Below are 56,875 nucleotides of genomic sequence, written 5' to 3'. Positions count from 1 at the left end.
TTCGGCCTCGGTTACAGGCAAGGCGGCACACCTATGATCGGCAGCCCCGCAAACGCCACCCCAAAGGCCGAGAACAGGTAGAGCCAACCGGATACCACCGCGTGGAAGCGCTGTCGCCCCTGGTGCTGTTTGGCCGTGCGACAGCTCCCCCAGCCCAAGAGCACAAGCCCGGCGGCACAGATTAGGGTAAAACCGCCCAAACCTACGTTGAGGAGCGTTAGCGCTCCCGCCTCGGGCGGAGGGGGGGTGACCGCGCACGCCACGGAAAGGCCGCTATACACGGCCACGAACCAAACGCTCCAAAGCGTTAGCCCCACCGCCAAATGGATAGGATGAGTAAAGTTGAGTCGTTCCATCGCCCTACCCTCCTAACACGCGGGGCAGCACCGCTAGCGCCGCTATTAATAGACCAAAGGTGACCACGTTATAGCGCCACAACAGTGTTACGACGCCAGGCTCAAAAGGCGCATGAGCGCCTACATAGCCATAGCCCACTCGCAGCCCTTGTAGCACGGTCAAGATGACGGCTAAACCGCCGTGGAACAGCGCATAGACAAGGCCGACCAGCATCACTGCGTCATGGGAGGTTTGCGTAGGAGCAAGCTCGGCTTGCCAAAGCGCCCAGCCCGTTAGTCCCACCTGAAGTCCGCCTAACGCAGCGGCTAGATAGAAGCCTGCGCCTAGACCAGCATCACGCTGCTGGCGCAGCCCACGCACGAGTTTTTCCATCACTGCGCTGCCGACTAAAACCGCCACGCCAGCCACCCCCATCAATAGAAGTGAGAGCGGCGGCGTCTCAGGCATGCGCCACTCGGGCGAAACGGTCCAGAGATAAAACCAACCAAACAGATAAGAGAGAAAGAACGAGCCATTGGCAATCAGGAAAATCCCCATCGCCCAGAGGCCGGGGCCATCCATGGTGCGCGAGTGAAGCGGTGGGTCGCCGGGTTTGACGCCTGCATCCGGTGCCGCCTTGGGGTGGGCACCATTCTCCCAAGACCAGCGCAGCAAAAAGATACCGGCAATGATCACGAATACACCTGCCAGTAGGTACACACGGGTGAGAAGACTAAGGCATACCACCGCCAGGGCCGACGCGGCAAACAGCGGCCACCAGGAGTTGCCAGGCAGATGAATGATTTCCCGCACGCTGCCGGAAATCGGATCGGTGCCCCACATCTCCCGCCTGCCGTGTGAAGCAACCGCCAGCGAGTGCTTACCTTCGGCCATGGTATGCGGTAGGTTGGGGTCCTCCCACAGCGGGTGTCGGGTTTCCACGCGGGGTAGACTGACGAAATTATAAGCGCTGGGCGGCATGGTATTCGCCCACTCCAGCGTGTCGGCATTCCAGGGATTATGCTGAGCGGGCTTACCAAACCGGAAGTGTAGCGCGATATCCAGAAGCACCATGGCAATCCCCGCTGAAAGCACGAAACTACTAACCGACGAGAGCAAATTGAAAATTTCCCACCCAGTCCCCGCTTCATAGGTGTAAATCCGTCGGGGCATACCGAGCAGCCCGGTCCAGTGCATGATCAAAAACGTGCCATTAAAGCCTAGGAAGGTCAGCCAGAAGCCCCAACGCCCCAGGTTCTCGGAAGGCATTCGCCCGGAGAAGAGCGGCAACCAGTAGTACAGCCCAGCAATCAGCGGGAAGAACATGCCGCCTACCAGCACGTAGTGCATATGGGCCACCACGAAGTGAGTGTCGTGCACCTGCCAATTGAACGGCACCAGCGCCAGCATGACACCGGTAAGCCCACCACACACGAAGATGACCAAAAAGCCCATCACCCATAGCATGGGCAGCTTCATTTTGGGTTTGCCGAGCCAGAGCGTAGCCAACCAGACAAAGACTTGAATCGCCGTGGGCACGGCCACTAGCATGCTGGCCGCCGAGAAAAACGCCTGGGCCAGTTGAGGTATGCCGATGGTGAACATGTGGTGAACCCACAGCCCAAAACTGATAAAGCCCATGATGGTAATTGCCGCCACTACCCAGCCGTACCCCACGATGGGCCGCCCGGCAAACACGGGAATCAGCGTCGAAATGATCCCGGCAGCAGGCAGAAAGATGATGTACACCTCTGGGTGGCCAAACAGCCAGAAAAGATGCTGCCATAACACTGGATCGCCGCCGCCCGCAATTTGGAAGAACGGCATGCCGACCGCGCGCTCGAGTTCTAACAACACGCTGCCCAAGATCAGCGGTGGGAAGCCCACCACGATCATTAGCGCCATGGCGAGGATGTACCACGCAAACAGCGGCATCTTATGCAGTGCCATGCCCTGGGTGCGGGTGCGTAAGATAGAGACGACCAGTTCCACCCCCGCCGAGAGCGCCGAGATCTCCACGAAGGTAATGCCTAGCAGCCAGAAGTCAGACCCAAGATCCGGTGCAAACTCCTTACTGCTCAGCGGCGTGTACATGAACCAGCCGCTGGACGGTGCCATCTCGATGATCAAACTCGACGTCAGAATGATCCCGCCAAACAGATAGCAGAAGTAACCCAGCGAAGTAAGGCGTGGGCATACGAGATCCCGGGCACCGATCATTTTCGGAATCAGATAAATCGCCAGCCCCTCCAGCATGGGGATCGCAAACAGGAACATCATCACCGTGCCATGCATGGTGGTCACCTGGTTGTAGATCTCCGGTGACATGAAGTTTTGGTCAGGCATCGCCAGCTGGGTGCGCACTAGCATGGCGAGAATGCCGCCAATCAGGAAAAATACCATTCCTGTGATCATAAAACGCAGGCCAAGCGTCGTATGGTTCACGATGGTGAGCGACTTCAAACCCTTTGGGTTGCCCCAAATATCGTGCAGGTCTTCGTGTAACTGCTGCGGGTCCTGCTCTATTGCTTCTTGATTCACGCTTTTCATGGGGTCAAGGTCTCCAGCCAAGCACCCAGGGCATCCAAGGTGTCCGTGTCGATGTCGTTATGGGTAGGCATTTTGTTACCTGGCTTCAACGCTTGGTGGCGTTGCAGCCACTGGCTCACCGCGCCCTCTTCCATAGCCATTGCGCCCGCGCCGAGCGTTGTTCGGCTTCCCACATCCGAGAGGTTTGGCCCGACACCGCCTTCACTAACGCCCGCCACGCGATGGCAACTCGCGCAGTGGGTCATAAAGGCGTCTCTAGCATCGTCATGAGTTGAATCTCGCGTTGCCAATTCACTTAGCGTGGCTTCCTGCCGAGCCGCCAGCCAGGCCTCGAAGTCGTCACGGGGTACGGCTTCGACGTATAAATGCATATGCGCATGGCCTACTCCACAGAGCTCGGCACACTGGGCACCAAACACGGCGGGCTCATCGGCTTCCAGGCGAATTTTATTCACTCTTCCCGGCAGCATGTCGATTTTGCCGCCCAGGCGCGGCACCCAAAATGCATGTATCACATCCGCGCCGCTTACATGAAAATCCACAGGCTCTCCGGCGGGCATGACGAGCTGGTTAGCAGTGACTACCTCGCCCCCTTCGGCACCGGGATAGCGCACCTCCCACCACCACTGATGGCCAATGACTTCGATCACTTCAGGCGGTTCATCGAGCGGCAGCGGCAGCATGCGCTGCCCAGCGGGCACGCCAAACGTCAGCAGCGCCGTAATGCTGGCAATGGGCAAGACGAGGCCACCCCCAATGATCCAACGCCGCGCGATACGGCGCTCTTGGGCGGGTGTGCGCTCGACGTTATGCGGTTTGAAAGCATATAGCCAAACCACGGTGACCCCGACCAATACAACGGTGGCAAACACCAGCATCACCCACCAAATTAACCGAACGTCTCTTGCGGCAGGCCCTGCAGGGTCTAAGATAGAGCTGTCGCCGCTGCAACCCGCAACGCCGAACAGCAAGCCAAGCCCGAGCCAACAGGCCGCTTGACGGGTTCGCGGCGCGGCGCGATACGACATGCTGGTGGACGTGGCGCTATTGCGTTCCCTCATGAGCGTTTTCCCTGACATGCAGTTGATCTATCAAACTGTTTTGATTTGTCTAACCACAGGAAGTGATCATGACACAGACGCCCCAACGCTCGATCAAAAGCCGCGCATCGCTGGCGGGCCATCCGCTTCATCCAGTGATGATTCACTTCCCAGTGGCGGCGCTGATGGCGTTGGTTGCCTGCGACTTGGCCTACTGGTACACCCAGGATACGTTCTGGCTGCGCGGCGGGCTTTGGCTGGCGGGCGTTGGCGCGTTTGGCGGCTGGGTTGCCTCGGTCGCGGGCATCATCGACTTGGTCACCGTCGCTCGCATCCGCCGACTGATTACCGGTTGGAGTCATGCCATCGTGGCCGTGGTGATGCTCTCTTTGGCATCCCTGAACTGGCTGCTGCGCTTCAACGAACCCAGCGCGGTGCTGCCCTGGGGCTTGGCGATATCGCTGGTCACGGCAAGCCTGATTGCACTGGCCGGATGGCTGGGCGGCCAACTGGTGTATGAACACGCGGTAGGCGTGGAAGTAGAATCGTAGCCGCTCGAAGCCAGCTATCATCTCTGGGGTTGCCATTGAGTTAGCTCCATTCCAGCGGTTTTGAGAGCACAAACCCAAGGACGCCAAAGATGCCCAACACCGCCAGCAACAGCGCGCAAAGACTGGCCATCTTGACGCCCTTGAAAATGCCCATTTCCAAACGCAAGATGAGCCAGCCAAAGCAACCATGGGCGACCACCATCACCACCACGGCGCCCAGCTTGAGAATCAACCAGCCGCCCAGCAAGCCGTGTAAAAGAAACAACAGCGTGCCAGAGGCGATGGCAGCGAGCGCAGCAGGCGTGGCAATGGAATTATAAAAAAACCGCGGCATAGGCGGCGTGCCTTGGGCAAACCCAGCATCTTTACGCAGCTGAAGCGCTTGTAATAACAGCGCTGGCAGATAGAGAAGTGAGCCGCACCAAATAACCAGCGCGGCAATGTGCAGCAGTTTTAGCCATGGCATCGGGGCTTCCTTGCGTGACGAGGGCAGTGTCTGTAGTGACTTACTAACCCTAGTCAACCGATGCCACTCTGGCTAGGCAAAATGCCTAATTTTCAGCCGACCGAAATTTCGTAACCCGTGAATTTACGTAGATTAATCACTCCCGTATCAAGCATGAGGTACTGCCCTTTGATGCCCTGGAGTATGCCTTCGACCAGGGGCCGTTTATCAAAGTTATGCGATACGACTTTGCGCGGAAACGTCGCAACGGGATACTCAAACTGCAAAGGCGCTTCATCTAAGGTACGGATGGCGTCCTCGCCGTGTACACGGCGTAGCTGGTCCAACCCATCACCCAGGGTGCCCAGCAAGCGGTCGCGTTCGGCGCGGAGATCGAGTGGTTCGACCTCACCTTTGAGCATCGCACGCCAGTTGGTGCGGTCGGCCACCTCCTCTTTGAATAGCATTTCGACAAACCCGGACTGCTGACGGGTATTCACTTCGAGAATCGGCAGCGCCTGAATAGCGCCTTGATCCAACCAGCGGGTGGGCATTTGGGTTTTGCGGGTAATTCCCACCTTCAGTCCGGACGAGTTGGCAAGATAGACGATATGAGGCTGAAAACAGTGCGCCTCGCCCCACTCCGGCTCACGGCAGGTGCCTTGGTAATAGTGGCAGGTCTCTGGCTTCATGATGCAGGTATCGCACTGCGCCAGTCGCTTGAAACAAGGGTAGCAGAAACCTTGGGCAAAACTTTTCTTGGTTGCTCGCCCACAGTGAGTGCAGGCAATGGCACCACTCCAAGAGAGGCGCAGCGGCGTACCAATACGCTCGTTCAACGCCACCCGATGCTCACCTGCGCGCAGGTGGTAAACCACCGGTTCGTCTTGGCGGCTAGGCAGCGCCGCCGCCATTTTCTGCAGACATCCTTTAACCGGAGAAATATCTGGAATCAACAGATCAGTCACGCGTGGCATCCCGGCCCAGGCCCGCCATTTCGGGACTCACACCGGCACCCGTCGCACCTGCACCGCAGGTGCGCCGTTCCAAGTACCCTACGCGGCTCTCTTCCGGGACGTTGTTTTCGACTTCGTAACGCATGACGGCTTCCAGACACAGCTCGGTTTGCTCGGCCGTCAGGCGGCGCCCATCGGGCCATTTACGTAGCGAGACTGCCTGTTTCAGACTTTCATAAATCGCTGGCGTCATTTGGTTGATCATTTTATCGAAGGTCATATCGCTCACGGTCAGCACCTCACGTCTTGGCTGCGTTCAAATTGGTGGCATCAAGCTTTGCGTCGTTGAGAAGAATAATACCAGCCTGAGGCGAGCCCCACGAGCAGACCACCCAGGTGAGCTTCGTTGGCCACGTTGCCAAAGCCGACGGTACTGGCGATATCGGTCATGGTGAACACCATCCAACCCAGCATGAAGACCACCAGCATTTGCGGCACGAAAAAGCCACTGTTTGGGACACGGCGGGACATGAGCCACACATGGCCCAATAGCGCATAGACCACGCCGGACATACCGCCAAACAGCACCGTTCCGGTGACGTATTGCGCCAAGTTGGCACCGATACCGGCGACGAGAAGCAGGAGCAGCATCGTTTTACTGCCTTGCAGCAGCTCGATTTGCCGTCCGAAGTACCACACCCACATCAGATTGAATATCAGGTGCATCCAACCAAAATGCAGGAATGCGGGGGAGAGCAGACGCCATACCTGCCCTCCCAGCACGGTGTCCGCTAACGAACCGTACACCAACTGGCCTCCGGAAATACCCACTGGCACGATGGTCAGGGCCACCACCAGTAGATCGCCCAGCACGCCACTCAAGGCGAATATCAGAAGGCTAACGCCGATCATGAGTGCCGTAATGGGTACTTGGCGCAGAACAACCGCCCAATGTTGGGTATTGCGGGGTCGACGGAGACGCTCCTGCTCCCGAATGAGCGGTTCGCCGCGCTCCCATCGCTCGACCACGGCCCGCAGCTCGTCATGCTGGCGAGGGTCGGCGACCCACAATAGCTGGCCCTCCGCTTCGTCGGTGATGCGATGACCAATGCGGTAGTGCCACAACGCTTTGCGCAGTGCTTGTGTATCTGCGCCCGAGGGTAAGAGCATGACGGGATGCATGGCATCTCCCTAGTATCCAAGTGGTCTTGCAGCTTGCGGCCCGTTGCCAACGGAGAAGCAAAAAAATCCGGCGGAGGGGGCCGCCGGATAAAAGCAAGGGATCATTCAAGGGAACACTTACTCTGATATCCGGCAAGAGGGTTAGTTCAGCCGTTTTGCAAAAATTATGTAACCTTATGTAACCATTCTGCTTGATACTCAATCAAAATCGATTTCCCAAGGCTTGGGAAGCGCTCGCTCCTCTCTAGGCACTTGAATCCAAACGAAATGGTCAGCATTCAACTGTGTTTCACCGCTCCAACGATACGCCACTAACCGGCCAAACTTGACGGCGCTATAATCCAAACAAGCGATATTGGAAGCAGGCAGTGCAGGAATACCCTCACACCAGTAATGACCGATGAAGAGCGGCGGCTGATCGGGGCCGTAATAACTAAGCCGCTGCCGTTCGCTTTCGCTGAGTGGCTGCGTCTCTAAATCACCGGGAAGGTTATCAGGCTGAAACACCACATCGCCCCACTGCTGTGGATTGGCTGACCAAAAATGCGCTCGAAAAGTTTGCCGGGTAAAGCCATCGCCTGAATGGATCGCCACCCCTTTCGGTAACCGTATATGGGGACCGCGGGTGAGTCGATCAAGGATGCGATATGCCTGAGAGGACGGGTCAGTGGACTCCACCAAAAACTGGCTATCCATACGCGCTGTAGGCGCGCGCTGCTTGAGCTCATGGATCAGCGCGTCGTCCCAGCAGGCGTGCACGACACGGATTCCATCCAATTCTAAAAAGAGCGGAATGGTTTTGAACCACGCCAGCGTATCCTCCCACTCGTTGGTGTGATCACGGTACTGATTCAGCGTATCTTGAATGATGCGGTTGTGGCGTGGCGTATGCTCGCGAAGCCAACGCTTGCCGCTCCCGGCAGGCGCTGGGTGGGTATAGGCCAACGCGTTGTACTCGTGATTGCCCATCACGATGTGCGCCTCGCCCGCCTCTACCATACGTCGTGCAATCGTGACGGCGAGCCGGATGCGCGGTCCGCGATCGATGAGATCGCCTAAAAAGATCACTTTGCGCCGAGGATGGCGGTAGACACCGCTACGCTGGTGATACCCCAACCTCTCGAGCAGCGTTGCTAGCGTTGCGCCGCAGCCATGGACATCGCCGATTAAATCATAGCCCTCCATATCAATCCCCTAGCCGATGGCTCCAGCCGAGTTTACTGCGCAGCACATCGTAAAAATTGTGCCCAATAGGGTGCACTAACTGAACGCGCTCTGGCTTACGGGTAATGACCAGCACATCGTCAGGTTTGGCCACCGCACGTGTTTGGCCATCGCAGCTAATATGCGGGTAGGTCTGGTTGGTTTCGCCGATGTGAATACGTATTTCGCTGGCCGCATCGATCACGATGGGACGACTGGAGAGGGTATGTGGAAACATGGGCACCAGCGTCACCACATCCAATTTTGGGTGCATGATAGGCCCGCCGCCTGACAGTGCATAAGCAGTTGAGCCGGTCGGCGTGGCGACAATTAGCCCATCGCTACGCTGGCTATAAACGAACTGTCCATCGATGAACAGCTCGAACTCGATCATGCGCACCGCTTTGCCAGGGTGTACGACGACCTCGTTCAAGGCGTCACCGTTGCCTACCGCTACTCCGTTGCGGTAGAGCACTGCATCCAGCAAAAAACGCTCTTCGACTTCGAATGCGCCTGCCAATACCTCGCCGACCCGGTTTTCGAGCTCATCCGGTGAGATGTCGGTGAGAAAACCCAACCGCCCACGATTGACCCCCAGGATCAGCGTCCCGCTGCGGCATAGGGTTCGTGCGGCACCGAGAAGGCTACCATCCCCACCCACGACGATCACTAGGTCACATAATTCCCCCAGCATTCGACGGCTCGCTTCAGGTACGCCGTGATGGGACAGCGCCGTAGCGGTACGGTCTTCGATGAGTACTTTATAGTCATGCTCGGTTAAGTAGCGGACCAAGCGTTGAAGGGAGTCAACGACTTTGTCGCTGCCCAGACGGCCAATCAATCCAATCGTCTTGAACGGCGTCGCTGGATGACGAGGGCTACCAGAGGGGGAGCCTTGCGATGGGGTGGTGGACATGGGCAACTCTCGCTAGCATCAGCCCACATTATGGAGAGGAAGACAGTCACGAGCAAATTACCCGGCGCGATGGCGGCTTGCACGGCGCCGGGAAAAATCAGCGATTTAGCTTAGCTCGCCGCCCACTGGCGGCGCTGCAGCCACCAGTGGTTCAACCATAGCGAAGCGCCCATGATGGCAGCCCCCAGCAGTAACTTGCCAAGATCGGCATCGCGGTTCCAGATGACGAGATTGACGACCAGACCTGCAGGCACAAGCGCGTTGTTCATGATGGCCAGCGTACCCGCATCCACCTTAGTGGCACCCTGGTTCCAAGCGAAATATCCCACCCCCGACGCGACGAGGCCCAGCCACGCCAGAACGCCCCACTGAAGTGACGTCGAGGGTAGCGCCGCACCGTTGCCGAACAGCAAAAACGCAGGCAACGCCACCAGCATGGCGCCAATGAAGAACCAGCCAAACACGTTGTGCCACGCCAATGTCGGCGGAAGATCGGCTGCAAGACGACGGTAGCCGACTTGGCCAATGGCAAAACATAGGTTCGCGCCCTGCACGACCAAAAAACCTAACCAGAAACCGCTATCAACGCCATCGTAGCGAATGACCCCAGCCCCGATCACCGCGAGCACGGCGGTGACGAGATAGATGGGTGTAAAGCGCTTGAACATCAAATCGTCCAGCAGCGCGATGTAAACCGGCGTAAAAATAGTGAACAAGAGCACTTCTGGCACGGAGAGCAGTAAAAACGAGTGATAAAAGAAGGCATACATCACACCGAGCTGAATCGCGCCCAGTGCCATCAACGCCAGCCGCTGCTTACCGCGCAGCAGGCTTGGTCGTAAAAAAGGCAGAAATACCAGCATGGCCAACGTCACGCGCACCAGCACGGCAAAGTAGCTATCTACCTGCCCAGCGAGGTAGACCCCAATCAACGAGAACGAAAACGCCCACAACGCCGTAACGCCTACTAGGTAGCCCATCAGTAAACCCCAAAGAAGAAGATAGTTGACGATAATTATACGTCATTCACCTCTCCTGCCAATGCGCCAAGAGCGCAAAGCGGATTTATCGTTTACTCAACCAGACCAACGCGTAGATGATGCCTGGTATCCAACCCGCCAACGTCAGTAGCACACTAATGATCACACGCCGCGCACCTCCGTCGGTCAGCCCGAGGGCCAAGGGTGGTAGCAGTACGGCCAGTGCTCTATAGGCCCACTCGAGCGCTGCCGGCTCGTCAGGCGTTGCTCGGCTATGGACAGCAGGCGCTGGCTGCGCGCTGGCGGTGGCCTTTTCGCCCATTGGCGGAGGCGTAAAGTGCTCGACGGCAGCATTGGCCTGCTCAGAGGCCGCTTTCTCACGAGCGAGCGCCTTACGATGCGCTTCTTTGTCTATCTTTTGCTCTAGGGTGTCGGCACCTTCGGCAAGATCGTCATGGAAACGCTCCCAATCCTCCCAATCATGCGGAGTGCCTGATTTGGGGCGCTGCTGACCCGAACCTCGGGCACGCTCCCAGGCTTTCTCTTCCAGCGTATTGGGCTTGTCAGGATCTCGGTCCAAGCCCACGCCTTTGCGATTCAGGTATTCACGAGCGTCCATCACGACTCCTCACAGCATTCGAGGCTGATTTGAAAAAGCAAAGCGTTGAATAGAGACAGTATGGGGGCAGCGCAGAGTGAGTTAAATCACCTACAGTAAGAGAATCGGCCGCGGCCTGTCGATCACGATGAGGAGTGCTCTCATGAACAAAAAAATTCCGGATACCGTTAGAGACATCATGTCTCGTGACTGCTACCGCGTCTCAGGAGAGACATCCATCACGACGCTTGCCCAAGGGCTTGCGTTACATCGCCTGCCGGGGGCACCGGTCGTCGATATGTCGGACCGTTTGATCGGCTTCATCTCCGAACAAGATGTCTTGGGCCGCGTACTCGACAGCATTTACCATGACCACGAAGCCCCTCTGGTGAGAGAGCTGATGCGTCAAGACGTGCTGACCACCACCCCCAACAAAAGCGTGACCGACCTCGCGCAAGAGATGCTCGGCGCCAAACCGAAGATCTACCCCGTCGTCGAGCAGCATCGCTTGGTAGGGATCGTCACACGTCGCGACATTCTCATGGCCTTACTCACGATTCGTCGTCATTGAGTGCGACAACACCAAAGCGTTAGAGTCAGCCCAACGTACCTACAAAAAAAACCGCTGCTTGGGATAAGCAGCGGAAGCAAGGGATCGAAAACAATAGCCAGAACAACACGATTAGCGACTGCCATCGCTATGTTGCCTGTACACACTCAGACACTGCTCAGGGAAAAAGTTCGCAAAAGGTTAAAATTTTCGTCTCGGCGGGCGCAGGCGTATACTGGGCAATGACTCTGATGCGGGCGCCACGAGTGACGTCCATTCTGATGCGGCCGGGAGCGTGAGATGGCACTTTATTTACTAGTGTTGGGCGTGTGTGTACTGGTCATAGGCGCCGTGCTGTTGGTGCTGATGAACGCCGGAACCCCCCGCTACCGCACTGAGCCAAAAGACCTGATTACCCTCTTTGACAAGGCGTTGGAAAGCAGCGTGAGTGAGACCGAGTGGAATGCATTGATCGGTTACCCCATTCGCCACGATGAGTATCTCGACAATATTCGTCGCCGCGCGTCCCATTTGATGGATACCCATGGCAGGCGCTGGCAGATTGCTCAAGGCAAACCGCTGCTCAACCAAGAGGGTTATGCAGAGCTGAAAGCACTGCGCGACCATTTGGCGGCACATACAGCGCTTCGTCAGCGCTAACCACGCTGTAGCGACGAGGAGAACCGTATGCCGAGCACCATCCGACAAATACCTCTGGAAACGGCGACGAAGCATCACTCCCACGACTTTCATCAGATCGTCATTACACTGTGTGGCTCGTCGGAGTTTGAGATCGAGGGCTTGGGTGGGCGTGTGAATGCGTTTTCCGGCTGCATAGTACCTGCCAACCATGAACACTACTATTCGGGCAATGGCCACAATCGCCAACTGATTTTGGACCTGCCCGAGGACGCGCCCGCCCTTACCGGCGAACATCGCGAGCTGGTGGCGCTTTTCGATGCGCCGCGTTTTTTCGCGCTGGATAGCCCACTGCGCCACTATCTAACCTTTGTGGAGAGCGAGCTGGCCCGAGGATTTGACAACTCGGCGACCTCGTTTCAACAAGACCGTCTAGCCGCCACGCTGCTGGGCTCGCTAAAAGCGCGATTGGGTGCGTCGGGCGCGACGAACCAGCGCCGGATCAACCTCGATCAAATCGATCGTTTTATCCGTCGTCATTTGGCTGACGAGCTGCGCGTGGCAGATCTAGCCAAGCTTGCCTGCCTGAGCGAAGCGCATTTCTCCGAGCGTTTTCGCGCCCAAACGGGTCTATCGCCTTGGCAGTATGTTCGCAGGCAACGGCTACACGCGGCGCGCCAGCTCATTATGCAGAGCCGCCTGCCGTTGACCGATATTGCCATCCAAACGGGGTTTGCCAATCAAAGCGCCCTCTCCCACGCGTTTCGGCGCAGCTATGGCGCTTCACCACGCCAGTTACGGCAAGGCTTCGCGAATCCGGCGCTCGATACCGTCCACAGCTCAACGAACCACTCAACGGCTCTTCCACCCTCCGGTCCATCGGTAAGTCCGGGCATATTCTCTTCGCGCCGATAGGCATTCGGTTAAACGAACACGACGCCGTTGAACTGAGCCCTCGCCAGTGCCTGCCAACTCTACTAAAGTCGTAAACAGGTACTGCTTGCCGAGAAATTGACACGTTTTGCCATGAAAACGACATACACCTAACGGCGGCTAGCTCTAAATTCGATCGTCAGACTGGGCACCAGCCCTGCCATCACTTTTTTAACGGTAGCCAACCCAGCTATCGTTAAAGTTGCTCGTTTCAGACCTGTCTTACGGGGGCTCCAATGCTCAATGCTAAGAAAATGCGTGACTCTGCCACCTGGCAAACCGACCTCGATACGCTCATGCAGCGTGTCAGCGAACACTACATCGTCGACGAAGATGCTTACGTGGGCGAGCTGATCAAGCTGCTCAACGCCGATCAGGACGATTTCGCGCGCATTGAAGCCAACACGGCAGCGCTGGTACGCGACGTTCGCAACATGGACACCGCTGTCGATACCATCGACGAGCTGTTGCAACAGTACAGCCTGGATACCCACGAAGGGCTCATGCTGATGTGTCTCGCCGAGGCGATGTTGCGTATTCCGGACAAAGCTACCGCCGATGCACTCATCGAAGATAAATTGGGGCCAGCCGATTGGCAGTCCCACGTCGGCAAGAGCGAGTCGTGGATGGTCAACGCCTCGACTTGGGGCCTGCTGATGACCGGCCGGGTATTGAAGCTGGATCACCCTAAAGAGGGCCAGCCCGCCCATTTCATCAATCGCATGGTGAACCGCATGGGCGAGCCGGTCATTCGTCGGGCAATGACCGAAGCCATGAAAATCATGGGTAAACAATTCGTATTGGGCCGCGACATTAATGAAGCGCTAAAGCGCTCCAAGCCGCTGTTCAATAAAGGTTACACCTACTCTTACGACATGCTGGGCGAAGCCGCCCGCACCCGCGCCGACGCCAAGCGCTATTTCGACGATTACGCCCGTGCCATCGAGCAAGTCGGTAAAGCGTGTAAGTCCCTGGGCGACAAGACGCCTGCCCCCTCGGTCTCCATCAAGCTTTCCGCTCTTCACCCGCGCTATGAATTCGGCCGCCGAGAGCAAGTGCTGGCCGAGTTGGTGGATACCGTCAACCAGCTGGTCACCAAAGCACGCGCGCTAGACGTGGCCGTTACCATTGATGCCGAAGAAGTCGATCGGCTGGAACTCTCACTGGAAGTGTTCCGTGCGATTTATCAAAGCGACGCCGTCAAAGGCTGGGGTCACTTTGGCCTAGTGGTACAGGCGTACTCGAAGCGCGCACTACCGGTGCTGCACTACATCAACCGCTTGGCCGACGAACAGGGCGATGAAATTCCGCTGCGTTTGGTCAAAGGGGCGTACTGGGACAGCGAGATCAAAGAGTCGCAGCAGTTGGGTATCGATGGTTACCCGGTTTACACCCGCAAGGCGTGTACCGACGTAGCGTATTTGGCCTGTGCGCAGTTCTTGCTCTCTGACGACACCCGTGGCCGCATCTTCCCGCAGTTCGCGACGCATAACGCCCACACCGTCACCACCATTTTGGAACTCGCGAACCACGACAAGCGCCCGTTCGAATTCCAGCGTCTGCACGGTATGGGCGAAGCGCTTTATGATGCGGCCCTGGAGCGTGCGCCCAAAGGCACCTACTGCCGTATCTACGCGCCGGTCGGGGCTCATAAAGACCTGCTGCCTTACTTGGTTCGTCGCCTGCTGGAAAACGGCGCCAACTCATCGTTCGTTCACCAGATCGTCGATCCCGACGTGCCGGTAGAGTCGCTGTGCCAGCACCCCATTGACACCCTGCGTCAACAGAAAACGTTCTATAACAAGCGTATTCCGCTGCCGAAAGACATCTATGGACCCAAACGTCGCAACTCACGCGGGGTCAATCTCAATATCCGTAGCCACTACTACCCGCTGATGGAGAAGATGGGCGGGTTCATGGACAAGCAGTACCCCACCAAGCCGCTGCTAGCCTTCGATGTGGCCGATGACAGCGCCAACACGCATCGCGTAACGTCGCCATTCGATCGTCGCCAAACCGTCGGTAGCGTGCAGTGGACCAGTAAAGAGCAAGCGGCGAAAGCCCTCGATGCCGCCTGGGAAGCCTTTCCACGCTGGGACGCGACGCCCGTCGCCGAGCGCGCGGCGATTGTGCGTCGGCTGGGCGATCTGATGGAAGAGCACATGGCGGAGCTGATGACGCTCTGCTCCCGCGAGGGCGGCAAGCTGCTCACCGATGGCGTCGATGAAATCAAGGAAGCGGTCGATTTCTGCCGCTACTATGCCATGCGTGCCGAGGCGTCGTTTGGCGAGCCGATCGAACTGCCTGGCCCGACCGGTGAGTCCAACCGGTTGACCATGGGTGGTAAAGGCGTGTTTGCAGCCATCAGCCCCTGGAACTTCCCGGTGGCGATCTTCTGCGGACAAATCGTTGCCGCCGCCGTTGCAGGCAACACGGTGCTGGCAAAACCCGCCGAGCAAACCTCGATCGTTGCCCACCGCGTCATCGAGCTGTTGTACGAAGCCGGTATGCCCCGCGACGTGGTGCAGCTGTTGCCGGGCGACGGCCCGACCGTGGGCAGCGTATTGACGTCTGACCCGCGCATTACCGGCGTGGTCTTCACCGGCGGCACCGACACGGCGCAAATCATCAACCGCGCATTGGCCGCCCGCGAAAATGCGCCGCTACCCACGCTGATCGCCGAAACCGGCGGTATGAACGCGATGATCGTCGACTCGACGGCCCTGCCGGAGCAGGTCGTCGTGGATGTGATTCAATCGGCGTTCCAGAGTGCCGGTCAGCGCTGCTCGGCCCTGCGAGTGCTCTACCTTCAGGAAGACGTCGCTGATCGCGTCATCGAAATTCTCAAGGGTGCGATGAGCGAACTGCGGATCGGCGACCCCCGCGACCTGGGCACCGATGTCGGCCCCGTCATCGATGAAGACGCGCGTAAAGGCTTAATGGCGCACATCGAAAAGCTCAAAGGCGAAAACCGCTTAGTCGCCGAAACGCCTATGGCCGCTGAACACACCCAGCACGGTACGTTCGTGCCGCCAGTGGCCTTTACCATCGATAGCATCGATGCCCTTACCCGCGAGCAGTTTGGCCCCATCCTGCATATCGTGCGCTACAAAGCACGCGAGTTGGACAAGGTCATCAACGACATCAACGGCCGTGGATATGGCCTGACATTTGGGGTACATAGCCGTAATGAATCCTTTGCCGCTGAAATAGCGCAGAAAATTCGAGTAGGCAATGTGTATATCAACCGTAATATCATCGGGGCTGTCGTGGGCGTTCAACCGTTCGGTGGACAGGGGCTATCCGGCACTGGCCCGAAAGCAGGCGGACCGCACTATTTGCAGCGCTTCGTGACCGAAAAAACGATTACTAACAACACCGCCGCCCTAGGTGGCAACGCGTCACTTCTGGCGCTAGGGGATGAGTAACGGCTTGTCCATACAACTAACCTGAACTCCTGAAAAGGAACCGTCTCATGGTTGACAATAATAGAGCAACTGCCTTGACGCGGGGGGCCTTCACGGGCCTCCCGCCGGGCACGGGGAACACGAGATACGCACGTACCCATCAATTCTCTCATGCTTCGTCGAGCGAATGCGCGACGCTTGGCAGTAGAAGAGCGACTCAGGATTAACAACAACAAGGCTGCTGATGGCCGCCATGGCCTGGCCAACGCAGCCCCTGTCGACGCTCGCCGTGTACAAAAGGGTCAGCACCCGCAGTCGCTTTTGTACGTAGCGTAGCGTCGTCCTCACAAATTGGAGAAGTTTCATGGCTACAGGTGTCTGGATTAGCTTATTTGGTTACTTTGCGCTGATGATCGCCATTGGCGTGTATGCAATGCGCAAATCCACGTCTTCTTCTGAAGACTATATGTTGGGGGGGCGAACTCTTAGCCCACAGGTCGCCGCACTTTCCGCGGGCGCTTCGGACATGAGCGGCTGGCTGCTGTTGGGGTTGCCCGGCGCCATGTTCGTATCGGGCCTGGGTTCCGCCTGGATCGGGATCGGCTTGCTGGTCGGGGCGTTCTTTAACTGGCTGCTGGTGGCGCCACGCCTGCGTGAGCAGACCATTCACTACGGTAACGCCATCACCATCCCGGCCTTTTTGGCCAATCGCTTCCCGACCCGGGCGCTGTCACTGCGCACGGTATCGGCCATCGTCATCGTGATTTTCTTCGCCGTTTACACGGCGTCGGGCCTCGTCGCTGGCGGCAAGCTGTTCGAAAGCGCATTCACGGGGGTTTATAACTTCGGTGACATGAGCAACTACGCCATGGGCGTGGTCATCACCCTGGGCGTGGTATTGATCTATACCGTCGTGGGCGGCTTTTTGGCGGTGAGCATGACCGACTTCGTGCAGGGCTGCATCATGATGTTGGCGCTGATCATCATGCCAGCCGTAGTACTGTTCGGCGAAGGCGGCGGCGGTTTCTCCCAGGCCTCCGAAACGCTGAATAGCGTTGACCCCACCCTGCTCTCTTGGACGACCGGCTTGACCTTTATCGGCTGGCTGTCAGCGGTTACTTGGGGCCTTGGCTATTTTGGTCAGCCGCATATCATCGTGCGCTTCATGGCCATCCGCTCACAAAAGGATGTGCCCATTGCGCGCAACATTGGCATGGGATGGATGCTGGTATCGCTCATTGGAGCCGTTTCTCTGGGCTTGGCAGGTCGTGCGTTTGCCGTTCGTAATGGGCTGGACGTACAAGACCCAGAAACCATCTTCATTATTCTAGCCAACCTGCTGTTCCATCCGTTGATCACCGGCTTCCTGTATGCGGCGCTGCTGGCGGCCATCATGAGCACCATCTCTAGTCAGCTGCTCGTCTCCTCTTCCTCGCTGACCGAGGATTTCTATCGTCTCTTCCTGCACAAAAATGCCACTGAGCAGCAGTGTGTGGCAGTGGGACGCGTCTGCGTCGTGCTGGTCGGTATTGTGGCAGCCTTTATTGCCTCTGACGAAAACTCCCAAGTGCTGGGTCTGGTCAGTAACGCCTGGGCGGGCTTTGGTGCAGCCTTTGGCCCGCTGATCATCTTGTCACTGATGTGGCCACGTACTAACGGTGCGGGCGCGGTAGCCGGTATGATCGTCGGCGCAGTCACCGTCATGGTATGGATTGCACTGGGCTGGAACGGCTCCTTCATGGGTGGTCCCGGCGTGTATGAAATCATTCCAGGCTTCATCGCCTCGTTCATCGCCATTCTGGTCGTCAGCAGCGTGACGGCAGACGCCGGTGAGTACAAGCATATCGACCGTCAAGAAGCGTAATCCAAGATCGGATGCAAAAAGCTCAGCGGGGCAACCCGCTGAGCTTTTTTGTGCGCGGTACTTTGTGTCGAAAGTTTCGAGCCACAAGAGCACCGCGATTGCTCCAGGTCAAGAACGCCTTCGCCCTGACTCGATACACTGTCCGCATGATCGCTAAGCAACTCACTTCCCTAAAATGAACGGTCAGGAGCGACGCCATGCGCCTTTTATCACTTCCCACCTTACTCGCCACTGGGTTTGCCGCTGCCACCTTGGCCATCAGCAGCCAAGCCATTGCCTACGGTGCCGGCGACTTTTTCACCCGTGTAGGGGTCGCTAAAGTAGCCCCCAAGAGCGACAACGGCTCGCTGGCAGGCGGTGCCTTCGCAGTGGATGTTCAGGATAAAACCGACTTCGCGTTCACCTTGGGCTACCGCTTCCACGATAAGCTGGGCGTCGAGCTGCTGGCCGCACTCCCCTTTGAGCACGACATCCAACTCAATGGCGAGAACCTCGCCTCTACCAAGCACCTGCCGCCGACCTTAACCTTGCAGTACTATCCGTTGGGCGGAAGCGACGCTCGCGTACAGCCCTACGTTGGCGCAGGCATCAATTACACACGCTTCTCCGATGAGCAGCTAGCGATTGGCGAACTCGATCTCGACGACTCCTGGGGCGCTGCCGCCCAAATTGGTGTCGACCTGCTGATCGACGAACATTGGGCATTGAATGCTGCCGCCTGGTACTTGGACATCGATACCGATGCCACCGTCAATGGTGCCGCTGCAGGCACCGTTGCCATTGACCCCATGGTCGTCATGGCAGGATTGAGCTACCGTTTCTGAAGCGACGCAGTCTCCACAAAAAAATGCCCAGGGCGAGCGCCTTGGGCATTTTCGTTGATGAGACGCGCTCTTAATTCTCGGTGACGATTTGGTCGACACGCTCCACTGCTTTGACGACGAGCACTTGGTCACTGGCCCGGAACTTCTCCTGCATCATGTAAGCCGCCACCGCAGGGGCAACGTCGCACTTGGCAGGCATGGCGGCTTTGGCATCGATTAACGCGTTCAGTCGCGCAATGAACACATAACGCACCCATTGAGGCAACGACATGGTATCGATACAGAAAGGCTGCTGGCTGGCAAACGCCGACGCCTCGGGCGTAGGGGTGCGCCATAAATTCGCGGCCTTCATGGCGGCTTCAAGCTCGAGAAGCGCGGTTTGAAGCTGTTGATGGACGCTCATAAACACCTTGGGGTTGAACAATGTTGACATCCATTATCCCAACTCTGTGGGTAAGTTGCCACTCGTACGCCTCTATCGAAGTCGTTATTCACAGATTCACAGAAAACCTGCAAGAGGCTGTGGATAAACTATGGAAAGGTGTCGCCACCGCTACTCTCACGCGGCTTACACCACGTTGTTCAATTTTTAACCACCTAGACAATAAAGCGCGGATTAATCAGCGGTTGCGGCTGACAGTGGCAAACTAGCAAGGTAGAGTGCAGGCTTGAAAAGCGGAAGGATGTCATGCAGCCAATTCACACCCTTGATGAGTTTTTTACGCGCAGCGGTGCGGAGGTATCGCTTTACCATATGGGGCGCCGGGTCACGGCGTGTCCACGAGACATATTGCGCGCTTTCGAGAACGCCGAGCACGCATGGCCCGAGCCTTGGCAGGGTCAGGCACGGCTCGCCATCGTCTTCCGTTTGGGAGCCATGGAAGAGCCTGCCATTTGGTTCTTGGCACTGCCACTGGACGAGCAAGGCATGCTCTCGCCTGCCCAGCGTGACGGTTTCATCAACCGTCTGTTGGAAACGCTTGGGCGCAATGCCGCCGCCACCGACCTGGGCGCCGCCGACACGGCAGACGTCGATCATCTGATGAAAGATAATCCACTGGCGTTTACGCCGGACATTACTTTTCAGGCCATGCTCAATGCCCGGGCTACCCATGCCCATGGCCTATCTGCCAGCCAGCACCTAGAGGCTGTGGAAGCGTATTTGAGCGGCCAACAGACGATCGACTGGCAAGCGTTGGGGCTACAAGGCATTGCCGATTACGTCGTTCGCTTGGATAACGAGACCGCAGAGGCGCTCGCCGGCCGCATTCCCGGCCTGCCGACAAGTGTGATCCACTCCTTATGCTACTGCTTGGAGCACCAACCCTTGCCGGATGCACTCGTCGAAGCTCTGCGCGCGCGTGGCGAGGTGGCAGCCAGCGAGGGAGATTTAGAAACGCTGTGCGCCTGCGTGCGGTCCGTTGGCAGCTCCCGTGGAGCTCTAGCAGGCGAATGGTATAGCCACCTGCTAAACGACCCGGCAGCCTGCGGCCCAGATTTGATGGCCGCCATGGCCGGACGCGGCTGGCCATGGCTAGAAGACGCCGAACGCCTTCCCCGGTTCCTACAGCGCTTGGCGGAAGACGAGCGCAGCCACTTTGCCTCCGTGGTACGCGACATTGCGTTGATTCCTCGTCTACGCTTACCCGTTATGCTTACCCTACGTGACGCGCCTGCGGGTTCCGCTATCCAGGCGCGTTTATCGGCCATGCAGTCTTCGCATAACGGCTAACAACAAACGTCATCACTATGTCTTGTTTTTCTTATATCGTCAGGAGTGCACTGTGAAGGAATTACCCTATCAGGCCAAAGCGGTCATCGGCCGCCGCGAAATGGTGACGTTACCTGAGTTAGGGCTTCACCTCTGCTGCAAAGCCGATACTGGTGCGCGCACGTCGGCACTGCACGCCGAAGAGATCGAAACCCACGAAGATGCCGACGGGCAGCTATGGGTGAGTTTTTTGACCCATAGCGGCGGACCAGAAACCCCAGCACACCGCTACCGTTTACACCTACACGACCGTCGACGCGTCACCAGCTCAAACGGCCATAGCGAGTGGCGCTATGTGATTAGAACCCCTATGCAACTGGGCGAACTGAACTTTCCGGTTGAACTCACCCTGACCGACCGTCGCAATATGCGCCACGCGATGTTGCTGGGCAGGCGTGCCATGCGCCGCCTGCTCGTCGCCCCCGGTGCCGCTTTTTTGCACGGCGAGCCTTGAACACTTTTAAACGGCAACTTTTTCAACCCGGAGCCTTGCATGCATATTGCCCTGCTTTCGCGTAATCGCAACCTCTACTCTACCCGCCGACTGGTGGAAGCCGCCGAACAGCGCGGCCACACTGCCCGGGTTGTGGATACCCTGCGCTGCTATATGAGCATCGCCTCGCACCACCCTTCTATTCACTATAAAGGCGCGGAAATCGAGCCGTTCGATGCGGTCATCCCTCGTATTGGCGCGTCGGTGACTTTTTACGGCTGTGCGGTGCTACGTCAGTTCGAAATGATGGGCACTTACGTCCTCAACGACTCGGTCGCGATTACTCGCTCCCGTGACAAGCTGCGTTCGCTGCAGCTGCTCTCCCGTAAAGGCTTGGGCCTACCCATTACTGGTTTTGCTCACTCCCCTGACGACATTCCCGACCTGATCACCATGGTGAAGGGTGCCCCCCTGGTCATCAAGCTACTGGAAGGCACTCAAGGCATTGGTGTGGTATTGGCAGAAACCAACCAAGCCGCAGAGTCCGTAATTCAAGCCTTCATGGGCATGAAAGCCAATATCATGGTGCAGGAGTACATCAAGGAAGCACGCGGCGCCGATATTCGCTGTTTCGTCATTGGTGATAAGGTCGTCGCTTCGATGAAGCGACAAGCGGCAGAGGGCGAATTCCGCTCTAACCTACACCGCGGCGGCACCGCTAGCGTGATTCGCATTACCCCCGAAGAGCGTTCCACCGCAATTCGTGCAGCCAAGGCGATGGGACTGCGCGTCGCGGGCGTGGATTTGCTTCGCTCGAACCACGGCCCGGTGATCATGGAAGTCAACTCGTCTCCCGGACTACAGGGCATCGAGAGCGCCACCGGCAAGGATATTGCCGGCATGATCATCGAGCATATCGAAAAGAATGCAGTGCCTGCTCGCAAAGCACCACCCAAGCCTAAAGGCTAACGGTCAATTGCAAAAATAATCCCCATTAGGGGTGGCAAATCAACGCTGCCACCCCCACAATCTGCGTCACCGAAGGAGGTAGACGCTCATGTTTCTCGACAATCGCCAAGTGGCGATGGACAGCGTGCTGGAAGCGCTGGCCGATAGCATTGATTATTTCCAGGACAATATCGAACGCCTGCGCCCCTCGCTGCGCGATGCACTGAAGCCGCACTATACTGAGCGACTCCAACAAATGCGCACGTTGCAGGAGCTTGCCCGTGCTCACCTGAAAATGCTGCCACGGGATGCGGATGTCGAGCGGGACGATTTTCTGTGGCTGTGGAGCCGTTTGAAGAGTTTCGTGGGCAACGATAGCCAAGTATTGATCAATGAGCTGTTGGAACAAGAGCGTGTACTCATGCAGGCCCTTTCAACGCTATTCACTCACCCTCTGCCCGATCCCATCGAGCCGGTCGTGGACGAGTGCATGCAGGGTTGCCGAAAGCTTATCCGGGAGCTGTATAGCCTGCAAAAACGCAAAGCCCGGCGCTAGTATCGGGCATTAGGGGTTAAGTACTCCTCGGCACTCGGCTCTATCCCCCTTTCATCCTCCTGCGTCTGCAATAACAGTAGAGCAGCATCGCTATTAACGGTCGTTTCGAGTGCCGGTTTGCTGCTTTCAGTCGCACTACTGCTCTGCGGCTGTAGATCGATCGGCTCAGCGGGACCAAGAAAGTAAGGCTCCCTTCCCCAGAGGTATAGGTCTCCCAACGTGGCAATGCGTGCGACCCACTCGCGCATCCTCAGCCGCCACTCGTCTGCTGCGGGTTGCTCCTCTGCGATGCAGCCCGTCACGTCCATGCCTAGCGCTCGACCAATAAAGATGGCCCGAGGCAAATGCCAGCTCTGAGTGACCAATAGCGCCTCATCCAACTGAAACACATCTCGCGCACGCACCATCGTGTCGTAGGTGCTAAAGCCAGCGAAATCCATCGTCAGCTGCTCCGCGGACACCCCTCGGCGATACAGGTCTCGCCACATGGCGCGCGGCTCGTTATACGCCTGGGTGCGATTGTCCCCGGAGATCAGCAGATGCTTCACACGCTGGTCAGCCACAAGGCGCGCTGAGGTTCGCATGCGGGCATGAAAGTGAGGGTTGCGCAGACCACTGCGCGTCCAGTGAGAGGTGCCAAACACAATCGCCACATCGGTCGGACGACACTGCGCCCAGTGGCCGTCGATATAGCGTGTGGTGCTCGCGAGCACCCACAAATTACCGGCTATAAACAGCAATGTCGCCAGCAGCAACAAGGCTCCTAGCGACATTAGCAAACGCTTCATCCAACGTAATAACAGGCTGTGCATCCAGCTCCCCAACAGGGGTTAGAACATGCCGAGCTCTAGCTTGGCTTCGTCGCTCATCATGTCACGACTCCAGGGCGGGCTGAAGACGATCTCGGTATGCACCTTGTTGATTTGCGGCGCTCCCAGGATTTTGTTGCGCGCATCGGCGGCAATCACGTCCCCCATTCCACACCCTGGCGCGGTCAACGTCATACGGATAGTCACCATACGCTCGCCGCTGATCAAGCGCTCGATTCGGCAGCCATATACCAACCCTAGATCAACGATGTTGACCGGTATTTCGGGATCGAAACAGGTGCGCAACTGATCCCACACGAACTGCTCGATCTCTTCATCGCTAGCGCTCTCAGGGAGCGTCGGCCGTGGGAGCGGCTCTAGCCCCAGCGCGTCCAAATGACGTCCTTCGATCAAGTATAAACGCCCTTCGAACCCGACACTGACCGAGCTGCCTTTGGCTTGCATGACGCTGACGACACTATCTTCCGCCAGCGTCTCCGTTTTGCCAAACGGAATGGCGATAGCGTCGACATCTCGTTGCAGCGGTAGTTGTTGGCCTCGTTCGAGGCTGGCCACTTGCTCGATATCCATAGCAGTCCTTAACGTACCATCCCAATCACGCGGTTGAGCGCTGCCACGAAGATATCCACTTCGTCGAGCGTATTATACGCCGCAAACGAGGCACGACAGGTTGCCTCGACACCAAAATGGTGAAGCAGCGGCTGAGCACAGTGGTGTCCAGTGCGAATCGCGACGCCTAACTGGTCGATAAGCAGGCCAATGTCCTGGGCATGCGCACCCTCGACCACAAAGGAGAGAACACCCGCTTTATGGGGCGCGGTTCCCAGGATACGCAGGCCGTCGATCTGGTTGACGGCCTGAGTCGCATGGTCCAGCAATACCGTTTCCCAGGCACTAATCGCGTCGACACCGACGCCTTCCATCCACTCCAAGGCGCGCCCTAGTGCCACGACCTCGGCAATGGCGGGCGTGCCCGCTTCGAATTTATGAGGAATATCGGCAAAGGTAGTGCCAACATCGAAAGAGACGGTGCTAATCATCTCACCACCACCCTGCCAAGGCGGCATGGCCTCTAGTAGCGCCTGCTTGCCGTAAAGCACGCCTACGCCCGTGGGGCCGTATACTTTATGACCTGAGAAAGCGTAGAAATCGGCGTCTATCTCCTGAACATCGACCTGCTGATGCGGCGTGGCCTGGGCGCCATCGACCAGGATCAATGCGCCGTGCTGATGCGCCAATGCCGCCATCTCTTTCACCGGGTTGATCGTGCCCAGTGCATTGGAGACATGATTCACGGCCACTAGCTTGGTGCGCTCGTTCAACAGCTCACGGTACGCCTGCATATCGAGCGAACCGCGAGCATCGACCGGAATCACCTTGATGGTGACCCCTCGCTCGGCTGCCAACAGCTGCCAAGGCACGATGTTAGAGTGGTGCTCCAGCATCGAGATCAATACCTCGTCACCCGCGCCGAGTGAGCTGCGCCCCCAGCTCTGCGCGACGAGATTGATGGCCTCGGTAGTACCCCGCGTGAAAATGATTTGGCGAGCATCTTCAGCATTGAGAAACGCTTTGACACGATGACGTGTGGTTTCAAAAGCGGCTGTCGCTTCATCGGCCAGCGTGTGCAGCCCTCGGTGAATGTTGGCGTTATAGCGCGAATAGTAGTCGCTAAACACCTCGATCACCTGTTGTGGCGTTTGGCTGGTCGCCGCGTTATCCAAATAGACGAGTGGTTTACCGTGCACTTCACGATTTAAAATCGGAAAGTCGCCACGCAGTGCCTCAACGTCATACGCCGCAGTGCTGCCCGCCATGGGCTTCTCAATCACGCTATGGGGCATCGATGACTCCTTGATTAATCGTTGAGCGCAGCCGCCGCTTCGACCAGTCCGGCCAGATTGAAACGCTCCGGCAATTTACCCGCCACCGCCAACTCGACGCGCTCAGCGACGGCATCCAGTGCCACTTGCTCCAGCACTTCCCCAGCAAACGCCAGTGTCAGAAGGCCACGGGCGGTGGCTTCGTCGATACCGCGGGTACGCAGTGCGTAGATCGCGTCCTCGTCCAACTGACCGGTAGTGGTACCGTGGGAGCACTTCACGTCGTCGGCATAGATTTCGAGCTCGGGTTTTGCGTCGATTTGCGCGCGATCCGATAGCAGCAGGTTCTGGTTGCTCTGGAAACCTTCGATCTTCTGGCTGTCGCGCTTCACGTAGACCTTACCGTTGAAGACGCCGTGAGCGCGGTCATCCAGAATGCCTTTGTAGTTTTCGTTCGAGAACGTCAGCGGGGCGTTGTGGTTGACCTTGGTGTGGTTGTCCACGTGCTGACGCCCCTGGCCAAAGAACAGGCCGTAGAAGTTCGTCTCAGCGCCCTGCCCATTCAAATCGCTGATCAGGTCGTTACGCACCAGCGCGCCACCCAGATTCAAGTTGTGCGAGGTGTAGCGGCTGTCACGATTCTGCTCTACGTGGATGCTCGCTACATGCAGATCGCCGAGCGGCGCCTCCTGCAGCTTGTAGTGGTTCAAAATCGCCCCACGATCCAGCATCAACTCAGCCACCACGTTGGTGAAGTTGGTGGCATCCGCCTCTCCTACGTAGTGCTCGATCAGTGTCGCTTCGCTACGCCCAGCGGCTTCCACCAGAATGCGTGGATGGCTCATCACCGGCGTGCCCGCGCGGGAAAGGAACTGTAGCAAAATGGGCTTTTCGACTACGGTGCCGGGGGCGATACGCACCACAGCGCCCTCTTCCATAAAGGCCGTGTTCAGCGCAGCAAAGCTCGAGAAGTCGACACCGGTCAAACGACCCAACGGCCCTCCAACGGCTTCATGGTTATCCGTCAGCGCTTTGGAGAGCGGCATGACCTGAACGCTGTCGGGAAGCGCATCGAGGTCCGATAGCGCTGCCGAAAACACACCGTCCACGAACGTCAGCCGGTAAGCATCCAGGGGCAGCGTGAGGGCAGCCGCCTGGGCCTGAGAGAACTCGGCGTTCTCTGCCAAGGCAAAGTTGCCCTGGGCGATGGCGCGAACATCGGTGTATTTCCACTCTTCATCGCGGCGGGTCGGGAAGCCCATTGCTTCGAAGCGAGCCGCGCCCGCCTGACGGCGAGCAGCGATCCAGGTAGGCTCTCCAGCGCGCTGCTGACTGCGCGCCGCTAGCGTGTCCAGAAAGGTTTGGGTATCGCTCATGCCACGGACTCCTCAATGCCTTCGTAACCGTTGGCCTCTAGCTCTTTGGCAAGCTCGGCATCGCCGGTTTTGACGATGCGGCCGTCGACCAGAACGTGGACTTTGTCCGGTACGATGTAGTCCAGCAGGCGCTGATAGTGGGTGACCAATAGAATGGCACGCTCTTCGGCACGCAGGCTGTTCACGCCGTCAGCGACGACTTTCATGGCGTCGATGTCGAGGCCAGAGTCGATTTCGTCGAGCATGGCCATCTTTGGCTGAAGCACCAGCATCTGCAGGATTTCATTACGCTTTTTCTCACCGCCGGAAAAGCCTTCGTTCACCGCACGCTGCAGAAAGCTGGCGTCCATTTTCATGAAGCCAAGCTTCTCTTTCACCAGCTTCATGAATTCGGGGGCAGGCATTTCACCTTCACCGCGCGCAGCCCGCTGAGCGTTCAGCGCGGACTTCAGCAGGTAGATGTTCTTCACGCCCGGAATTTCGACCGGGTATTGGAAACCCAGCAGCAGACCCGCTTGGGCGCGCTCTTCGATTTCCATCTCCAGTACGTCCTGACCTTCGAACGTAATGCTGCCTTGGGTCACCTCATAGCCATCTTTACCAGCAATAACTGCTGACAACGTGGATTTACCCGCGCCGTTGGGGCCCATGATGGCGTGAACTTCACCGGCATTGATGGTGAGCGTCAAGCCTTTCAGAATCTCTTTACCTTCGACGGTGACGTGTAAATCATTAACTTGCAACATAGTGATCGCCTTTTAAATGCTTGCGGGTCGCGAGCGCGACGCCCTTAAAATGAGTTGGGTGCCGGTGCGGTTAGCCCACCGCGCCTTCCAGAGTGACATTTAGCAGTGCTTCCGCCTCAACTGCGAATTCCATCGGCAGTTCCTGGAAAACGTCTTTACAGAAACCGTTAACGATCATGCTGACCGCGTCCTCTTCGGAGATACCGCGGCTCTGGCAGTAGAAGAGCTGATCTTCACCAATCTTGGAGGTCGTTGCTTCGTGCTCGATGGTCGCCGTGCTGTTACCGATTTCTTGATACGGGAAAGTGTGTGCCCCGCACTTGTCGCCGATCAGCAGTGAATCGCACTGGGTAAAGTTACGCGCACCCTTGGCACGCGGCCCGATTTTGACGAGACCACGGTAGGACTGGTCGCTCTTACCCGCCGAAATGCCTTTGGCGACGATGTAGGAGCGAGTACCCTCACCAATGTGAATCATCTTGGTGCCGGTATCCGCCTGCTGGCGGCCATTGGTAACGGCAACGGAGTAGAACTCGCCGATGCTGTCTTTGCCACGCAGTACGCAAGAAGGATACTTCCAGGTGATCGCCGAGCCGGTTTCGACCTGTGTCCAGCTGATGCGGGAACGCTCACCACGGCAGTCTCCGCGCTTGGTCACGAAGTTATAGATGCCGCCCTTACCCTCTTCGTCACCGGGATACCAGTTCTGTACGGTGGAGTACTTGATGTAGGCATCGTCCAATGCAACCAGTTCGACCACGGCAGCGTGCAACTGGTTTTCATCGCGCATGGGTGCGGTGCAGCCTTCCAGGTAGGAGACCTCGGCACGATCCTCGCAGATGATCAGCGTGCGCTCGAACTGGCCCGTATTGGCCGCGTTAATACGGAAGTAGGTAGACAGCTCCATCGGGCACTTCACGCCTTTTGGCACGAACACGAACGAGCCATCAGTGAACACGGCGGAGTTTAGCGCAGCAAAATAGTTATCAGCCACGGGCACTACCGTACCCAGGTACTGCTTGATCAAATCCGGGTAGTCACGAATCGCTTCGGAAATGGAGCAGAAAATCACGCCCGCTTCCGCCAGCTCTTTTTTGAAGGTCGTCGCAACCGAGACGGAGTCGAAGACCGCATCGACGGCAACCCCTGCCAGGGCGGCACGCTCGTGCAGCGGAATACCCAGTTTCTCGTAGGTTTCCAGCAGTTTAGGGTCTACCTCGTCGAGGCTTTGGGGACGATCTTCTGGGCGCTTGGGCGCACTGAAATAGGAGATCTCTTGATAATCGATGGGCGGATAGTCGAGGTGCGCCCAGGATGGCTCTTCCATCTTCAACCACTGACGATACGCATCCAGACGCCACTCCAACATCCACTCGGGCTCGCCTTTCTTCTTGGAAATGAAGGCAATGGTGTTTTCATCAAGGCCAGGTGGCAGTGTGTCGCTTTCGATATCGGTTACAAAACCATCTTTGTACTCGCGACGAACCAACTGTTCCATTTCTTCGCTTGCCATGGTGATACCCTCCGGGCAGTTGGGTGGCGAGGTCAGCTCGCCGTCAATAGGGTGATAGACCTAGCGGCTTATGCGGATGCCGCCGATAGGCTAATGCTTTGGATCGGTAACTGTACGGGCAGTTTGATAGGTGTCGTGTCGGCCAAGTGCGCCAACGTCACACTTTCGAGTAACGTACGAATGGCCAGCGATACTCGCTGCCAGTTGTCGGCCACACCGCAGGTGGCCACCAAGTCGCACTCACCTTCGGCTTGGCTGCACTCGGTCATCGCGACGGGGCCTTCAATGGCACTGATAATGTCAGCCGCCGTGATGTGCGACGCTGGCCGCGCTAGGCGATAACCACCTTGAACCCCACGCTGCGACTCCAAGAGTCCTGCTTTCACCAGCATTTTAAGGGTTTTACTCACGGTGGGATGGGGTAGCTGTACCGCGTCTGCTAAGTCAGCCGCCGCATGCGACGCCTGGGGATGACGGGCAATTTGTGCCATCACCACAGCGGCATAATCTGTCAGCCGAGAAAGCTTGAGCATAGTCACTCCGTTTGCCATCGCGTTGGGCCGAACCGTTGGCCTACCCGCTAATTGGGTACCATTTTAGTCCTGTATAAATTTGATGTGAAGCCCTTCTGCAAAATCCTTATCAAATAGCGCGACTTCTTAGCACGTTCGCGGCTGATAACATCAAAAAAGCCAATCATTATCATTTAGGAAAACTATGACATGGACATAAAAAAGCCTGCTCGCAAGCGGCAGGCTGTCAGAAGGCGGGATTAAGAGGTGACTTTCTTGACGAACATGGACTTCAATTTCATAGGACCAATACCGTCGACTTTACAGTCGATGTCGTGATCGCCGTCCACCAATCGAATGTTTTTGACTTTGGTGCCTACTTTGACGACCGAGGAGCTGCCTTTGACCTTGAGATCTTTGATCACGGTCACCGAGTCACCATCGACGAGCAGGTTGCCGTTTGCATCACGAATGCCATCATCCAAGTCCGCTTCGCTGGCGCTTGGCGCTTTCGACCACTCGTGACCACACTCGGGGCAAACATACTGAAGGCCATCATCGTAGGTAAACTCAGAGGCACAGGTAGGGCAGTTAGGCAGGTCACTCATTAAAGACTCCATCGCAGCAGACAGTCACGCAAACAGTAGCAAGCGACGGAGCCTACACGGCTTGAGCGCAATGCTCCAGCCTAATGCCGGTTTAGCCTCGCTGGTAAGTACCTACCAAGCGATTCATTCCCAGCAGATGGGGTTCCACGGCCTGGAGTAGCTCAGGCAACGTCAGCCCTTCGGGCAGTGACGTCTGCTTGTCCAGCGCCAGTACCCAGAAGTAGTACAGGTGGCTGCCATGTCCTTCCGGCGGCATAGGCCCGCCATATCCCAATTTACCGAAATCGGTGATACCGGACGTGCCCAGCGCAGTACTTTCTTCCAGCGAAGTGGTCTCACCAGGCAGGTTGTACAGCACCCAGTGAACGAAACCATAACTGCCCTCTTTCACCAGTGGCGCATCTGGGTCATGACAAATCACCGCAAACCCCTTAGTACCTTCCGGCGCCCCCTCCCACGCAAGCGCTGGGGAAACGTCTTCAGCCTCGCCCGTGTGCTTGGCAGGAATCGCTTGGTGATTCGCAAACGCCGAGCTAGTGACGCTCATTGAGGATAGTGCAAAAGCCATCATGCTCTCCTATTCTACGGATGTAATAGCAAGCCATAATGTAGCGAATGATTTAGCGAAACTCTAATCGCGACGAATGGCGTTCCCACCACTGCTGCGCAATTCGCCGATTTTCCGCATTTGCGTTAGGGTCTAATACGGAGGGCAATTGAATGTAGTCACCGTCCGTTTGAAACGTCACAAGCGGATCCTGTGTGGCGAGCTGAAGCGCGTATAGCACCAGCATCAACTCATAAGCGTCATCGGTGTGTAATCTCGAGAACAACAGCGGCACTGCCGGTAGGCCGATGTCGCCTAGTCGCTCGGCGGCGATGTACCAAGGCCTTGAGTTATCGGGGCCTCCATACTGGCTGACGAACCGGCGATCCGCCAAGCGGCTGACGTAATAAGCGGCCTCTTCTTCTGGACTCACCTGCAGTGGCGGCGCCCAATCATCGGCGCGCACCACGGAAGATGGCTGCGCTATCTGCGCGCTAGGCACTGTCGCTACTTGATTGACGGCAGGAGCCGCCGAGCGCTCGTTATCGGCAGGCGGGCGTGATGGGCCGGCACACCCTGCCAATAAGAGTGCCAATGTGCAAAAAGTGGTGATCCCTATCGCTTTGGTCTGCTGGCGCATGACGCAATTCCCTGGTTGATCGTTCAACGCTTGATACCCTATCCAAGATGCCGTGTGAGAGCGTTTGATTGGTTTACCCAAAGGCGACTAGGCTGTGCCATGGAGTGCTTACAGTGTGGCACCTCTTGAACTTACCGCCAATTGCCTGAAGAACGCCGAATGAAACGTCTATTAATCGTGGCCCACTCCCCCTCCATCAATACCCGCGCCTTGAGCGAGGCCGTACAGCGAGGTGCAGAACATGAGGATATCGAGTCAGTGACGTGCATCGTCAAAACGCCTTTCGACGCAGGACCGACGGACATCCTCGATTGTGACGGTATCGTATTGGGCACTACCGAAAACCTAGGCACCATGAGCGGCGCGCTAAAGGACTTTTTCGACCGCAGCTACTACGGCGTACTGGAAGAGAAGCAGGGCCTGCCCTGCGCGCTCTACATCCGCGCGGGCCATGATGGAACGGGTACTCGTCGGGCAGTGGAAAGTATCGTTACGGGACTACGCTGGCGTTGGGTGCAGGACCCTCTGATTTTTCGCGGCGAGTGGCAAGAGGCGTTTATCAGCCAAGCCGAAGAGCTGGGCATGACCCTTGCTGCTGGGTTGGATAACGGATTGTTTTAACATCTTGAAACGAAAAACGGCACCGCTCAGGGTGCCGTTTTCATTACGGGGAAGAGCGCATATTACTTCAAACGCTCGAACACCGTGGCAACCCCTTGTCCCATGCCAATACACATGGTAGCTAGGCCCAGGGTGGTATCGCGCTGCTGCATGACGTTCAGCAGTGTCGTGCAAATGCGCGACCCGGAGCAGCCTAACGGGTGACCCAAGGCGATGGCACCGCCGTGCAGGTTCACTTTTTCGTCCATGACATCCAGGAAGCCTAGGTCTTTCAACACCGGCAGCCCCTGGGCGGCAAATGCCTCGTTCAGCTCGACGGTTTGAATATCCGCTGCAGACAAGCCAGCCGCTTTCAAGGCTTTTTTAGATGCAGGTACCGGACCATACCCCATAATAGATGCATCGCAGCCTGCGACACCGGTTGAGAGTACTTTGGCAATCGGCTCCAGCCCCAGCGCCTGGGCACGCTCGTAGCTCATCACGGCCATGGCGGAAGCGCCCACTGAAAGCGCTGACGAAGTGCCCGCCGTCACGGTACCGTTACGCGGATCGAAGACCGGCTTCAGGTTCGCCATGGATTCCAGGCTGGCATCGGCGCGAATCACCTCATCGTTTTTCACAAGCACTTTGAAGCCACGCTGGTCGTGACCTTCGACGCCGATGATCTCATTGTCGAAGTAGCCCTTCTCCATCGCCGCTTGTGCACGTTGATGCGAACGGACACCGAACTTGTCCTGATCTTCGCGGGAAATACCGTGCATTTTACCCAGCAGTTCCGCCGTGAGCCCCATCATCATGGCGGCTTTGGCCGCGTATTTACTCGCCGCCGGATTCACGTCGACGCCGTGAGCCATTGGTACGTGCTCCATGTGCTCAACACCGCCGATCACGTAAAAATCACCCATGCCCGCCTTAATGTTTGCAGCAGCAATATGCAGTGCGGTCATCGAAGAGCCGCAGAGGCGGTTCACCGTTTGGGCAGGCACCGTACGAGGAATACCGGTCATGATCGCCGCGTTGCGAGCGATGTTCATGGACTGCTCTAGTGTCTGATTGACGCAGCCCCAGATCACGTCGTCTACTTCCGACGGATCCAGATTAGGGTTTCGGGTAAACAGCGCCTGCATCACGGCAGCGGAGAGGTTTTCGGCACGCACGTTGCGGAAAGCGCCGTTTTTCGCTTTCGCCATGGCGGTACGAACACCGTCCACCACCACGATATCTCTCGGATTCAAACTCATCTTATTTCTCCTGTGGGTGGTGACTTAGGCCTGAGCGCTTGCCGTGGCGCCCGCATAGAACTGCTCGTTGCTCTTGGCCATGGCGCGGAGCTTCTCGGTAGGCGCGTACAGCGGCCCTAGTTCTTCTGCCAAACGATCCGCCATCGCGACGAACTCAGCCACGCCCAGCGTGTCGATGTAGCGCAGCGCACCGCCACGGAAGGGAGGGAAGCCAATGCCGTAAATCAGCGCCATGTCGGCTTCTGCGGGCGTATCGACGATGCCATCTTCCAAGCAACGCACGGTCTCAAGGCACAGCGGCACCATCATGCGAGCAATGATGTCCTCATCCGAAAACTCTTTTTGCTCTTTCACCACTTCTTTTACTAGTGCGTAAGCCTGCTCGTCGCTCACTTTCTTCGGCTTACCCTTCTTATCTTCTTCGTAGGCGTAGAAGCCTTTGTCGTTCTTCTGGCCCAAGCGCTTGTTATCGTACATGACCTGAATAGCCGTTTTACCCTCACGTGCCATACGATCTGGGAAGCCCTCAGCCATCACATCATTGGCGTGCACGGCGGTATCCATGCCGACGACGTCCAGCAGGTACGCCGGGCCCATTGGCCAGCCAAACTTCTCCATGACTTTATCGACGCGCTGGAAGTCGGCACCTTGCTCGACCAGGAAGCTAAAGCCACCGAAGTAAGGGAAAAGCACACGGTTGACCAGGAACCCAGGGCAGTCATTCACCACGATGGGGGTTTTACCCATGGCCCGAGCATAAGCCACGGTTGCGGCAACGGCGGCGTCCGAGGTTTTCTCACCACGAATGACTTCCACCAGCGGCATGCGGTGCACGGGGTTGAAGAAGTGCATGCCACAGAAGTTTTCCGGGCGCTTCAGGTTCTTAGCCAGACGGTTAATCGAAATGGTCGACGTGTTGGAAGTCAGAATCGTGTTCTCACTTACCTTGTCTTCTACTTCGGTCAACACGGCGTCTTTGACGTTGGGGTTCTCGACCACCGCTTCTACGACCAAATCGACATTACCGAAATCGCCGTAAGAGAGGGTTGGACGGATATTGGAGAGTTTTTCGGCCATCTGCTCGGTGGTGAGCTTCTTACGCTCTACCTGTTTAGCGAACAGTTTGCGGGCTTCTTTGAGGCCAAGCTCGATGGCATCGTCCTTGATGTCTTTCATCAGGATCGGTGTGCCCTTGCTGGCACTCTGGTAGGCGATCCCCCCGCCCATGATGCCAGCACCCAACACGGCGGTTTGCTTGACCGGCTGCGCCTGCTTCTCGTACTTGCTGCCTTTCTTCTTGACCACTTGGTCGTTCAGGAACAGGCCCACCAAGTTGAAGGCAACGCTGCTTAGCGCCAATTTGGCGAACGACTTGGCTTCGATGGCTTGAGCGCGGGCGCGGGTCTCACCGGCGCCTTTTTGGATCACTTTGATCGCTTCAACCGGGGCGGGATAGTGCGGGCCCGCTTTGCCAGCGACGTATCCTTTAGCGGTTTCGAACGCCATCATTTGTTCGATGGCGTTGAGTTTGAGCGGTGATTTTTTCTCTTCGCGACGAGCGTGATAATCCAATTCGCCTGCATTAGCGCGGTCGAGGATATCCAGTGCCGCCTCTTCCAACTGCTCGTGGGCAACAGCGGCATCCACGGCGCCTACTTTCAAGGCAGCATCGGCACGGTTTTCGGTACCACCAGCAATCCACTCGACGGCATTATCGGCACCGATCAGGCGCGGCAGACGCACGCAACCGCCCCACCCCGGCAGAATACCCAGCTTGGTTTCCGGCAAGCCAATTTTGGCTTTCTCACTCATCACGCGGAAGTCGGTGGTTAGCAGGACTTCGCAGCCGCCGCCCAGCGCCAACCCGTTGATTGCCGTCACCGTAGGGAAATGCAGGTCTTCAATGGCGTTGAAGATGTCGTGAACCTTGAGGTTCATCTCCACCAAGTACTCTTCGCCCTTGTGGAACAGGCTGTGGAATTCTGTGATGTCGGCGCCGACGATAAAGGCGTCTTTGGCGCTGCGAATCATCAACCCTTCCAAACCACTTTCGGCCTGAATCGCTTTGACAGCGTCGCCTAGCTCGGCCACGACGGCGCTAGATAGCTTGTTGACGGACTCATCTTTCAAATCGAAAGTGAGCATTGCGATGTCATTGCCACCCAGGGTGTCACGACGCTCCACCGTGATGGCATTGCCTTGATAGATCATTCGCGCTCTCTCCACAAGTTCGGGCTGGCACGTCGGTAACGTGCCCGCCACGCATTTCATACGGTCGTTTGATTGCTTTAGCTTGGTTGAGTTACATCAGTACGTCAAGCCCTGACTTTTGGCTAATTCGCTTGCCCCCCAGTTCACATGGCCATGAGCACATTTCTTGCGCTTTTTTCTTCCACAATTTGTCGTCACATCGACTTTAATCACGATCCCAACGATCATATACGTTTCATTGATGAGTTTTTGACGCTATGGGGACACTCCTCACACCCGCGCGACTAGAAGCACTGCAAGGATGCATCGAACGAATCGTCGAGCGCTTGAAGCCCTGGAGCTGGCTTTGGCCACCGATGGCGTTTGCGGCCGGGCTCGGCAGCTTTTTTTTGGTGGATCGGCAGCAGTGGCTAGGCGCAGCCTTGGCACTCGGCCTGCTGTTCGCTTGGCTACTACTGCTATCTGAAAGTGTGATTGGCCGCTGGCTCTCCCATCGTGGTCACCCGACGCTGCCGAGAGGCGTAACGGCCTTTATTGCGCAAATGATCCATCAAGAGACGCTGTTTTTCACCCTGCCCTTTATTCTAGTCACTACGGTGTGGAACAGTGGACAAGCACTCTTCGCGCTCTTGGTCATAGGCATGGCCGTGTGGTCGATCATTGACCCGCTCTACTACAAACTCGCGGGCCGCTGGCGCAGCCTCTATTTCATGTTTCATGCTCAGTGCGTCTTTCTTGTTCTGCTGGTGATACTCCCCATCATGGTTCACCTGACCACCGGCCAGAGCATGCTACTTGCCTTAGTCTTGACGGTACTCGTGGCGCTGCCCAGCTTTTGGCATCTACTCAAAAAACGCTCTCTCGCGCGCTGGTTGGGATTTTTTGCGCTTACCGTGGTACTGGCCTACGGGGCATGGCTTGGCCGCGTATGGGTACCGCCCGCCAGCCTGTGGATGACCAGCACGGCGCTCTCCCCCGCTTTCGATAGGCAGCAGCGCGCCCCGCAAGGGTCGCTGACCCTAACGCCCGAGGCCATTCGCAGCAACGGCCTGTACGTCTATACGGCCATTCGCGCCCCGCGAGGGCTGAGCGAAACGATTTACCATGCGTGGCATCATAATGGAAAAGCGCTGGATACCGTTGCACTGGCGATCAACGGCGGCCGCGAACAGGGATACCGCGCCTGGAGCCATAAACAGAATTTCCCTCAAGACCCCTCTGGCGAGTGGCGTGTCGATATCATGACCGACGGTGGCCAGCGGCTTGGATTGATTCGGTTTACTGTCTCGGAAGATGTTAACGCCGCTACCGTGGCCGATGGCACGGTCCGTGCGAGCGGTTTGAGCGCTCTGAATTTACGTCGTTTCATTCCGGGTAATGGCGCCACCCAAAATGACGCTAATCAGACCGAGTGACAGAACGCCTTGCATTCAGCGGCGCAGCTTATGACAATTCGTTCACTTACACTTTTGGCAGTTAGTTACCTATGGCATCAACAATTGGTTTTCGTATTGCTCGTTTGCCCCATCTGTGGCGCTCGATCCTCGATCGCAGGCTGGCACCATTAGGGCTGACCCAAACCCGGTGGGTGACGCTGTACCATCTTTGGAAATTGGGGGAAGGCAATCCTCAGTGTGATTTGGCGCGCGCGATCGGTGTCGAGGCGCCGTCGTTGGTGCGTACTTTAGGACAGTTGGAGGCGCAAGGTCTGGTCGAGCGTCGCGCCTGCGATAACGATCGACGCAGCAAACGGCTCTATCTTACCCCAGCCGCCATGCCGCTCCTGGAGCAGATCGATAGTGTGGTACTGGCTGCGCGTCAGGAGATGCTAGCGGGCTTGAGCGAACAGGACCTGGACCAGTTGGATAAGTGGCTTGCGCTGATCGAATCCAACGGTCTGGCGATTCAGGCAAGGGATCAAGATAGCCCCACAGCCTAATCATTAGACGTTTCCTTGTTCCACGCCATCTGGCGCTAGCGGTTTGGCGGGTGGGTGGTCTGAAAGGCCGCTCAACGCCTTCTTGAGAGGTTCGATATCCGCCAAATAGCGCGTAAACCGCTCGGCGGTTTGTGATTCCCACCACCATAGCGTCAGCGAATGGGCGTTAGATTCCAATACCAACGCATCCTGAGGCAGACGCTCTAACAGAGTTCGTAAGTGTGTGCTGGCCACATCGGGCAAGGGACGCAGCGGCGCAATGCGCCAGCGCCAGCCTGCATGAAAGGGCTCTAATGCCTCACTGGCATTGGAGTTTCTCACCAATAAAAAATCTGGCCCAGGCGCGGACTGCGCGTAGTGCCAGCGATAAGCCGGCATGGTGCCTCTAAAGTGATGGAGCGGCGGTTTGGCCATTTTGACCGTCACCCCCTGACGCGCTGCGCAGGAGCGCAGCGCCATCTGGCGCTTTTGGCGCGGGCTTGGTTTTAACCACATGACTGGCGCAATCACAAACATCAGAATAAAAACGATGATCAACCATTCCATTGCAACGCTTACCCTCTTTTCGTCAAACTCAACTCGCAATATTTAAAAACCATGACCTAGGTCGTTGTTAAGATTCATTTTCAGACCTAAAGTAAAGGTATCGAACAGAGCCTTTCTGTGTGGCACATCACCAAGGAGATACGCCATGAGCTATCGCCATATCCTGGTCGCCGTCGACTTAACCAAAGACTCTCACAAAATCCTTGAGCGTGCGGTGGCGATTGCCGAGCGCAACAACGGCGCGAAAATTTCGATCATGCACACTCTGGAACCCTTGGGATTCGCCTACGGCGGCGACATACCCATGGACCTCACCAGCATACAAGACCAGCTCGATGATCATGCCAAAAAACGCTTGGCTGACATTGCTGCTCCCCACGTCGACGCCGCCGATCAACACGTAGTCGTGGGTATGCCTGACACCGAGATCCACCGTTTCGCCGATGAGCATAACGTCGACTTGATCGTGGTCGGCTCCCATGGTCGCCACGGTTTCGCGCTGTTACTGGGCTCTACGTCGACCGGTGTTCTTCACGGCGCACAGTGCGATGTGCTCGCCGTGCGTGTGGGTAAAAAAGGTGAAAAAAGCGACGAGTGACTTGTCAATCTCAAAGGCCCCTCACGGGGCCTTTGGCATTTCACTACGCGTTCTATTCTCCGTTCGCCATGGCTTCTAACTCCATCCAGCGCTCCATGGCACTATCCAACGCTTGCTGGGCCTTCTCGAGTGACTGTAGCTTGGCAGTGACCGCCGTGGCTTCCTGCTGATAAAAAGCGGGGTCGCCAATCTCTTTCTCAAGTGCTTCCACGTCACTCTCTAGCCGTTCGATATCAGCAGGCAGCGCATCCAATTCACGTTGAAGCTTGTAAGAGAGCTTGACGGTTTTTTTCGCAGGCTCCGCCGCCATTGCCGGTGGCGTTTTTTCTTCCGCTGCGCGAGTAGGCTCCGTTTGTTGACGCGCTGCCCCCTCCCAGGGAGCGGGCGGCAGCTGCCCTCCTTGACGAATCCAGTCGGTGTAGCCCCCCACGTATTCGCGCACACGCCCTTCACCTTCGAAGGCCAGCATGCTGGTCACCACGTTATCCATGAAGGTTCGGTCGTGGGAAACCAGAAGCAGCGTGCCATCAAAATCGAGCAGTAGCTCTTCGAGTAGCTCCAGGGTTTCCATGTCCAGGTCGTTGGTGGGCTCATCCAGCACCAACACGTTAGCAGGCTGCGTGAACAACTTGGCTAAGAGCAGGCGATTGGACTCACCACCGGAAAGCGCTTTCACTGGCTGACGAACGCGGTCTGGGGTGAACAGAAAATCTTGCAGGTAGCTCATGACATGGCGGTCTTTACCGCCCACGCTAACGCGATCACTCCCCTGGGCTACGTTGTCATACACCGTTTTTTCCAACTCGAGGCCGGCCCGTAGCTGATCAAAATAGGCCACTTTGAGATTAGTGCCCAACTGTACGCTGCCTTCGGTAGGGGCCAGCTCGCCAAGCAATATTTTCAACAGCGTGGTTTTACCGGCACCGTTACGCCCCAAGAAGCCGATGCGGTCGCCACGCATCACTTCCAGGTTCACGTTGCGCAGGATCACCTCATCACCAAAGCGCTGAGTAACGCCTTTGAGCTCGACCACCCGCTTACCGGTGCGTTCGCCACTATCCACCGTGAGATTGGCGGTGCCTTGACGCTCGCGGCGTTGGCTGCGCTCATTGCGCATGGCTTCTAGCGCGCGGACGCGCCCTTCGTTACGGGTACGGCGCGCTTTGATCCCCTGGCGAATCCAGGCCTCTTCCTGAGCGAGCTTTTTATCGAATAATGCATTTTCGCGCGATTCGACCTCCAGCTCGTGCTGTTTGCGCTCTTGATACTCGCTGTAGACACCGGGATAACGCCCGAGCTTCCCGCGATCCAGTTCTAAAATATTCGTGGCGAGTTTCGACAGAAACGCACGGTCGTGGGTGATCAGCAGCACAGCGCCGTTGAAAGCGAGCAGCTGCTCTTCCAGCCACGCGATGGTATCGAGGTCCAAATGGTTGGTCGGCTCATCCAGCAGCAGTAGGTCCGGCTCGGAAACCAGCGCACGGGCCAGCGCCACCCGACGACGCCAGCCGCCGGAAAGTGCGCTCATCTCCGCTTCGGGTGGCAAACCCAGTCGTGTGAGCACGACATCGATACGCTGATGAAACGACCAGCCGTCAATGGCCTCGAGCCGCGTCTGAAGCGTCGCCATGCGATTCATGTCCGGGTCAGGATCGTTGATCAGGTGTTGATATTCCGACAGCAGCTCACCTGCTTCGGGCAGGCCTTGGGCCACCATATCGAAGATGGTCATCCCCGAGGATTCGGGAAGCTCCTGAGCCAGCACGCCGATTTTCAAACCGGGGGCGCGCCAAATGGTGCCATCATCCGGCTGAATATCGCCCGCTACGAGCTTGAGTAGCGTGGATTTACCGGTGCCGTTGCGTCCGACCAGCGCCAGCCGCTCGCCTCTTTCAACCGTCAGGTCGGCGCGATCGAGCAGTACTTGGGTGCCGTAAGCGAGTTGCAGCTGTTCGAGTCGTAACAGGGTCACGCAGTGTCCTCCTTCATCGTGAGGCGCACAGTGTAACGCATGCTTCCGAATTACGATGCACCCTTGTAGAGCCAAGCGAGACAACGTGCTAACGTCACGGAAGGATCACGACTATAAAGCGGTGTTTAAAGATGCGGGCAAGGTGAAATCACCGTGACAGTTACCGTCTCCATGCATTTCGTCAACGAACTCTTTCGTGGCCTTACATTTGCGGGGCAGCCCCCCACGCATTATCTAGTACAGGCGGGCATTTCCCCCTTTTTACTCAGCGCCCCTCACGGGCGTGTTACCGTCGAGCAGTTCGCGGAGTTATATCGTCGGCTGGCCGTCGAGTTAGACGATGAAACGCCGCGCTTTTTCTCCCGCCCGTTACGCTGCGGAACGCTCAAGCTGCTTTGCTTGAGTATGTTGGACGCGCCAACGCTCCAGGTAGCCCTCCATCGCTACACCCAGTTTTTTCGCATCATGCTGGATGACTTTGGCTACACCTTTACCATCGACAACGACCTAGCGAGGATGGCGCTCGAGGAGCATGCGCCGCTGCCGGGCAGCCGTATTTTCGTGCACGAATTAATGCTCAAGCTTTTTCATGGCATCGCTTCATGGTTGATCGCTCGCAAGATACCGCCCGTGTTGATGGAGTGCAGCTATCCGCAACCCACACACAGTGCCGACTACCTCTACTTCTACCCTGGCAAAGTAAAATTCGATCAGCCACAAACGGCCGTTTACTTCGATAAGTCGCTATTGGAGCAGCCTATCCGGCAAACGAAGCGGCACCTGGGGGCTTTTTTACAGCGCGCCCCCGCGGATTGGTTCTATGTCTCGTTTGAAGATCGTTTAGCGACTCACCGGGTGAGAGAGCATCTCAGCCGTCACCTGCCGGATGCGTGTACCGTGCAAGAGGTCGCCGAGGCACTGCATGTCTCCGTTCGAACACTATCGAGGCATTTACGACTGGAGGGGACGCACTTCCAAGCCGTGAAAGATGAGTACCGCCGTGACTATGCGATTCAAGCGCTCACCCGAAGCCATCGGACGCTCTCCTCCATCGCTGAAACGCTGGGCTTTGAGGACTTAGCCTGCTTCAGCCGCGCCTTCAAGCAGTGGACGGGAAACTCCCCTGCCGCCTACCGTAAGGCGCAGGCGACAGGGTGAAACGTTGGCGTTTATATCTCCGTGCGGATGCGCTTTTTATCTAGCTTGCCGACGCTGGTTTTGGGGATTTCATCGACGATACGGATCAGCGAGGGAACGCCCCAACGGTTCAGCTTTCCTTGCGCAACAAACTGCTCCATAAAGCCCTGAATCGCTTCAACGGTAGGCGGTTGCTCGATATCACTGGGCACCACCAGCGCAGCCGGTCGCTCCCCCCATTTATCATCTGCCACGCCAATCACTGCTACTTCAGCAACCCCGGGGCACTGGCTGATATAGCTTTCCAACTCCAACGATGACAGCCATTCGCCGCCCGTTTTGATGACGTCTTTAATGCGGTCGCTAATCGATAGGAAGCCGTGCTCGTCCAGCGATCCCACATCCCCGGTATGCAGCCAGCCATCCTGCCACAGCTCTTCACTGCGCTGCTCTTCTTTATAGTAAGCCTGGGTGAGCCAAGGCGCTTGAACACGCACTTCGCCCACGCTTTTACCATCGTGGGGGAGCGGTTGGCCGTCGAGATCGACCACCTGCAGCCTGACAAACGGCACCGGAAGCCCCGCTTTGCAGCGCCACGGAAGCTGATGCTCGAAGTCAGCCTCAGTGACTTCTTTCGGTAATATATCGGCCGTGAGCAGCGGGCAGGTTTCCGACATCCCGTAGGCGCTACGGGTATCGATCCCCAACGCCCAGGCACGACTTGCCAATGCCTGAGTCAGTGCGCTGCCGCCTACCAGAACCTTCCAGCCAGTTAGATCGACCTTCTTCGACGCAATCGCCTCGGCACTGACCACCATGTTGAGCAGCGTCGGTACACAGTGCGAAAAATCGACCTTTTCACTGACCAGCAGCTTCACCAGCATCTCGGGCTCGTATTTGCCCGGATACACCTGTGTCGCCCCTAACAGCGTGGCGGTGTAAGGGACGCCCCAGGCATGCACGTGAAACATCGGCGTAATCGGCATATACACCTTATCTCGGTTCAGCAGCTCGAAGCCGGGCGCTTGGAACGTGCTGGCTTCACCTAGCGTGTGCAACACAAGCTGACGGTGGGTGAAAAACACCCCTTTCGGATTGCCCGTGGTACCGGTGGTGTAGAACAGGGTGGCCACGCCATTTTCATCGAACGTGGGAAACTCATAGTGGCTGGGTTGCTCAGCCAGCAGCGTTTCAAACTCTCCCACCAGGGGGAGCGGAGTGGTCACTTCCTGGGTGGTTTCCTGGCAGAGTAGATAACCGCGAATATTGGGCAACTGATGGGCCAGCGGTTCCAACAGGGGCACAAAGTCTTCATGCACCAGCACAAAGGCATCTTCCGCGTGTTCCATGGTGTATAGGATCTGCTCAGGCGCTAAGCGGACATTCACCGTGTGTAGCACCGCACCGATCATGGGAATGGCGAAAAAACACTCTAGATAGCGGTGGCTGTCCCAATCGAGCACGGCCACCACGTCACCGGCCTGAACGCCTTGTGAGGTTAAAAGGTGGGCCAGCTGATGAACACGCTCTTGAAACCGACGGTAGTCGTGACGGGTTTGATCGCGATACACAATCTGATTGTTGCCCGCCATGCGCACACCGGACTCCAGCAGATCCTTGATCAGCATGGGAGGGTTGGTGGCAGAGGACGTCGAAGGAAGCAGTTTTGGCGTTATCGTCGACATAAGACCTACCTTTGATTGTTGTTGGATACCGGGGCGGCTTAGCGCTCGATCAACAGCGCGATGCCTTGCCCACCGCCAATGCAGAGCGTAATCAATCCAAAGCGCCCCTGAATACGCTCCAACTCATGCAGCGCCTTCAAGATTAAGATGGCGCCCGTCGCCCCCACGGGGTGGCCAAGCGCCACCGCTCCACCATTGGGATTGAGCTTTTCGAGCGGAAAGCCGAGCGTCGCGGCCACTGCCATCGCTTGGGCCGCGAACGCTTCATTGGATTCAATCACATCGATATCGTTGATCGTTAGCCCTGCCTGCGTTAGGCAGCGCTTGACCGCAGGAATCGGCCCTAACCCCATCAGCGATGGCTCCACACCCGCGGTGGTGGCGACTCGAAGCCGCGCACGCACAGTGAGCCCCCGAGTCTGCGCCTCTTCGGCATGAGCCAAGACCAGCGTTGCCGCGCCATCATTAATACCCGAGGCGTTGCCAGCCGTGACCACGCCGCCGCGTTTGAACGCAGGTTTTAGACGTGCTAAATCACTGAGCTCAACACCCTCGCGGACATGCTCATCACGGGCAAAGGCCAGCGTTTGCTTACCTTTCGTCACCTCAACTGGCACGATTTGAGTATCAAAACGCCCTTCTGATATCGCCCGCGCTGCTTTTTGATGGCTATCGAGGGCGAACTGATCCAACTGCTCACGACTCAATCCATACTGCTGAGCGATATTTTCAGCGGTGAGCCCCATGTGACCACTGCCAAATGGGTCGCTGAGCACTCCCAGGGTCAAGTCTTGAAGGGAAGTGTCACCCATCCGGATGCCATGACGCGCCTGGGGAGCCAATACGTAGGCACCACGGGACATGGTTTCGGCACCGCCTGCTAAGGCAAGACGGCTATCACCCATGGCAATTTGCTGCGCCGCTGACACCACCGCTTGGACTCCGGAGCCGCACAGCCGATTTACATTAAAGGCGCCGGCTTCTTTAGGGACGCCTGCATCGAGCGCAACATGGCGAGCCAAGTAGGCATCTTGTGGGCCGGTGGTAATAATATGACCGTACACTGAGTGATCAATATCGGCGCCGTCTACCCCAGCTCGGCGTAGAGCCTCTATGGCCGTGATGGTACCTAACTCGTGCGGGGCAAACGATGACAGCGCCCCGCCAAACCCACCGATGGCCGTACGTGCACCGCCCACGATGACTACGCTATCCAGCTGCATATCTTCTCCTTGTTGAACATGACACGCTCACGCTTTCCGCCTATTCAGAAGCTTTGCCCAGCAGCGAGCGCGCGATCACTTCTTTCATGATTTCAGAACTGCCGGCATAAATCGTTTGTACCCGTGCATCCAGATAAAAGCGTGAAATGGGGTACTCCTGGGTGTAGCCGTAGCCACCAAATAGCTGCAAGCAGCGATCGATCGCCTGGCACTGCAGCTCGCTCAGCTGTAACTTGAGAATAGCGGCATCGGTACTGCTCATGGTGCCTTGTCGATACCGTTCGACACACTGCTCAAAATAGGCCCTTGCCATCTCCAGTTGGGCTTTAATCTGCGCCAGCGTAAAACGAGTATTTTGAAAATCGCCGATTCGCTGGCCGAAGGCTTCCCGCTGGGTGACGTACTCAAGCGTTAGCGCCAGCGCCCCTTCTATCGCCCCCAACGCTTGAGCGCCTACCCCCAAGCGCTCCCGGGGCAGCTCTTGCATGAGGTAGCGAAATCCTTCGCCCTCTTCACCTAGTAGCGCGTTGGCAGGCAGCTGTAATTGATCGAAGGCTAGCTCCGCCGTATCACTGGCATGCTGACCTATTTTTTTGATCGGCTTACCCCGGGAAAAACCAGGCAACGTGGTGTCCACCAAAAATAGCGAGACCCCTTTTGCGCCAGCAGTAGGATCCGTTTTTGCGCAGACAATCACCAGGTCAGCTACTTGACCGTTGGTGATAAACAGTTTGCTGCCATCGAGCTGCCAACCCTGATCTGTTGGGGTGACACGCGTTCTCATTGCGGCCAAGTCACTGCCTGCATGAGGTTCGCTCATGGCAATCGCTCCTAAGCACTCACCTTGAGCCATTCGCGGCAGCCATGTCTCTTTTTGTTCAGGCGACCCCAGATTCAGTACATAGGGCATCACGATATTGGCGTGAATGTTGTAGGCACTGGCAAGGCCACCAAAGCCATGGCGAGACATCTCTTCAAGCGCCAACTGTGTGATGGCAATATCCGCTCCAGAGCCGCCGTACGTCTCCTCTAGATCTATCCCAAGCAATCCAGCGGCTCCTAGTGCCTGCCATAACGAACGTGGAATCTCGCCAGCCTCTTCCCACTGTGGGTAATACGGCGCGACTTCCTGTGCTAAGCAGCGGGTTATCATGGTGTGAAAAAGCGCGTGCGTCTGCTCGTCCATCATGACTCCTTGAGATCATGACGCAGATGGCGCTTTAAAATTTTTCCCGCCGTGCTTTTGGGGAGTGCGTCGGTGAAGACGATCCGTTTAGGGACTTTGTAAGGCGCCATGATGCCTTTGACGTGGTGAATCAGCGTTTCTTCACTGACTGCCTGGCCCTCTTTTAATACCACCACTGCCGTAATCGCTTCGATCCACTTTTCATCCGGCAGACCTATCACCGCCACCTCAGAAATCGCCTCGTGCTTGAACAGCGCCTCTTCCACTTCGCGGCTGGCCACCAACACACCGCCGGTGTTAATCACGTCTTTAATGCGATCAACAATGTATAGATATCCCGCCTCGTCGACATAACCGACATCCCCTGAGTGAAACCAACCGCCTTGAAACGCTTCAGCGGTCATCTCGGGCTTATCCCAGTAACCCACCATGAGCTGCGGCGAGCGATGCACGATTTCACCGTGCTCCCCTGGGGCGACATCGTTTCCCTCTAAATCGACGATACGCGTTTCTACCGTGAGAATCGGACGACCCGCCGATGCCGGGCGCTCGACATGCTCTTCGGGTCGTAAAACAGTCGCCAAGGGCGCTATTTCGCTTTGGCCGTAACAGTTGTATAACCCCACACCGCTAAAGCGCTGCTGCATCTCTTCGAGTACGGGCACCGGCATAATGGAGGCACCGTAGTAGGCTTTTTTCAGGCAAGAGAGGTCGTGCTGGCCGAACTGCGGATGGCGTAAGAGGCTTATCCACACCGTAGGCGGCGCAAAAAAAGAGCTAATCTGGTGTTGAGCCATGGCCGCTAAGCAGCTTTCGGGCAGCGGCGCCTCCAAAAGAGTGACCGGGGCACCGAGCAGTAATGCAGGCATTAAAAACACGTGCATTTGCGCTGAGTGGTAAAGCGGCAATGCGGCCAACATCGCCTCATTGCCTTTGATATCCAGCTCCACCATACACGCCATGTATTCAGCCATTAGCGCCTGATGGCTCATCATCGCGGCCTTGGGCGCGGCGGTCGTGCCCGAGGTGTAGAGCAGCTGGGCAAGGCTACTCCCTTCTAGCGCGACGTCAGGTTCTTTACTTGAGTGGGACGAACCGACGCTGGCTAATACATCGAAGCCGCTAGGCTCTACAGCATGCAAGGTGCCATTCACCGTCAGCGTGATGGATTGAGTGGCCTCACACACTTTGTCAGCCAGCGACGCATCACTCAGCACTCCCTTAGCGCCTGACTGCTGCAAAATGTAGCCAAGCTCCTCACTACTCAGGGCAAAATTGACCGGAACATGCACCAGCCCAGCCTTAACCGCTGCCAGCCAAGCAATCACGTAGGCGTCGGAGTTTTTGCCATAAACGGCTAGGCGGTCTCCTGGCACCAGCCCTGCCTCCAAAAGGGCGTTAGCCACTTGGTTAGCGGCAGCATTGAGGGTGTGATAGCTCCAAGAGCGCTCAGCGAAGCGAAGAGCCAGCTGCTGAGGATATTTACCTGCGCTGCGGTTAAGCGCAGCGCCAATAGTATTACGATGGATTGAGTCGGCAAGCGTCATGCTAAGTCCTTATTGTTATGGTCTAAAAGGCTTCAGCGATGGATTAACTCGTTACCAATGGGCAGACGCTTTCAGACAGCGGCCTGAACGCTTCCTCTGCGGGGATAGTCCGCACGATGCGGAACAAGTCATCTTCATTGGCCGACTCTTCCGGTGTTTTCACTTCGACAAGATACATATCGTGCACCATGCGACCGTCTTCTCGGATATAGCCATTCGTGGCAAAGATATCGTTAATCGGCGTATCGGCCATCTGCTGGCGAACCGTTTGTGTATCATCGGTGCCTACCGCGGCAATGGCTTCTAGGTAGTGGCGCGTACTGGAATAAATTCCGGCGTGCACCATGGTCGGCATGCTGCCCGTGCGCTCACGAAAACGTTCCGCCCAGTCACGCGTCTCTTCATTGAGGTCGTAATACCACGCCTTGGTAAACTGCAGACCCTGCGCATTCTCAAGTCCAATACTGCGAATATCAGTACTAAACAGCACCATCCCTGCCAACACCTGGCCTGCTTGGGTAACCCCAAACTCCCCTGCTGTTTGCACTGCGTTGATAGTGTCCCCACCGGCATTGTTCAGGGCGATGACATCCGCCCCAGACGCTTGCGCCTGCAGCATAAACGATGAGAAATCGTTGTTGGGGAAGGGGTGGCGGGCGCGCCCTACGATGGTCCCGCCATTTTCAGTGACGACACGCTCGACGTCCGCTTCAAGTGCGTGACCAAACGAGTAGTCAGCGCTCAATAAGTACCAATTTTTGTAGCCCTCTTGCGTAATCGCTTTAGCAGTACCATTAGACATTGCCCAGGTGTCATAAACCCAATGAATATGATTGGGAGAACAGTGCTCATTGGTCACTCCAGATGAAACCGCGCCGTTCACTAACCCCAGCTTATCGGCCTCTTGCAACAAGCTCACCGCCGCCAATGTGACCGTTGAGGCCACCAAGCCTGTGACCATATCCACGTTACGCTCGTCGATCCATTCACGCACGACGCTGGAGCCCACGTCGGGACTATTTCGGTCGTCGGCACTAAACACAACGATATTGGCACCCTGCACGCTACCCCCCACATCTTCTATGGCCATATGAATGGCATCCTCACCAAGGGGGCCGATGGGGTCACGGTAAACCCCAGACATATCAGCTAGATAACCAATACGAATTTCGTTATCCGAGATCCCTTCATTGGCCATTACCTGGGGCGCACAGGCGGCCGTAAGCACCGCAGCGGATAGCGCTGTCATTGCGAAGTGACGTGATAATTGCATGATTTATACCTGTCTATTGTTGTTATTGAAGGAGTATTTACTGTGCATTTATTCGATGGACCCCTTGCATAGTAAAAGTAAACACCCGGCTACTGTTTACCTAACAAGCCAGTTTTTTTGCAATTCGTGCCATTCGTACCGCGTGCAGATTGTAGGCGCATTAGTGGTTGTGAGCCGCCAGCGTTACAATAGCGTTAATGACCCATGGCGGAGGAATACAGTTTGGCAAGCATTGAGGCCGATACGTTTTTACCCGAAGCACTGCAATTTCGCCCCGAGACACCCTTGGTGGACATTGGCGCGAACTTGACCCACGAAAGCTTCCAGCACGACCTGGATAACGTGCTAGCGCGGGCCAAGGCGGCCAATGTTACGACGCTGATCGTGACCGGCACCGATATCGCCCACGCTAAGCAGGCTGTGCACATGGCGCAGCAGTACCCGGGGGTTCACGCAACGGCGGGCGTTCACCCTCATGATGCCAGTGGATGGACCGACACGGTCGCCCAAGAGATGCGACGGCTCTATGGCATGCCGGAAGTGGTGGCGGTTGGAGAGTGCGGGTTGGATTTTAATCGCAATTTTTCCACCCCAGCGCAGCAGGAGCATGCCTTCGAAGCCCAGCTGGCACTGGCGGCAGAAAGCGGCCTGCCACTGTTTCTACATGAGCGGGATGCAGGAGCGCGTATGCGGGATATCCTCCGCCACTGGCGAGATGACATTAGTGAGGCAGTGATACACTGCTTTACGGCGGATCGAGCGACCCTGCATGGCTATCTGGACCTAGACCTACACATCGGCCTCACCGGCTGGATTTGCGACGAGCGCCGAGGGCATCATCTACGCGAAGTGGTGCGCGACATTCCGTTGGACCGACTGATGGTGGAAACCGACTGCCCTTACCTACTGCCCCGGAATTTGCCTGCTAAATTGAAGGGACGCCGACACGAACCGGCTTTGCTGCCATGGATCGTGCAAGAGATCGCCCGTTGGCATGAGGTAAGCGACACCGAGCTGGGGGCTGCTTCGACGCAGACCGCCCGACGTTTTTTCCGTATTGAATGCTGATGCTTAAAAGGAGCAACTGCGTGGCTGACTATCCTGGCTTCATTGCCATCGAAACAGGCGAAGACCATGGCCTGCCGCTCTCCATCGCCTGGTCGCTGCCCGATGGACGTATCAAACAAACGCTGATTCAGCCTGACGATAGCTGGATCGACGAAGACAGCAACGTCATGGGCGCGTACAGTATCGAAGAGTTGGAGAGTTTAGGGGTCAGCCCGCTGGACGTGATTCGCGAGCTGGAGAACGACCACTTCTCAGCGACTCTCTATACCAGCGATAACGGCGAAGACGAAGCCGCGCTCGCCAGGCTTTTCGATACTTATGGTCTGGATCCTTTCGTTGAACTTGCACCGGCCAAGGTGCTCTACGACCGGTTGGATGCCGGAGAGTGGCATCGCCTACGTAGCGAAGCCTTCAACGATCTTGGCCTGGAACCGATGCGCCCTGAGCACGAAATAGAAGTGATGCTGACCCTCCACCGCCAGTTAAACATACAGGATTAAACCGCGGCACATGCCGCTAGCTGCGCTCTTCCCTTGTCAATGGCGTCATCGAGAGAGGCGTGTTTCTGGTAATAGTGCTCCAACGCTGTATGAAAAGCGTTGGCGCGCAGCGGTAACCCCTCATATAAATAGGTCTGCGCTCTTGCAGCAACCTTTGCGGCGAAGGCGTCTCGGTCTACCTCGACCTCCCCCCCTAAGTTGTCAACGCTGACGTGGAACGTGCGCCCACAGGCATGAGCGAACAGTCGTTCGAGGGCCTGTGGCGCAATTTCTGCTCGCTCGAAGGCCTGCTGCTGTTCGGCATTCCGACCATCCGGTAGATACCAGTAGCCATAGTCTTCGAGCTGCCGCCGCTTTTCCCCTGCGATACACCAATGGCTAATTTCATGAAGCGCGCTGGCAAAATAACCACGAGCAAAAATAACTTGATGGTACGGAAACTCGGCACTTGCGGGACGATAAAGTGGCTCATCGCCCCCTTTGACGAGACGCGTTTGAAACTGCTCTAAAAACACACCATCGAACAGCGCCCTGATATCGTCGAGCGACCAACGCTCTTTTTCGTGTGTGACCATGTTGATACTTTCGTGATGCATTTCGCGCAGTATACCCCTGCCCCTCCACAAGGCTAAAGAGGAGACGGCAAAGCACAGCGACTCCTGCTACTCTATCGACTTTTCTTAGGTCTCTTTGCTAAACAGGAGCCATACTTTGGGCGGCTTTACTAGCGATATCAAATCCATCTACTGGCCAGAAACATGCACGCTGGTCACATTGGCACTGCCGATTTGTGGTGCACAGCTGGCTCAAGCGGGCATGAGCGTAGTGGATGTCATGATGACGGGCAGGCACAACGCCACCGACTTGGCGGCGGTCTCTGTCGGGTCGAGCTTATGGATGCCGCTGATGCTCTTCATGACCGGCACCCTCATGGGCTTGACGCCCATCGTGGCACACTTGCTGGGTGGCCAGCGCCACGACGCCATTCGCCCAGCCGTGCATCAAGCTTTGTGGGTAGCGTTGGCATTGGGCCTACTCTCCGCAATCTTGCTATGGGTCGCCGTGGCGCCTATTTTCGAACGCATGGACGTGCCGTCGAGCGTTGCAAAGGAGTCCGCTGCCTACCTTAGCGCTGTGGCGTTTGGCATGCCGGGCATTGCTCTCTTCCAAGCACTACGCGCCTTTTCGGATGGCATGAACCACACCCGCCCCGCCCTGTGGATCAGCTTGATCGGTTTGGCCGTCAATGTCCCCTGTAACTATTTACTCATCTACGGCGGCGAGGGTTTGTCGATTCTGTTTGGCGATCTCGCACCCGTCAGTTGGCAGCAGCTCCCGGCACTGGGTGCTTTTGGCTGTGGCATTGCCACCGCCATATCCATGTGGACCATGGCCATCGCTATGGCGCTTTACACTCGCCGCGGCAACACCTATCGCAGCGTGTCATTATGGCAGCAGCTGACGCCACCTCGTTTAGCGGGCATTCGCGAGCTCGTCGTCGTAGGGGTGCCGATCGGGGTGGCTATTTTCGTCGAAGTCACGCTGTTCACGCTGATCGCGTTATTCATTGCCAGCTTCGGTGAAGTGACCGTTGGCGCGCACCAAATCGCGCTCAGCTATACGACCATTCTGTTCATGTTACCGATGTCGTTGAGCATGGCACTGACCGTTCGCGTAGGTAACACGCTTGGCCAACAGCGCTTGACTATGGCGCGCCAAGTGGCTTGGAATGGTATCGTCATCAGCGTCATTGTTGCTGCCATCAATAGCACGCTATTGTGGTTCACTGCGCCCTGGGTGATATCGCTTTATACCTCGAATGCAGATATTCAAGCGTTAGCGCTTACCATCATTTCACTGGCGGTGATTTTTCAGCTTTCTGACTCCTTACAAGTCAACTTGGCTGGCGCACTCAGAGGCTACAAAGATACGCGGATCGTGATGGTAATTACCGTGCTCTCTTACTGGATCGTTGGTTTGGGAGGCGGGCACTGGCTAGGAACCTACGGCCTGGGGAGTGTGTCTGACCCGTTGGGTGTACACGGCTACTGGATTGGGTTGATTGCGGGCCTCAGCACAGCTGCCTGTTTATTGGCTTGGCGTTTAAAAAGGATCAGTCGACAGGAGTGATGTATGCCCAAACCATTCCGCACCCTCTGGAGGCCGGTCGCTACGGTTTTTTTACTTGTTGGGTGTAGTGACGACAGCGCTGAGCACGCCTGGGAGCAATACCACCAGCAGTTGGCAGCGGCGCTCGATACACCACTGCCAACGCGATCAGAGCCGCGTAACATAGGTGCTTTCCCTGAGCGTCAGCAGCGCTTGATCGACGTGCCAGAAACCCGCGACGGCATGCTCAACATCTACGCGCTGCGTGAGTGCCAAATTACGTCCTTGATTGCTGCCCGCAATAATCAGTTGGGCCGTGTCGCCCCTCCCAGCCAGCACTGGCTTTATGAACGCTCTCTATGGCAACGCTTGGACGCTTGCTGGAATAGCGATATCCCCAACACTCTAGGCGATGACGACAAAGCACGCTTGGCGCAGCTAACCGATCTAAAAACCGAGCAGCTACCCGCTGTGAGCTGGAACGCCATCTTCGATTCCGACGAGTGGGAAAAAAGCTTTTCCAGGGCTAGCAGCCCACTACCCCCAGGGGGGACGGACGACATTAGCGAGCAGCTAGCTGCCCTCACTTATCTTCGTCAAATGGTCAATGAGCAGTTCAGCCATCGATGGGAGCAAGACTCTTCACGACTTGAGAATCACCTTAAGACATTACAGGAACGACCGCTTACGGCAGAGGTTCTGCGCGCGCTCCTCCTCGCGGAACAGCGACTCCGTGAAGCTAATCAACTGCTCACGCAGACCTCTGACGAAGAAGCCTGTCTCACCGTGGACACACCCGTTTGGATCGAGACGATGGCCACTCACTCACAGCAATGGCTCGTTAGCGTCAATCAATTGATCGATGCCCACCCAATCACACCTCCCGATGCTGTTGCTACTTACCAACGCGACTGGCTCTCACTGGATAATCCAGAGGCACCGTGGTCGCAATTTCAATCGACCTGGAAAGAACATACCGCGTTAAAGAGCGCACACACTACTTGTACACCTGACTAAAAATCATGTTTACGCTTAACCTGACGGTCAAGCTGTGCTATTGGTGAAGGTAGCGGCAGGCGGTGATCGCTGCTTGCCAACGTCGTGGCCACGCAGTACAAGGAGGGACACCATGGGCGCACCCCTGTCAACTCGCTCTGCCCAGGTCATCGACCTGGAAACCGTGCGTCAGCGTCATCAGGCGCGAAAGTATTTAGTGCGTTTAGCCCCAGAGCTAGATGGATTAGAGATGGTCTACCAGCTCGCTGCGAGTCCCGACACCTACTACGGCCTGCCGATTCTTGCTTGGGGGCTGAGAGAAGATGGTAGTGTCGTTGGCCTCGTTCCTTGGATGGAGTCACTCGTTGCTTGTCATGAGCTAGATAGTCATGAGAGTGGTGTTTTCGTTGGTTATCGTGACCCAGAGACAGACGAAATCTTCGACACTCCGCCTGACCACAAATACGATGAGCTGATCGCGGCAGCCGGTTACTTCGAGTATGAATCATCTGGCGACGTCACACTGATTCAGCAGCTTCCCGACACGTTAGGCACTCATGCGCTCTGCATGAATCACCCTAGCGCTCCTTGGCACATGAAGCCGGTGTATGGATGGCGCCTTTATAGCAATGGCAGCGTCGAGGCGGTCTTGGCAGATGAGCAAAAGGCCACTATGACACCGATCTTACTGGGGGATGAATGCCTTTACGATGCCCACTCCCAGCATCAAACCGTCTACTTCTTCCAGCGCCACATTGCCAACCGCATTTTGGACGAGGACCCAGCCACACTAGAGGCACTTGCCATGATGGTCGTACCCAGTAGTGACCATCCATAATCCTCTATGCAAGGCGTTTACTCTTTAGTCGGTAAACGCCTTGTCTCTCTCCACAGGGTCATGCTAAGCGGATAAAGTAGACGTATTGATCGCCCTCACTCTCCTTATGTAACAGTTCGTGGCCAAGAAATTGGCAGAACTTTGGCACATCACGAGTGGTGGCAGGATCGGTCGCCACGACTTTCAAGATTTGGCCCGACGCCATATCTCGCACTTTGTTATGCATCAACATAATGGGCTCTGGGCAATAAAGCCCTGTGGTATCTAATGCCGTATCGAACGCGGTGGAATCATCCGTAGTATCAGTCATCGACTCTCTCGGTTAGGAAACGGACCTATGATAAAAATCATCATTGAACGACGCATTATGCCCGGTTTAGAAGACGAATATGAACAGGCCGCACGCGAGGCCATGCGTGTCTCTCTGGGTGTCCGGGGCTTCGTTGGTGGTGAAACCTTGGTAGAGCTTGGCCACACCGACCGCCGTTTGATGATCACCAAATGGCGCGACCTGCGCGCCTGGAAAGAGTGGCACGGGAGCGAAGAGCGCGCCATGGCCATGCAGCGTATTTTACCGTTGCTCACGGAAGATGAAACCATCCGCATCTACGAGCCGGGCTACTAGGACACAGCAGTTGCCATACTAATGCGCTAATCTGACGTGTACCGTCACTTCTTCGCGATCGTGATAGAGGTGGCGGCATCGAATCGTGGCGTGGACCCCAGACGCCGCCAATGTTTCTTCCAGTGCCGCCAGACAGCGTGTCACTTCATCCCAACGCTTTTTCATCGGCAGTTTGAGGTTGAAAATCGCCTCCCTACACCATTTGCGCGTTAACCAGCGCTCAACCATGGCCAATACGCGTACTGGCTTATCGACAATGTCACACACCAGCCAATCCAATCGCTGGGGCGGCTCCCACGCAAAACCATCCTCACGTAGATGATCGATTTGCCCAGTGTCCATGAGCTGCTTATTCATGGGGCCATTATCGATGGCATAGACATACATACCACGCTGCACTAACTGCCATGTCCAGCCGCCCGGCGCTGCCCCAAGATCTGCCGCTTGCATGTGCGCGGCCAAACGCTCATCCCACTCGTCTCTGGGTATGAATTCGTGCCAAGCTTCCTCCAACTTCAACGTCGAGCGGCTGGGCGCGCGTGAAGGAAAACGCAACCGACGAATTCCGTTGATGAGCTCGCTGCGATTATCAGGAAAACTCATCCCTAGCTGGACACGGTCACCATCGGTCCAAAATATGTGTAAACGTCGGCCACCCGCTTTTTTGCGAAGCGCTCCTCGCTTTTTCAGCATGCTTTGCAATGGCTTGGTCAACGCCTTGATCAAACCCGCTAACGCTTTTCCCTCATTCGTATCCGGCGTTTCATGCCAAATGTCTTCAAAACTCCAACGGCTTGCTTTGATTTGCTCCAAGATAGCCGTTAGCCTATCATCACGCGACAATGCTAACGCAGGTAGCGCCGCTAAGCTCTGTCTGGCGAAGATGAGTCGATGGAAGGCGGCCCGACGATGTAAATCGTTAATGGCCTCTCCGTCTTGGCGCGTGACACTTACCCAACCTTCACCTCGCACCGACTCACAGGGCACGTCAAGTTGCTGTGCATGATGCTGCATCTCTGCTAACGCATCGTTTTCAAACCCTGGTCGGCAGTAAACAAGCCATGACGTGGGTACCGTATCGCTCACCTTTCACCTCAAAATCATTTGCAATCCATAAATGCGATATTTATCACTTGCTCGCTCGGCGGCCTGCATCATAGCACTTTGCGCGCCTCGCTCTAAGCGCGTCGTCTTTTCATTAGAAGTGTCGTACACTATCCAAACAGTATCTTGAGTCCTTCCTTCTTGGTGGGGCTTTTTTTATGCCAGACAGTACCATTTGACTAACAACGCACGCCGTGTCGTTCGGCCGCGTTTGCCAAGGAGAGCATCATGGGGCAGCGTCCTCCCCTCTTGATTAATCGTCTCGACGCAGATCGTCTGCAGCGCTTGATAGATAACGCCACCGACAAGGATCAAATGGTGGCTGAGCTTTTACAAGACGAGCTTAGTCGCGGAGAAGTAGTGGATCCTGAAGACATTCCCGACAACGTCGTCAGTATGAACAGCCAGATTCAGTTCACTGACCTAACGCGTAACCAGCAGATGGTGCGTACACTGGTGTACCCGCACTCTCTCAGCACGACGAAAGACGCTATTTCGATCATGGCCCCCATTGGAGCCAGCCTATTAGGGCTCAAAGTGGGCGACACCATCGACTGGCCGCTGCCCAATCAGCAAAATGCTCGCCTGCGAGTAGACGCGATTCTCTGGCAACCCGAACGCGAGAAGCAGTACCACCGCTAACGTCGATCAAAAGAGCCACTTATGCGAATAGGAAGGTGGCCAGTGCCCGCACCTTAGAAATGAACGGGATGGGTGAATAATAAATGCATGAAAAATGCTATTCGCCCTTCCCCGCTTATGGTTTTTCACTCCCCCTTCGTGCACACAGCAAAAAGCCCCGAGCACAGCGTACCCGGGGCCTGATAATGGCACGCTTATCGAGCGCGCAACAAAAAACCCAGCCGGTTGGCTGGGTTCTTTGCGGTATAAGTGCCTGACGATGACCCGGGCGGCGCTCCGCGACTTTACTCGTCTCATCCTGAGACTCGCCCTTCGGGCCCGCTGAAGCGGTTCCCGTTCGTTCCCGACGAACGGCTCCAGGGAGAGACCCCTTAACGACAAAACCCCGACCAGATGGCCGGGGTTTCTAAATAAGTGCCTGACGATGACCTACTCTCGCATGGGGAGACCCCACACTACCATCGGCGCTAAGCGGTTTCACTTCTGAGTTCGGCATGGGATCAGGTGGTTCACGCGTGCTATGGTCGTCAGGCGTAA

At 56.7% G+C, this 56,875-nt stretch carries 58 protein-coding genes and 1 rRNA gene (1 of these 59 cut by a window edge); 23 read left to right on the top strand and 36 right to left on the bottom strand.

Annotated features, from left to right (window positions below; translation table 11 throughout):
- The 4 genes in view from MHM37_RS11310 to coxB are tightly spaced (at most 4 nt apart) and all read right to left on the bottom strand, a layout consistent with a single transcriptional unit that may run on beyond the window.
- Positions 1-21: the 5' portion of a cation-translocating P-type ATPase gene (locus tag MHM37_RS11310; RefSeq protein ID WP_343218249.1), read on the bottom strand. The gene continues 2,286 nt to the left of window position 1, outside the view; 21 of the gene's 2,307 nt are visible here — the first part of the coding sequence; it begins with the start codon at positions 19-21; the stop codon falls past the left edge of the window.
- Positions 12-356 carry a hypothetical protein gene (locus MHM37_RS11305; protein ID WP_139528466.1) on the bottom strand — a complete coding sequence of 115 codons (345 nt, stop codon included), beginning with the start codon at positions 354-356 and terminating at the stop codon, positions 12-14. Before MHM37_RS11305 ends, MHM37_RS11310 begins: the two co-directional genes overlap by 10 nt.
- 4 nt (positions 357-360) lie before the next feature.
- Entirely contained in the window at positions 361-2,886 is a 2,526-nt protein-coding gene (ctaD, locus tag MHM37_RS11300) for a cytochrome c oxidase subunit I (RefSeq protein WP_239296709.1), read from the bottom strand.
- Positions 2,883-3,947, bottom strand: coding sequence for a cytochrome c oxidase subunit II (gene coxB, locus MHM37_RS11295; RefSeq protein ID WP_239296708.1), 1,065 nt, complete (start codon positions 3,945-3,947; stop codon positions 2,883-2,885). Before coxB ends, ctaD begins: the two co-directional genes overlap by 4 nt.
- 68 nt (positions 3,948-4,015) lie before the next feature.
- Here coxB and MHM37_RS11290 point away from each other — a divergent pair, with 68 nt between their 5' ends.
- Positions 4,016-4,477 carry a DUF2231 domain-containing protein gene (locus tag MHM37_RS11290; RefSeq protein WP_139528463.1) on the top strand — a complete coding sequence of 154 codons (462 nt, stop codon included), beginning with the start codon at positions 4,016-4,018 and terminating at the stop codon, positions 4,475-4,477.
- A 40-nt stretch (positions 4,478-4,517) separates the two neighbouring features.
- On the opposite strand, the gene MHM37_RS11285 is transcribed toward MHM37_RS11290, so the two are convergent.
- From MHM37_RS11285 to MHM37_RS11250, 8 genes are all read right to left on the bottom strand, one after another.
- Positions 4,518-4,943, bottom strand: coding sequence for a CopD family protein (locus tag MHM37_RS11285; RefSeq protein WP_139528462.1), 426 nt, complete (start codon positions 4,941-4,943; stop codon positions 4,518-4,520).
- A 92-nt stretch (positions 4,944-5,035) separates the two neighbouring features.
- Complete coding sequence (locus MHM37_RS11280; RefSeq protein WP_239296741.1) at positions 5,036-5,836, bottom strand: DUF2797 domain-containing protein; 801 nt, start codon at positions 5,834-5,836, stop codon at positions 5,036-5,038.
- A gap of 46 nt (positions 5,837-5,882) precedes the next feature.
- On the bottom strand, positions 5,883-6,167 hold the full coding sequence (locus tag MHM37_RS11275; protein WP_153843947.1) for a DUF1315 family protein: 285 nt from the start codon (positions 6,165-6,167) through the stop codon (positions 5,883-5,885).
- A gap of 41 nt (positions 6,168-6,208) precedes the next feature.
- A complete protein-coding gene (locus MHM37_RS11270) occupies positions 6,209-7,060 on the bottom strand; it encodes a rhomboid family intramembrane serine protease (protein ID WP_239296707.1) in 852 nt (283 codons plus the stop codon).
- A 198-nt stretch (positions 7,061-7,258) separates the two neighbouring features.
- Positions 7,259-8,245, bottom strand: coding sequence for a metallophosphoesterase (locus tag MHM37_RS11265; protein ID WP_139528459.1), 987 nt, complete (start codon positions 8,243-8,245; stop codon positions 7,259-7,261).
- Position 8,246: 1 nt separating this feature from the next.
- Positions 8,247-9,179, bottom strand: coding sequence for an NAD(+) kinase (locus tag MHM37_RS11260; RefSeq protein ID WP_139528458.1), 933 nt, complete (start codon positions 9,177-9,179; stop codon positions 8,247-8,249).
- 110 nt (positions 9,180-9,289) lie between these two features.
- A complete protein-coding gene (locus tag MHM37_RS11255) occupies positions 9,290-10,159 on the bottom strand; it encodes a carboxylate/amino acid/amine transporter (RefSeq protein WP_139528457.1) in 870 nt (289 codons plus the stop codon).
- A gap of 85 nt (positions 10,160-10,244) precedes the next feature.
- Positions 10,245-10,778 (bottom strand): YqaE/Pmp3 family membrane protein, encoded by a 534-nt coding sequence (locus tag MHM37_RS11250; RefSeq protein ID WP_239296706.1) that lies wholly within the window; start codon positions 10,776-10,778, stop codon positions 10,245-10,247.
- 142 nt (positions 10,779-10,920) lie between these two features.
- On the opposite strand from MHM37_RS11250, the gene MHM37_RS11245 reads away from it, so the two are divergent.
- The 6 genes from MHM37_RS11245 (at position 10,921) to MHM37_RS11220 (ending at position 18,974) form a co-directional block, all read left to right on the top strand.
- Entirely contained in the window at positions 10,921-11,328 is a 408-nt protein-coding gene (locus MHM37_RS11245; protein WP_139528455.1) for a CBS domain-containing protein, read from the top strand.
- A 279-nt stretch (positions 11,329-11,607) separates the two neighbouring features.
- Positions 11,608-11,967, top strand: a complete 360-nt coding sequence (locus MHM37_RS11240; protein WP_139528454.1) for a hypothetical protein — start codon at positions 11,608-11,610, stop codon at positions 11,965-11,967.
- Positions 11,968-11,994: 27 nt separating this feature from the next.
- Positions 11,995-12,861, top strand: a complete 867-nt coding sequence (locus MHM37_RS11235) for an AraC family transcriptional regulator (protein ID WP_153843942.1) — start codon at positions 11,995-11,997, stop codon at positions 12,859-12,861.
- A gap of 254 nt (positions 12,862-13,115) precedes the next feature.
- Positions 13,116-16,307, top strand: a complete 3,192-nt coding sequence (gene putA, locus MHM37_RS11230) for a bifunctional proline dehydrogenase/L-glutamate gamma-semialdehyde dehydrogenase PutA (protein ID WP_239296705.1) — start codon at positions 13,116-13,118, stop codon at positions 16,305-16,307.
- Between the two features lie 343 nt (positions 16,308-16,650).
- Complete coding sequence (gene putP, locus MHM37_RS11225; protein ID WP_139528451.1) at positions 16,651-18,150, top strand: sodium/proline symporter PutP; 1,500 nt, start codon at positions 16,651-16,653, stop codon at positions 18,148-18,150.
- 197 nt (positions 18,151-18,347) lie between these two features.
- On the top strand, positions 18,348-18,974 hold the full coding sequence (locus tag MHM37_RS11220; protein WP_239296704.1) for an OmpW family outer membrane protein: 627 nt from the start codon (positions 18,348-18,350) through the stop codon (positions 18,972-18,974).
- 70 nt (positions 18,975-19,044) lie between these two features.
- Here MHM37_RS11220 and MHM37_RS11215 read toward each other — a convergent pair whose 3' ends face one another.
- Entirely contained in the window at positions 19,045-19,377 is a 333-nt protein-coding gene (locus MHM37_RS11215; protein ID WP_139528492.1) for a YqcC family protein, read from the bottom strand.
- 285 nt (positions 19,378-19,662) lie between these two features.
- On the opposite strand from MHM37_RS11215, the gene MHM37_RS11210 reads away from it, so the two are divergent.
- The 4 genes from MHM37_RS11210 to MHM37_RS11195 all read left to right on the top strand — a co-directional run bounded on the left by MHM37_RS11210 (position 19,663) and on the right by MHM37_RS11195 (position 22,682).
- The gene (locus tag MHM37_RS11210) at positions 19,663-20,706 is read left to right on the top strand and encodes a DUF3549 family protein (protein WP_239296702.1); all 1,044 of its coding nucleotides are present in this window, start codon (positions 19,663-19,665) and stop codon (positions 20,704-20,706) included.
- A gap of 52 nt (positions 20,707-20,758) precedes the next feature.
- Positions 20,759-21,199, top strand: coding sequence for a RimK/LysX family protein (locus tag MHM37_RS11205; RefSeq protein ID WP_139528448.1), 441 nt, complete (start codon positions 20,759-20,761; stop codon positions 21,197-21,199).
- Positions 21,200-21,238: 39 nt separating this feature from the next.
- Positions 21,239-22,147 carry a 30S ribosomal protein S6--L-glutamate ligase gene (rimK, locus tag MHM37_RS11200; protein WP_139528447.1) on the top strand — a complete coding sequence of 303 codons (909 nt, stop codon included), beginning with the start codon at positions 21,239-21,241 and terminating at the stop codon, positions 22,145-22,147.
- Positions 22,148-22,235: 88 nt separating this feature from the next.
- Positions 22,236-22,682: a hypothetical protein gene (locus MHM37_RS11195; protein WP_139528446.1), complete on the top strand. Its 447-nt coding sequence runs from the start codon at positions 22,236-22,238 to the stop codon at positions 22,680-22,682.
- On the opposite strand, the gene MHM37_RS11190 is transcribed toward MHM37_RS11195, so the two are convergent.
- The 10 genes from MHM37_RS11190 to MHM37_RS11145 form a co-directional block, all read right to left on the bottom strand.
- Entirely contained in the window at positions 22,679-23,494 is an 816-nt protein-coding gene (locus tag MHM37_RS11190) for an ElyC/SanA/YdcF family protein (protein WP_139528445.1), read from the bottom strand. The genes MHM37_RS11195 and MHM37_RS11190 overlap by 4 nt on opposite strands.
- Before the next feature lie 18 nt (positions 23,495-23,512).
- Entirely contained in the window at positions 23,513-24,082 is a 570-nt protein-coding gene (gene sufT, locus MHM37_RS11185) for a putative Fe-S cluster assembly protein SufT (RefSeq protein WP_139528444.1), read from the bottom strand.
- Positions 24,083-24,090: 8 nt separating this feature from the next.
- Positions 24,091-25,356: a cysteine desulfurase gene (locus tag MHM37_RS11180; RefSeq protein ID WP_153843936.1), complete on the bottom strand. Its 1,266-nt coding sequence runs from the start codon at positions 25,354-25,356 to the stop codon at positions 24,091-24,093.
- 14 nt (positions 25,357-25,370) lie between these two features.
- Positions 25,371-26,711, bottom strand: a complete 1,341-nt coding sequence (sufD, locus tag MHM37_RS11175; protein WP_219863300.1) for a Fe-S cluster assembly protein SufD — start codon at positions 26,709-26,711, stop codon at positions 25,371-25,373.
- Positions 26,708-27,457: a Fe-S cluster assembly ATPase SufC gene (gene sufC, locus MHM37_RS11170; RefSeq protein WP_239296700.1), complete on the bottom strand. Its 750-nt coding sequence runs from the start codon at positions 27,455-27,457 to the stop codon at positions 26,708-26,710. Before sufC ends, sufD begins: the two co-directional genes overlap by 4 nt.
- A gap of 70 nt (positions 27,458-27,527) precedes the next feature.
- Positions 27,528-28,970 (bottom strand): Fe-S cluster assembly protein SufB, encoded by a 1,443-nt coding sequence (gene sufB, locus MHM37_RS11165; RefSeq protein WP_139528440.1) that lies wholly within the window; start codon positions 28,968-28,970, stop codon positions 27,528-27,530.
- Positions 28,971-29,038: 68 nt separating this feature from the next.
- On the bottom strand, positions 29,039-29,503 hold the full coding sequence (locus tag MHM37_RS11160) for an SUF system Fe-S cluster assembly regulator (RefSeq protein WP_139528439.1): 465 nt from the start codon (positions 29,501-29,503) through the stop codon (positions 29,039-29,041).
- A 239-nt stretch (positions 29,504-29,742) separates the two neighbouring features.
- Complete coding sequence (locus MHM37_RS11155) at positions 29,743-30,090, bottom strand: zinc ribbon domain-containing protein YjdM (protein WP_139528438.1); 348 nt, start codon at positions 30,088-30,090, stop codon at positions 29,743-29,745.
- Between the two features lie 91 nt (positions 30,091-30,181).
- Positions 30,182-30,658: a YbhB/YbcL family Raf kinase inhibitor-like protein gene (locus MHM37_RS11150; protein WP_139528437.1), complete on the bottom strand. Its 477-nt coding sequence runs from the start codon at positions 30,656-30,658 to the stop codon at positions 30,182-30,184.
- A gap of 52 nt (positions 30,659-30,710) precedes the next feature.
- Positions 30,711-31,277, bottom strand: a complete 567-nt coding sequence (locus tag MHM37_RS11145) for a hypothetical protein (protein WP_239296698.1) — start codon at positions 31,275-31,277, stop codon at positions 30,711-30,713.
- 159 nt (positions 31,278-31,436) lie between these two features.
- On the opposite strand from MHM37_RS11145, the gene MHM37_RS11140 reads away from it, so the two are divergent.
- On the top strand, positions 31,437-31,898 hold the full coding sequence (locus MHM37_RS11140; protein ID WP_139528436.1) for an NAD(P)H-dependent oxidoreductase: 462 nt from the start codon (positions 31,437-31,439) through the stop codon (positions 31,896-31,898).
- Positions 31,899-31,960: 62 nt separating this feature from the next.
- Here MHM37_RS11140 and fadA read toward each other — a convergent pair whose 3' ends face one another.
- Both fadA and fadB read right to left on the bottom strand, forming a co-directional pair.
- Complete coding sequence (gene fadA / locus MHM37_RS11135) at positions 31,961-33,139, bottom strand: acetyl-CoA C-acyltransferase FadA (protein ID WP_139528435.1); 1,179 nt, start codon at positions 33,137-33,139, stop codon at positions 31,961-31,963.
- Between the two features lie 24 nt (positions 33,140-33,163).
- A complete protein-coding gene (fadB, locus tag MHM37_RS11130) occupies positions 33,164-35,350 on the bottom strand; it encodes a fatty acid oxidation complex subunit alpha FadB (RefSeq protein WP_239296696.1) in 2,187 nt (728 codons plus the stop codon).
- Between the two features lie 257 nt (positions 35,351-35,607).
- Here fadB and MHM37_RS11125 point away from each other — a divergent pair, with 257 nt between their 5' ends.
- Together MHM37_RS11125 and slyA are read left to right on the top strand one after the other, a co-directional pair.
- Positions 35,608-36,765, top strand: coding sequence for a DUF5924 family protein (locus MHM37_RS11125; RefSeq protein WP_239296694.1), 1,158 nt, complete (start codon positions 35,608-35,610; stop codon positions 36,763-36,765).
- A 71-nt stretch (positions 36,766-36,836) separates the two neighbouring features.
- The gene (gene slyA, locus MHM37_RS11120) at positions 36,837-37,289 is read left to right on the top strand and encodes a transcriptional regulator SlyA (protein WP_139528432.1); all 453 of its coding nucleotides are present in this window, start codon (positions 36,837-36,839) and stop codon (positions 37,287-37,289) included.
- Between the two features lie 3 nt (positions 37,290-37,292).
- Here slyA and MHM37_RS11115 read toward each other — a convergent pair whose 3' ends face one another.
- Entirely contained in the window at positions 37,293-37,835 is a 543-nt protein-coding gene (locus MHM37_RS11115; protein WP_153843931.1) for a preprotein translocase subunit YajC, read from the bottom strand.
- A gap of 145 nt (positions 37,836-37,980) precedes the next feature.
- On the opposite strand from MHM37_RS11115, the gene MHM37_RS11110 reads away from it, so the two are divergent.
- The gene (locus tag MHM37_RS11110) at positions 37,981-38,433 is read left to right on the top strand and encodes a universal stress protein (RefSeq protein ID WP_139528430.1); all 453 of its coding nucleotides are present in this window, start codon (positions 37,981-37,983) and stop codon (positions 38,431-38,433) included.
- Positions 38,434-38,485: 52 nt separating this feature from the next.
- Here MHM37_RS11110 and MHM37_RS11105 read toward each other — a convergent pair whose 3' ends face one another.
- Positions 38,486-40,405, bottom strand: coding sequence for an ATP-binding cassette domain-containing protein (locus MHM37_RS11105; protein WP_139528429.1), 1,920 nt, complete (start codon positions 40,403-40,405; stop codon positions 38,486-38,488).
- A 153-nt stretch (positions 40,406-40,558) separates the two neighbouring features.
- On the opposite strand from MHM37_RS11105, the gene MHM37_RS11100 reads away from it, so the two are divergent.
- Positions 40,559-41,563: an AraC family transcriptional regulator gene (locus MHM37_RS11100; protein WP_219863282.1), complete on the top strand. Its 1,005-nt coding sequence runs from the start codon at positions 40,559-40,561 to the stop codon at positions 41,561-41,563.
- An 11-nt stretch (positions 41,564-41,574) separates the two neighbouring features.
- On the opposite strand, the gene MHM37_RS11095 is transcribed toward MHM37_RS11100, so the two are convergent.
- The 5 genes from MHM37_RS11095 to MHM37_RS11075 are packed head-to-tail and all read right to left on the bottom strand — an operon-like array spanning position 41,575 to position 48,456.
- A complete protein-coding gene (locus tag MHM37_RS11095) occupies positions 41,575-43,227 on the bottom strand; it encodes a fatty acid--CoA ligase (protein WP_239296693.1) in 1,653 nt (550 codons plus the stop codon).
- Positions 43,228-43,265: 38 nt separating this feature from the next.
- Positions 43,266-44,450, bottom strand: coding sequence for a beta-ketothiolase BktB (gene bktB / locus MHM37_RS11090; protein WP_139528426.1), 1,185 nt, complete (start codon positions 44,448-44,450; stop codon positions 43,266-43,268).
- Positions 44,451-44,490: 40 nt separating this feature from the next.
- Positions 44,491-45,636: an acyl-CoA dehydrogenase family protein gene (locus tag MHM37_RS11085; RefSeq protein WP_239296692.1), complete on the bottom strand. Its 1,146-nt coding sequence runs from the start codon at positions 45,634-45,636 to the stop codon at positions 44,491-44,493.
- Positions 45,636-47,183 (bottom strand): fatty acyl-CoA synthetase, encoded by a 1,548-nt coding sequence (locus tag MHM37_RS11080; RefSeq protein ID WP_239296691.1) that lies wholly within the window; start codon positions 47,181-47,183, stop codon positions 45,636-45,638. Before MHM37_RS11080 ends, MHM37_RS11085 begins: the two co-directional genes overlap by 1 nt.
- A gap of 43 nt (positions 47,184-47,226) precedes the next feature.
- A complete protein-coding gene (locus tag MHM37_RS11075; RefSeq protein WP_239296690.1) occupies positions 47,227-48,456 on the bottom strand; it encodes an ABC transporter substrate-binding protein in 1,230 nt (409 codons plus the stop codon).
- A 222-nt stretch (positions 48,457-48,678) separates the two neighbouring features.
- Here MHM37_RS11075 and MHM37_RS11070 point away from each other — a divergent pair, with 222 nt between their 5' ends.
- Positions 48,679-49,524 (top strand): TatD family hydrolase, encoded by an 846-nt coding sequence (locus MHM37_RS11070; protein ID WP_231125664.1) that lies wholly within the window; start codon positions 48,679-48,681, stop codon positions 49,522-49,524.
- Between the two features lie 20 nt (positions 49,525-49,544).
- A complete protein-coding gene (locus MHM37_RS11065; RefSeq protein WP_139528422.1) occupies positions 49,545-50,024 on the top strand; it encodes a hypothetical protein in 480 nt (159 codons plus the stop codon).
- On the opposite strand, the gene MHM37_RS11060 is transcribed toward MHM37_RS11065, so the two are convergent.
- Positions 50,021-50,599, bottom strand: a complete 579-nt coding sequence (locus tag MHM37_RS11060) for an elongation factor P hydroxylase (protein ID WP_239296689.1) — start codon at positions 50,597-50,599, stop codon at positions 50,021-50,023. The two genes, MHM37_RS11065 and MHM37_RS11060, sit on opposite strands and share 4 nt — an antisense overlap.
- 136 nt (positions 50,600-50,735) lie before the next feature.
- Here MHM37_RS11060 and MHM37_RS11055 point away from each other — a divergent pair, with 136 nt between their 5' ends.
- The 3 genes from MHM37_RS11055 (at position 50,736) to MHM37_RS11045 (ending at position 53,967) form a co-directional block, all read left to right on the top strand.
- On the top strand, positions 50,736-52,154 hold the full coding sequence (locus tag MHM37_RS11055; protein ID WP_139528420.1) for an MATE family efflux transporter: 1,419 nt from the start codon (positions 50,736-50,738) through the stop codon (positions 52,152-52,154).
- Between the two features lie 3 nt (positions 52,155-52,157).
- Positions 52,158-53,150 carry a DUF3080 family protein gene (locus tag MHM37_RS11050; protein WP_139528419.1) on the top strand — a complete coding sequence of 331 codons (993 nt, stop codon included), beginning with the start codon at positions 52,158-52,160 and terminating at the stop codon, positions 53,148-53,150.
- A 112-nt stretch (positions 53,151-53,262) separates the two neighbouring features.
- A complete protein-coding gene (locus MHM37_RS11045; RefSeq protein ID WP_139528418.1) occupies positions 53,263-53,967 on the top strand; it encodes a hypothetical protein in 705 nt (234 codons plus the stop codon).
- A gap of 58 nt (positions 53,968-54,025) precedes the next feature.
- Here MHM37_RS11045 and tusA read toward each other — a convergent pair whose 3' ends face one another.
- Positions 54,026-54,277, bottom strand: coding sequence for a sulfurtransferase TusA (gene tusA / locus MHM37_RS11040; protein ID WP_139528417.1), 252 nt, complete (start codon positions 54,275-54,277; stop codon positions 54,026-54,028).
- A gap of 27 nt (positions 54,278-54,304) precedes the next feature.
- Between tusA and MHM37_RS11035 the strand changes: the two genes are divergently transcribed.
- Positions 54,305-54,592, top strand: coding sequence for an antibiotic biosynthesis monooxygenase family protein (locus tag MHM37_RS11035; RefSeq protein ID WP_139528416.1), 288 nt, complete (start codon positions 54,305-54,307; stop codon positions 54,590-54,592).
- An 18-nt stretch (positions 54,593-54,610) separates the two neighbouring features.
- Here the strand turns inward: MHM37_RS11035 and rlmM are convergent, their stop codons facing one another.
- Positions 54,611-55,678 (bottom strand): 23S rRNA (cytidine(2498)-2'-O)-methyltransferase RlmM, encoded by a 1,068-nt coding sequence (rlmM, locus tag MHM37_RS11030; RefSeq protein ID WP_139528415.1) that lies wholly within the window; start codon positions 55,676-55,678, stop codon positions 54,611-54,613.
- A gap of 246 nt (positions 55,679-55,924) precedes the next feature.
- Between rlmM and rnk the strand changes: the two genes are divergently transcribed.
- Positions 55,925-56,338 (top strand): nucleoside diphosphate kinase regulator, encoded by a 414-nt coding sequence (gene rnk, locus MHM37_RS11025; RefSeq protein WP_139528414.1) that lies wholly within the window; start codon positions 55,925-55,927, stop codon positions 56,336-56,338.
- 416 nt (positions 56,339-56,754) lie between these two features.
- Here rnk and rrf read toward each other — a convergent pair.
- Positions 56,755-56,870: ribosomal RNA gene (gene rrf, locus MHM37_RS11020) — 5S ribosomal RNA — on the bottom strand.
- Between the last annotated feature and the right edge of the window lie 5 nt (positions 56,871-56,875).

It is taken from the genome of Halomonas sp. MMH1-48 (assembly GCF_022348105.1).
Classification (GTDB): domain Bacteria; phylum Pseudomonadota; class Gammaproteobacteria; order Pseudomonadales; family Halomonadaceae; genus Vreelandella; species Vreelandella piezotolerans.
The sequence above is the reverse complement of the archived record's forward strand: the minus strand, read 5'-3'. Positions and strand labels throughout refer to the sequence as shown.

Bases quoted from the DNA above. Each gene is read 5' to 3' on its own strand.
- MHM37_RS11075 (WP_239296690.1), bottom strand. From the start codon at position 48,456: ATGCAATTATCACGTCACTTCGCAATGACAGCGCTATCCGCTGCGGTG.
- MHM37_RS11305 (WP_139528466.1), bottom strand. From the start codon at position 356: ATGGAACGACTCAACTTTACTCATCCTATCCATTTGGCGGTGGGGCTA.
- putA (WP_239296705.1), top strand. From the start codon at position 13,116: ATGCTCAATGCTAAGAAAATGCGTGACTCTGCCACCTGGCAAACCGAC.
- MHM37_RS11195 (WP_139528446.1), top strand. From the start codon at position 22,236: ATGTTTCTCGACAATCGCCAAGTGGCGATGGACAGCGTGCTGGAAGCG.
- putP (WP_139528451.1), top strand. From the start codon at position 16,651: ATGGCTACAGGTGTCTGGATTAGCTTATTTGGTTACTTTGCGCTGATG.
- sufB (WP_139528440.1), bottom strand. From the start codon at position 28,970: ATGGCAAGCGAAGAAATGGAACAGTTGGTTCGTCGCGAGTACAAAGAT.
- MHM37_RS11110 (WP_139528430.1), top strand. From the start codon at position 37,981: ATGAGCTATCGCCATATCCTGGTCGCCGTCGACTTAACCAAAGACTCT.
- MHM37_RS11265 (WP_139528459.1), bottom strand. From the start codon at position 8,245: ATGGAGGGCTATGATTTAATCGGCGATGTCCATGGCTGCGGCGCAACG.
- MHM37_RS11215 (WP_139528492.1), bottom strand. From the start codon at position 19,377: ATGAGCGTCCATCAACAGCTTCAAACCGCGCTTCTCGAGCTTGAAGCC.
- sufD (WP_219863300.1), bottom strand. From the start codon at position 26,711: ATGAGCGATACCCAAACCTTTCTGGACACGCTAGCGGCGCGCAGTCAG.
- rimK (WP_139528447.1), top strand. From the start codon at position 21,239: ATGCATATTGCCCTGCTTTCGCGTAATCGCAACCTCTACTCTACCCGC.
- coxB (WP_239296708.1), bottom strand. From the start codon at position 3,947: ATGAGGGAACGCAATAGCGCCACGTCCACCAGCATGTCGTATCGCGCC.
- MHM37_RS11250 (WP_239296706.1), bottom strand. From the start codon at position 10,778: ATGGACGCTCGTGAATACCTGAATCGCAAAGGCGTGGGCTTGGACCGA.
- sufC (WP_239296700.1), bottom strand. From the start codon at position 27,457: ATGTTGCAAGTTAATGATTTACACGTCACCGTCGAAGGTAAAGAGATT.
- MHM37_RS11160 (WP_139528439.1), bottom strand. From the start codon at position 29,503: ATGCTCAAGCTTTCTCGGCTGACAGATTATGCCGCTGTGGTGATGGCA.
- MHM37_RS11140 (WP_139528436.1), top strand. From the start codon at position 31,437: ATGAAACGTCTATTAATCGTGGCCCACTCCCCCTCCATCAATACCCGC.
- MHM37_RS11080 (WP_239296691.1), bottom strand. From the start codon at position 47,183: ATGACGCTTGCCGACTCAATCCATCGTAATACTATTGGCGCTGCGCTT.
- tusA (WP_139528417.1), bottom strand. From the start codon at position 54,277: ATGACTGATACTACGGATGATTCCACCGCGTTCGATACGGCATTAGAT.
- MHM37_RS11095 (WP_239296693.1), bottom strand. From the start codon at position 43,227: ATGTCGACGATAACGCCAAAACTGCTTCCTTCGACGTCCTCTGCCACC.
- MHM37_RS11145 (WP_239296698.1), bottom strand. From the start codon at position 31,277: ATGCGCCAGCAGACCAAAGCGATAGGGATCACCACTTTTTGCACATTG.
- MHM37_RS11150 (WP_139528437.1), bottom strand. From the start codon at position 30,658: ATGGCTTTTGCACTATCCTCAATGAGCGTCACTAGCTCGGCGTTTGCG.
- MHM37_RS11210 (WP_239296702.1), top strand. From the start codon at position 19,663: ATGCAGCCAATTCACACCCTTGATGAGTTTTTTACGCGCAGCGGTGCG.
- bktB (WP_139528426.1), bottom strand. From the start codon at position 44,450: ATGCAGCTGGATAGCGTAGTCATCGTGGGCGGTGCACGTACGGCCATC.
- MHM37_RS11190 (WP_139528445.1), bottom strand. From the start codon at position 23,494: ATGCACAGCCTGTTATTACGTTGGATGAAGCGTTTGCTAATGTCGCTA.
- fadA (WP_139528435.1), bottom strand. From the start codon at position 33,139: ATGAGTTTGAATCCGAGAGATATCGTGGTGGTGGACGGTGTTCGTACC.
- sufT (WP_139528444.1), bottom strand. From the start codon at position 24,082: ATGGATATCGAGCAAGTGGCCAGCCTCGAACGAGGCCAACAACTACCG.
- MHM37_RS11060 (WP_239296689.1), bottom strand. From the start codon at position 50,599: ATGGTCACACACGAAAAAGAGCGTTGGTCGCTCGACGATATCAGGGCG.
- MHM37_RS11045 (WP_139528418.1), top strand. From the start codon at position 53,263: ATGGGCGCACCCCTGTCAACTCGCTCTGCCCAGGTCATCGACCTGGAA.
- MHM37_RS11125 (WP_239296694.1), top strand. From the start codon at position 35,608: ATGGGGACACTCCTCACACCCGCGCGACTAGAAGCACTGCAAGGATGC.
- MHM37_RS11155 (WP_139528438.1), bottom strand. From the start codon at position 30,090: ATGAGTGACCTGCCTAACTGCCCTACCTGTGCCTCTGAGTTTACCTAC.
- MHM37_RS11180 (WP_153843936.1), bottom strand. From the start codon at position 25,356: ATGCCCCATAGCGTGATTGAGAAGCCCATGGCGGGCAGCACTGCGGCG.
- MHM37_RS11270 (WP_239296707.1), bottom strand. From the start codon at position 7,060: ATGCATCCCGTCATGCTCTTACCCTCGGGCGCAGATACACAAGCACTG.
- MHM37_RS11280 (WP_239296741.1), bottom strand. From the start codon at position 5,836: ATGGCGGCGGCGCTGCCTAGCCGCCAAGACGAACCGGTGGTTTACCAC.
- fadB (WP_239296696.1), bottom strand. From the start codon at position 35,350: ATGATCTATCAAGGCAATGCCATCACGGTGGAGCGTCGTGACACCCTG.
- MHM37_RS11240 (WP_139528454.1), top strand. From the start codon at position 11,608: ATGGCACTTTATTTACTAGTGTTGGGCGTGTGTGTACTGGTCATAGGC.
- MHM37_RS11050 (WP_139528419.1), top strand. From the start codon at position 52,158: ATGCCCAAACCATTCCGCACCCTCTGGAGGCCGGTCGCTACGGTTTTT.
- slyA (WP_139528432.1), top strand. From the start codon at position 36,837: ATGGCATCAACAATTGGTTTTCGTATTGCTCGTTTGCCCCATCTGTGG.
- MHM37_RS11035 (WP_139528416.1), top strand. From the start codon at position 54,305: ATGATAAAAATCATCATTGAACGACGCATTATGCCCGGTTTAGAAGAC.
- MHM37_RS11220 (WP_239296704.1), top strand. From the start codon at position 18,348: ATGCGCCTTTTATCACTTCCCACCTTACTCGCCACTGGGTTTGCCGCT.
- MHM37_RS11285 (WP_139528462.1), bottom strand. From the start codon at position 4,943: ATGCCATGGCTAAAACTGCTGCACATTGCCGCGCTGGTTATTTGGTGC.
- ctaD (WP_239296709.1), bottom strand. From the start codon at position 2,886: ATGAAAAGCGTGAATCAAGAAGCAATAGAGCAGGACCCGCAGCAGTTA.
- MHM37_RS11255 (WP_139528457.1), bottom strand. From the start codon at position 10,159: ATGGGCTACCTAGTAGGCGTTACGGCGTTGTGGGCGTTTTCGTTCTCG.
- MHM37_RS11260 (WP_139528458.1), bottom strand. From the start codon at position 9,179: ATGTCCACCACCCCATCGCAAGGCTCCCCCTCTGGTAGCCCTCGTCAT.
- MHM37_RS11290 (WP_139528463.1), top strand. From the start codon at position 4,016: ATGACACAGACGCCCCAACGCTCGATCAAAAGCCGCGCATCGCTGGCG.
- MHM37_RS11245 (WP_139528455.1), top strand. From the start codon at position 10,921: ATGAACAAAAAAATTCCGGATACCGTTAGAGACATCATGTCTCGTGAC.
- MHM37_RS11085 (WP_239296692.1), bottom strand. From the start codon at position 45,636: ATGGACGAGCAGACGCACGCGCTTTTTCACACCATGATAACCCGCTGC.
- rnk (WP_139528414.1), top strand. From the start codon at position 55,925: ATGGGGCAGCGTCCTCCCCTCTTGATTAATCGTCTCGACGCAGATCGT.
- MHM37_RS11235 (WP_153843942.1), top strand. From the start codon at position 11,995: ATGCCGAGCACCATCCGACAAATACCTCTGGAAACGGCGACGAAGCAT.
- MHM37_RS11115 (WP_153843931.1), bottom strand. From the start codon at position 37,835: ATGGAATGGTTGATCATCGTTTTTATTCTGATGTTTGTGATTGCGCCA.